The 57,671-nt window shown below is 55.1% G+C and carries 52 protein-coding genes and 3 rRNA genes (1 of these 55 running past the window's edge); 24 read left to right on the top strand and 31 right to left on the bottom strand.

Annotation, left to right across the window (positions count from 1 at the left end; all coding sequences use genetic code 11):
* Both ACG98I_RS05060 and glf read right to left on the bottom strand, forming a co-directional pair.
* Positions 1 to 573, bottom strand: the 5' portion of a protein-coding gene (locus ACG98I_RS05060; RefSeq protein WP_394719192.1) for a three-helix bundle dimerization domain-containing protein. The gene continues 36 nt to the left of window position 1, outside the view; the window shows 573 of its 609 coding nt (coding positions 1-573); it begins with the start codon at positions 571 to 573; its stop codon lies off the left edge, out of view.
* 365 nt (positions 574 to 938) lie between these two features.
* Positions 939 to 2,147: a UDP-galactopyranose mutase gene (gene glf / locus ACG98I_RS05055; protein ID WP_394719193.1), complete on the bottom strand. Its 1,209-nt coding sequence runs from the start codon at positions 2,145 to 2,147 to the stop codon at positions 939 to 941.
* A gap of 249 nt (positions 2,148 to 2,396) precedes the next feature.
* On the opposite strand from glf, the gene ACG98I_RS05050 reads away from it, so the two are divergent.
* The 3 genes from ACG98I_RS05050 to ACG98I_RS05040 all read left to right on the top strand — a co-directional run bounded on the left by ACG98I_RS05050 (position 2,397) and on the right by ACG98I_RS05040 (position 6,424).
* Positions 2,397 to 4,658 carry an N-acetylmuramoyl-L-alanine amidase gene (locus ACG98I_RS05050; RefSeq protein ID WP_394719195.1) on the top strand — a complete coding sequence of 754 codons (2,262 nt, stop codon included), beginning with the start codon at positions 2,397 to 2,399 and terminating at the stop codon, positions 4,656 to 4,658.
* Positions 4,659 to 4,891: 233 nt separating this feature from the next.
* Complete coding sequence (locus ACG98I_RS05045; protein WP_394719197.1) at positions 4,892 to 5,869, top strand: hypothetical protein; 978 nt, start codon at positions 4,892 to 4,894, stop codon at positions 5,867 to 5,869.
* Positions 5,870 to 6,040: 171 nt separating this feature from the next.
* Positions 6,041 to 6,424, top strand: coding sequence for an SdpI family protein (locus ACG98I_RS05040; protein ID WP_394719199.1), 384 nt, complete (start codon positions 6,041 to 6,043; stop codon positions 6,422 to 6,424).
* A 97-nt stretch (positions 6,425 to 6,521) separates the two neighbouring features.
* Here the strand turns inward: ACG98I_RS05040 and glpK are convergent, their stop codons facing one another.
* From glpK to serS, 4 genes are read right to left on the bottom strand one after another with little or no spacing between them, the layout of a single operon-like run.
* Positions 6,522 to 8,021, bottom strand: a complete 1,500-nt coding sequence (gene glpK, locus ACG98I_RS05035; RefSeq protein WP_394719200.1) for a glycerol kinase GlpK — start codon at positions 8,019 to 8,021, stop codon at positions 6,522 to 6,524.
* Positions 8,021 to 8,845: an HAD family hydrolase gene (locus ACG98I_RS05030; protein WP_394719202.1), complete on the bottom strand. Its 825-nt coding sequence runs from the start codon at positions 8,843 to 8,845 to the stop codon at positions 8,021 to 8,023. The genes glpK and ACG98I_RS05030 overlap by 1 nt, the downstream gene beginning before the upstream one ends.
* 1 nt (position 8,846) lies before the next feature.
* Positions 8,847 to 9,806 (bottom strand): 1-acyl-sn-glycerol-3-phosphate acyltransferase, encoded by a 960-nt coding sequence (locus ACG98I_RS05025; RefSeq protein ID WP_394719203.1) that lies wholly within the window; start codon positions 9,804 to 9,806, stop codon positions 8,847 to 8,849.
* Positions 9,807 to 9,863: 57 nt separating this feature from the next.
* A complete protein-coding gene (serS, locus tag ACG98I_RS05020; protein WP_394719205.1) occupies positions 9,864 to 11,123 on the bottom strand; it encodes a serine--tRNA ligase in 1,260 nt (419 codons plus the stop codon).
* A 122-nt stretch (positions 11,124 to 11,245) separates the two neighbouring features.
* Between serS and ACG98I_RS05015 the strand changes: the two genes are divergently transcribed.
* From ACG98I_RS05015 to ACG98I_RS04985, 7 genes are all read left to right on the top strand, one after another.
* Positions 11,246 to 11,998 carry a GntR family transcriptional regulator gene (locus ACG98I_RS05015; protein ID WP_394719207.1) on the top strand — a complete coding sequence of 251 codons (753 nt, stop codon included), beginning with the start codon at positions 11,246 to 11,248 and terminating at the stop codon, positions 11,996 to 11,998.
* 44 nt (positions 11,999 to 12,042) lie between these two features.
* Positions 12,043 to 13,158 carry a septum formation family protein gene (locus tag ACG98I_RS05010; RefSeq protein ID WP_394719209.1) on the top strand — a complete coding sequence of 372 codons (1,116 nt, stop codon included), beginning with the start codon at positions 12,043 to 12,045 and terminating at the stop codon, positions 13,156 to 13,158.
* Positions 13,159 to 13,181: 23 nt separating this feature from the next.
* Complete coding sequence (locus ACG98I_RS05005; RefSeq protein ID WP_394719210.1) at positions 13,182 to 13,529, top strand: metallopeptidase family protein; 348 nt, start codon at positions 13,182 to 13,184, stop codon at positions 13,527 to 13,529.
* A gap of 117 nt (positions 13,530 to 13,646) precedes the next feature.
* Positions 13,647 to 14,408, top strand: coding sequence for a LamB/YcsF family protein (locus ACG98I_RS05000; RefSeq protein WP_394719211.1), 762 nt, complete (start codon positions 13,647 to 13,649; stop codon positions 14,406 to 14,408).
* Positions 14,408 to 15,961, top strand: a complete 1,554-nt coding sequence (locus ACG98I_RS04995; RefSeq protein ID WP_394719213.1) for a 5-oxoprolinase/urea amidolyase family protein — start codon at positions 14,408 to 14,410, stop codon at positions 15,959 to 15,961. The genes ACG98I_RS05000 and ACG98I_RS04995 overlap by 1 nt, the downstream gene beginning before the upstream one ends.
* The gene (locus ACG98I_RS04990; RefSeq protein ID WP_394719215.1) at positions 15,951 to 17,705 is read left to right on the top strand and encodes an acetyl/propionyl/methylcrotonyl-CoA carboxylase subunit alpha; all 1,755 of its coding nucleotides are present in this window, start codon (positions 15,951 to 15,953) and stop codon (positions 17,703 to 17,705) included. Before ACG98I_RS04995 ends, ACG98I_RS04990 begins: the two co-directional genes overlap by 11 nt.
* A gap of 83 nt (positions 17,706 to 17,788) precedes the next feature.
* On the top strand, positions 17,789 to 18,403 hold the full coding sequence (locus ACG98I_RS04985; protein WP_394719217.1) for a GntR family transcriptional regulator: 615 nt from the start codon (positions 17,789 to 17,791) through the stop codon (positions 18,401 to 18,403).
* A 23-nt stretch (positions 18,404 to 18,426) separates the two neighbouring features.
* Here ACG98I_RS04985 and ACG98I_RS04980 read toward each other — a convergent pair whose 3' ends face one another.
* The 4 genes from ACG98I_RS04980 to pheA all read right to left on the bottom strand — a co-directional run bounded on the left by ACG98I_RS04980 (position 18,427) and on the right by pheA (position 22,241).
* Positions 18,427 to 19,209 carry a putative hydro-lyase gene (locus tag ACG98I_RS04980; RefSeq protein ID WP_394719218.1) on the bottom strand — a complete coding sequence of 261 codons (783 nt, stop codon included), beginning with the start codon at positions 19,207 to 19,209 and terminating at the stop codon, positions 18,427 to 18,429.
* A 2-nt stretch (positions 19,210 to 19,211) separates the two neighbouring features.
* Complete coding sequence (locus ACG98I_RS04975) at positions 19,212 to 20,375, bottom strand: NRAMP family divalent metal transporter (RefSeq protein WP_394719280.1); 1,164 nt, start codon at positions 20,373 to 20,375, stop codon at positions 19,212 to 19,214.
* 263 nt (positions 20,376 to 20,638) lie between these two features.
* Complete coding sequence (locus ACG98I_RS04970; RefSeq protein WP_394719220.1) at positions 20,639 to 21,316, bottom strand: histidine phosphatase family protein; 678 nt, start codon at positions 21,314 to 21,316, stop codon at positions 20,639 to 20,641.
* 10 nt (positions 21,317 to 21,326) lie between these two features.
* Positions 21,327 to 22,241, bottom strand: coding sequence for a prephenate dehydratase (pheA, locus tag ACG98I_RS04965; protein ID WP_394719222.1), 915 nt, complete (start codon positions 22,239 to 22,241; stop codon positions 21,327 to 21,329).
* A 33-nt stretch (positions 22,242 to 22,274) separates the two neighbouring features.
* On the opposite strand from pheA, the gene ACG98I_RS04960 reads away from it, so the two are divergent.
* The 3 genes from ACG98I_RS04960 (at position 22,275) to ACG98I_RS04950 (ending at position 25,743) form a co-directional block, all read left to right on the top strand.
* Positions 22,275 to 23,438, top strand: coding sequence for an amidase (locus tag ACG98I_RS04960; protein WP_394719224.1), 1,164 nt, complete (start codon positions 22,275 to 22,277; stop codon positions 23,436 to 23,438).
* Positions 23,431 to 24,180: a CPBP family intramembrane glutamic endopeptidase gene (locus ACG98I_RS04955; protein ID WP_394719225.1), complete on the top strand. Its 750-nt coding sequence runs from the start codon at positions 23,431 to 23,433 to the stop codon at positions 24,178 to 24,180. Before ACG98I_RS04960 ends, ACG98I_RS04955 begins: the two co-directional genes overlap by 8 nt.
* Positions 24,181 to 24,243: 63 nt before the next feature.
* Positions 24,244 to 25,743 (top strand): LCP family protein, encoded by a 1,500-nt coding sequence (locus ACG98I_RS04950; RefSeq protein ID WP_394719227.1) that lies wholly within the window; start codon positions 24,244 to 24,246, stop codon positions 25,741 to 25,743.
* An 82-nt stretch (positions 25,744 to 25,825) separates the two neighbouring features.
* Here the strand turns inward: ACG98I_RS04950 and ACG98I_RS04945 are convergent, their stop codons facing one another.
* The 5 genes from ACG98I_RS04945 to nadA form a co-directional block, all read right to left on the bottom strand.
* Complete coding sequence (locus tag ACG98I_RS04945; protein ID WP_394719228.1) at positions 25,826 to 26,746, bottom strand: DUF5926 family protein; 921 nt, start codon at positions 26,744 to 26,746, stop codon at positions 25,826 to 25,828.
* A 54-nt stretch (positions 26,747 to 26,800) separates the two neighbouring features.
* Positions 26,801 to 27,517: a glycerophosphodiester phosphodiesterase family protein gene (locus ACG98I_RS04940; protein WP_394719282.1), complete on the bottom strand. Its 717-nt coding sequence runs from the start codon at positions 27,515 to 27,517 to the stop codon at positions 26,801 to 26,803.
* A 194-nt stretch (positions 27,518 to 27,711) separates the two neighbouring features.
* Positions 27,712 to 28,608, bottom strand: a complete 897-nt coding sequence (nadC, locus tag ACG98I_RS04935) for a carboxylating nicotinate-nucleotide diphosphorylase (protein WP_394719230.1) — start codon at positions 28,606 to 28,608, stop codon at positions 27,712 to 27,714.
* On the bottom strand, positions 28,608 to 30,131 hold the full coding sequence (gene nadB / locus ACG98I_RS04930) for an L-aspartate oxidase (RefSeq protein ID WP_394719232.1): 1,524 nt from the start codon (positions 30,129 to 30,131) through the stop codon (positions 28,608 to 28,610). The genes nadC and nadB overlap by 1 nt, the downstream gene beginning before the upstream one ends.
* A gap of 6 nt (positions 30,132 to 30,137) precedes the next feature.
* Complete coding sequence (nadA, locus tag ACG98I_RS04925) at positions 30,138 to 31,100, bottom strand: quinolinate synthase NadA (protein ID WP_394719284.1); 963 nt, start codon at positions 31,098 to 31,100, stop codon at positions 30,138 to 30,140.
* Between the two features lie 548 nt (positions 31,101 to 31,648).
* Between nadA and ACG98I_RS04920 the strand changes: the two genes are divergently transcribed.
* The gene (locus tag ACG98I_RS04920; RefSeq protein ID WP_394719233.1) at positions 31,649 to 31,957 is read left to right on the top strand and encodes a hypothetical protein; all 309 of its coding nucleotides are present in this window, start codon (positions 31,649 to 31,651) and stop codon (positions 31,955 to 31,957) included.
* A gap of 55 nt (positions 31,958 to 32,012) precedes the next feature.
* Here the strand turns inward: ACG98I_RS04920 and ACG98I_RS04915 are convergent, their stop codons facing one another.
* Complete coding sequence (locus tag ACG98I_RS04915; protein WP_394719234.1) at positions 32,013 to 32,960, bottom strand: L-lactate dehydrogenase; 948 nt, start codon at positions 32,958 to 32,960, stop codon at positions 32,013 to 32,015.
* Between the two features lie 97 nt (positions 32,961 to 33,057).
* Here ACG98I_RS04915 and ACG98I_RS04910 point away from each other — a divergent pair, with 97 nt between their 5' ends.
* A complete protein-coding gene (locus ACG98I_RS04910; protein WP_394719236.1) occupies positions 33,058 to 35,001 on the top strand; it encodes an alpha/beta-hydrolase family protein in 1,944 nt (647 codons plus the stop codon).
* 16 nt (positions 35,002 to 35,017) lie between these two features.
* On the opposite strand, the gene msrA is transcribed toward ACG98I_RS04910, so the two are convergent.
* The gene (gene msrA / locus ACG98I_RS04905; RefSeq protein WP_394719238.1) at positions 35,018 to 35,668 is read right to left on the bottom strand and encodes a peptide-methionine (S)-S-oxide reductase MsrA; all 651 of its coding nucleotides are present in this window, start codon (positions 35,666 to 35,668) and stop codon (positions 35,018 to 35,020) included.
* Between the two features lie 152 nt (positions 35,669 to 35,820).
* On the opposite strand from msrA, the gene ACG98I_RS04900 reads away from it, so the two are divergent.
* The 4 genes from ACG98I_RS04900 (at position 35,821) to ACG98I_RS04885 (ending at position 38,464) form a co-directional block, all read left to right on the top strand.
* Entirely contained in the window at positions 35,821 to 36,423 is a 603-nt protein-coding gene (locus ACG98I_RS04900) for a superoxide dismutase (protein WP_394719240.1), read from the top strand.
* A 103-nt stretch (positions 36,424 to 36,526) separates the two neighbouring features.
* Positions 36,527 to 37,669, top strand: a complete 1,143-nt coding sequence (locus ACG98I_RS04895) for an amidase (protein WP_394719241.1) — start codon at positions 36,527 to 36,529, stop codon at positions 37,667 to 37,669.
* Positions 37,670 to 37,759: 90 nt separating this feature from the next.
* Positions 37,760 to 38,236 (top strand): hypothetical protein, encoded by a 477-nt coding sequence (locus ACG98I_RS04890; RefSeq protein ID WP_394719243.1) that lies wholly within the window; start codon positions 37,760 to 37,762, stop codon positions 38,234 to 38,236.
* 3 nt (positions 38,237 to 38,239) lie between these two features.
* Entirely contained in the window at positions 38,240 to 38,464 is a 225-nt protein-coding gene (locus tag ACG98I_RS04885) for a helix-turn-helix transcriptional regulator (RefSeq protein ID WP_394719244.1), read from the top strand.
* Here ACG98I_RS04885 and ACG98I_RS04880 read toward each other — a convergent pair.
* Positions 38,448 to 39,332 (bottom strand): LysR family transcriptional regulator, encoded by an 885-nt coding sequence (locus ACG98I_RS04880; protein WP_394719246.1) that lies wholly within the window; start codon positions 39,330 to 39,332, stop codon positions 38,448 to 38,450. The genes ACG98I_RS04885 and ACG98I_RS04880 overlap by 17 nt on opposite strands.
* A 92-nt stretch (positions 39,333 to 39,424) precedes the next feature.
* Between ACG98I_RS04880 and ACG98I_RS04875 the strand changes: the two genes are divergently transcribed.
* A complete protein-coding gene (locus tag ACG98I_RS04875; RefSeq protein WP_394719286.1) occupies positions 39,425 to 40,615 on the top strand; it encodes an MFS transporter in 1,191 nt (396 codons plus the stop codon).
* A 4-nt stretch (positions 40,616 to 40,619) separates the two neighbouring features.
* Here ACG98I_RS04875 and ACG98I_RS04870 read toward each other — a convergent pair whose 3' ends face one another.
* Entirely contained in the window at positions 40,620 to 42,143 is a 1,524-nt protein-coding gene (locus ACG98I_RS04870; RefSeq protein ID WP_394719248.1) for a TM0106 family RecB-like putative nuclease, read from the bottom strand.
* 89 nt (positions 42,144 to 42,232) lie between these two features.
* Here ACG98I_RS04870 and ACG98I_RS04865 point away from each other — a divergent pair, with 89 nt between their 5' ends.
* A complete protein-coding gene (locus ACG98I_RS04865; RefSeq protein ID WP_394719249.1) occupies positions 42,233 to 42,871 on the top strand; it encodes a DUF6474 family protein in 639 nt (212 codons plus the stop codon).
* 113 nt (positions 42,872 to 42,984) lie between these two features.
* Here ACG98I_RS04865 and ACG98I_RS04860 read toward each other — a convergent pair whose 3' ends face one another.
* The 3 genes from ACG98I_RS04860 to ACG98I_RS04850 form a co-directional block, all read right to left on the bottom strand.
* A complete protein-coding gene (locus ACG98I_RS04860; protein ID WP_394719287.1) occupies positions 42,985 to 43,461 on the bottom strand; it encodes an HAD-IA family hydrolase in 477 nt (158 codons plus the stop codon).
* A 468-nt stretch (positions 43,462 to 43,929) separates the two neighbouring features.
* Positions 43,930 to 44,568, bottom strand: coding sequence for a response regulator (locus ACG98I_RS04855; protein ID WP_394719251.1), 639 nt, complete (start codon positions 44,566 to 44,568; stop codon positions 43,930 to 43,932).
* Positions 44,569 to 44,607: 39 nt separating this feature from the next.
* Entirely contained in the window at positions 44,608 to 45,825 is a 1,218-nt protein-coding gene (locus tag ACG98I_RS04850) for a sensor histidine kinase (RefSeq protein WP_394719252.1), read from the bottom strand.
* Between ACG98I_RS04850 and ACG98I_RS04845 the strand changes: the two genes are divergently transcribed.
* Complete coding sequence (locus ACG98I_RS04845; protein ID WP_394719254.1) at positions 45,824 to 46,393, top strand: DUF2020 domain-containing protein; 570 nt, start codon at positions 45,824 to 45,826, stop codon at positions 46,391 to 46,393. The two genes, ACG98I_RS04850 and ACG98I_RS04845, sit on opposite strands and share 2 nt — an antisense overlap.
* Here ACG98I_RS04845 and ACG98I_RS04840 read toward each other — a convergent pair.
* Together ACG98I_RS04840 and ACG98I_RS04835 are read right to left on the bottom strand one after the other, a co-directional pair.
* Positions 46,390 to 46,542, bottom strand: a complete 153-nt coding sequence (locus ACG98I_RS04840) for a hypothetical protein (protein ID WP_394719255.1) — start codon at positions 46,540 to 46,542, stop codon at positions 46,390 to 46,392. The two genes, ACG98I_RS04845 and ACG98I_RS04840, sit on opposite strands and share 4 nt — an antisense overlap.
* 12 nt (positions 46,543 to 46,554) lie before the next feature.
* Positions 46,555 to 47,256, bottom strand: coding sequence for a class E sortase (locus ACG98I_RS04835; RefSeq protein WP_394719257.1), 702 nt, complete (start codon positions 47,254 to 47,256; stop codon positions 46,555 to 46,557).
* Positions 47,257 to 47,301: 45 nt separating this feature from the next.
* On the opposite strand from ACG98I_RS04835, the gene yidC reads away from it, so the two are divergent.
* A complete protein-coding gene (yidC, locus tag ACG98I_RS04830; RefSeq protein ID WP_394719258.1) occupies positions 47,302 to 48,309 on the top strand; it encodes a membrane protein insertase YidC in 1,008 nt (335 codons plus the stop codon).
* Here the strand turns inward: yidC and ACG98I_RS04825 are convergent.
* The 4 genes from ACG98I_RS04825 to ACG98I_RS04810 all read right to left on the bottom strand — a co-directional run bounded on the left by ACG98I_RS04825 (position 48,306) and on the right by ACG98I_RS04810 (position 50,838).
* Complete coding sequence (locus tag ACG98I_RS04825; protein ID WP_394719259.1) at positions 48,306 to 48,914, bottom strand: TetR/AcrR family transcriptional regulator; 609 nt, start codon at positions 48,912 to 48,914, stop codon at positions 48,306 to 48,308. The two genes, yidC and ACG98I_RS04825, sit on opposite strands and share 4 nt — an antisense overlap.
* Before the next feature lie 141 nt (positions 48,915 to 49,055).
* A complete protein-coding gene (locus ACG98I_RS04820) occupies positions 49,056 to 49,304 on the bottom strand; it encodes a GlsB/YeaQ/YmgE family stress response membrane protein (protein WP_394719289.1) in 249 nt (82 codons plus the stop codon).
* A gap of 262 nt (positions 49,305 to 49,566) precedes the next feature.
* Positions 49,567 to 50,484: a universal stress protein gene (locus ACG98I_RS04815; RefSeq protein ID WP_394719261.1), complete on the bottom strand. Its 918-nt coding sequence runs from the start codon at positions 50,482 to 50,484 to the stop codon at positions 49,567 to 49,569.
* A gap of 177 nt (positions 50,485 to 50,661) precedes the next feature.
* Positions 50,662 to 50,838, bottom strand: coding sequence for a hypothetical protein (locus tag ACG98I_RS04810; RefSeq protein ID WP_394719263.1), 177 nt, complete (start codon positions 50,836 to 50,838; stop codon positions 50,662 to 50,664).
* Between ACG98I_RS04810 and ACG98I_RS04805 the strand changes: the two genes are divergently transcribed.
* Entirely contained in the window at positions 50,837 to 51,817 is a 981-nt protein-coding gene (locus tag ACG98I_RS04805; protein ID WP_394719265.1) for a pseudouridine synthase, read from the top strand. The genes ACG98I_RS04810 and ACG98I_RS04805 overlap by 2 nt on opposite strands.
* Before the next feature lie 155 nt (positions 51,818 to 51,972).
* Here the strand turns inward: ACG98I_RS04805 and rrf are convergent.
* From rrf to ACG98I_RS04790, 3 genes are all read right to left on the bottom strand, one after another.
* Positions 51,973 to 52,090: ribosomal RNA gene (gene rrf / locus ACG98I_RS04800) — 5S ribosomal RNA — on the bottom strand.
* 166 nt (positions 52,091 to 52,256) lie between these two features.
* Positions 52,257 to 55,326: ribosomal RNA gene (locus tag ACG98I_RS04795) — 23S ribosomal RNA — on the bottom strand.
* A gap of 533 nt (positions 55,327 to 55,859) precedes the next feature.
* A 16S ribosomal RNA gene (locus ACG98I_RS04790) occupies positions 55,860 to 57,382 on the bottom strand.
* The 16S, 23S and 5S rRNA genes sit together here, the layout of an rRNA operon.
* Between the last annotated feature and the right edge of the window lie 289 nt (positions 57,383 to 57,671).

The raw sequence follows: 57,671 nt of genomic DNA, 5'->3' as shown, positions 1-57,671 counted from the left end.
GATGCCCAACTTGTTGAGCATGTAGAGCACTCGTGCCTCCAAGTCATCGGCAAGCTCACGGGTCTGCTCCATGGTCTCAGCCTGTGCGATTGGCCAAATCTTGATCTCCTTGCCAGCTTCATCACGTGGCACATCTGCACCAAGGTAAACGATGTAGTCAGGTATGGAAACGGTGCGATTGTCCTCAAGGTGACGTGCCTGTGCGTCCAAGCCGCGCTCACCCATAACATAAGCCATGTGGCTCTCGGTCAAGTTTTCTGGGTGCGACACTGCGCCATCAACAACCAGGGCATCGCCAGCGTGCTTTTTGGTCAAAGCAATCACGGCGTTCACAAGGTCAGCATTCAGGCCAGCTGCGAAACGAACATGGTAACGGTGCTCACCGAAGTATTCGGTGACTTCGCGCTCCACCAGAACTGCAATGTAGTCATCAATGATGGCCTTGCTTTGATGCTTTGCGATGACCTCATCCAACTTGGCGTCAATGGTCTTCGAATCGTGGGCATGGCCGTATGCCTCATGCAGATCCTGACGAAGAGTTTCGAATCGGGACTCATTATTAACAATAAACATATTTCCCCCCACTCACTTTCTGGTTTCGGGCGGTAGGCAATTTAGCGAATCTAAATTCGACCTTTTGTTAACCTAGATTTAACTTTAAGACACAACGTGGGCGTTGTCAAATAGTTGGCTTTAACCCACTACTTTTGCATCTTCGAGGATAACACTTTTTGCAGCCCATGGGGCCATATTCGGAAACTCAGCAAAATCCAACCCGAAAAAATCATTGCCAACCCCGTCGCCGTGGCCCTTCTTTGGTTAACTTTTTGTTTACAACGAGCACCCTCTCCGTTAACCATGCACAACGACAAACGCCTGGCGCTGCCCAAATCAAAGACTCAGGCAGCACCAGGCGCTGGTGGGAAAAGAAGCAGCTTTTAGTGGCCGCGCTCCTGCTCGAGCGGCTTTCCTTCATTGAAGAATGGCTCTAGCTTGGCATCAAACATGTTGAGCGCAGAACCAATCGCCATATGCATATCGAGGTACTGGTAGGTGCCGAGACGACCACCGAAGAGCACATTATTCTCGCGCACTTCCTTGGCCGCGAGCTCGCGGTACTTCTTCAACATCTCACGGTCTTCTGGAGTGTTGATTGGGTAGTACGGTTCATCACCCTTGTCCGCAAAGCGGGAGTATTCCTTCATGATGACGGTCTTATCCGACGGATACTGCTTTTCGCGCTCTGGATGGAAATGACGGAACTCGTGGATGCGGGTATATGGAACATCGGCATCGTTGTAGTTCATCACTGGAGTGCCCTGGAAATCACCGGTATTGAGGACTTCCATGTCAAAGTCTAGGGTGCGCCATCCCAAGTCACCTTCAGCGAAGTCGAAGTAGCGATCCAGCGGACCGGTGTACACAACCGGTGCATAGGGGGATGCTGCACGGACCTGGTCACGAACCTCAAACCAGTCAGTATCGAGAACGACATCAATATTCTCAGAGGTGCACATATTTTCCAGCCACGCAGTGTAGCCGTTGACCGGCAGGCCCTCATAGGTGTCATTGAAGTAGCGGTTATTGAAGGTATAACGCACCGGCAGACGGGTGATATTGCCTGCTGGAAGGTTCTTCGGATCGGTCTGCCACTGCTTTGCCGTGTAGTCGCGGATGAATGCTTCATATAGAGGACGGCCAATCAAAGAGATGGCCTTTTCCTCCAGGTTCTGCGCATCTTCCGCGTTCATTTCTGCGGACTGCTCCTTAATGAGCTCACGCGCTTCATCCGGAGAGTAGTACTTGCCAAAGAACTGGTTAATCAGGCCAAGACCCATTGGGAACTGATACGCGGTGCCATCATGCATAGCGAAGACGCGGTGCTGATAGTCCGTAAATTCGGTGAATTGGGTGACATAGTCCCACACACGCTTATTAGAGGTATGGAACAAGTGCGCACCGTACTTGTGAACCTCGATGCCAGTTTCTGGCTCTGGCTCGGAGTATGCGTTGCCGCCGAGGTGGTTGCGCTTTTCGATTACCAAAACGCGCTTGCCCAGCTGTGTAGCGGTACGTTCTGCCACGGTAAGGCCGAAAAAGCCGGAGCCGACGACGATGAGATCGTAAGTCTTATCAAGGTTGGTCATAAAAGACAGCCTATTAGATTCACAATCTTTTGCTGCGATGGCACGCAATTAGGAGTGCAGGAAGCTTCGACACACCGAAATTTTCAACATGAATAACTCTAGTAACACCTGTATCATTACCCCCAGCTGTTTACTAGCACCACTATGGCCACTTAACATGGCCTGTGAGTATCACGCCGGCAACCGCGATGCTCCAACCCTGGCAGGACATCACTTGTTGAGGGCGAAGTAACTGATAGGGAGATTCCAGTGCAACAACGACGCCGACTCGTTCCCACGAAGTCATCGTGGGCTACTCCGGTAACCGCCGTCGTGGCGGCTATCGCAGTCGCCGCTGCAGCCGCATTCGGTGGGAACCAGATTCTAAACACCCAAGATGGTGGCTCCGGCCCCATCCAAGCAAGCACCAGCTCTGCCAACTTTGGCGACGGCGATACCGTCGTCGTCGATGACCCAGCCATCGCCTCCCAGGGCGAAGGCGCCGGCCCACGCGCGGTGAAGGAATTCCGTCAGGATGATCCTTTCTCCATGTTCGCGCTGACCTGGCAGGGCCAAAAAGACGTGGCTGCTTTTGTCCGCCCAGAATTAGAAGACGGCACCTGGGGCGAATGGTTCAGCATTGAGCCAATGGACGTTATTACCGAAGGCACCAACGGCACCGACCTCATCTTCGTTGGTGACACCAATGCCGTTCAGGTATCCGTCGGCAACGTTGACCTCGGCGTCCCAACCGAGGAAGAAGTCGCAGAAGAACTCGGCGAAGATGCCGCAAACACCGACGACGCGGCAACTGAAGAAGCTCCAGCGGAAGAAGCAGAAGCTGACGCAGCTCCTTCTGACTCTGCCGATGACGCCACTGCCGAAGCTGACACCACTAATGGTGCAGACGGCGGCAATGAAGGCGATGTTCAAAACTACGACGCTGATGTCACCACTCCTTCTGAAGAAGAAAATCCTGCTGGTGATCTAGTCCAGGAAGCAAGCGATCTGGCTGGTGCAGTAACCAATGGCATCTCCCCTGCGACTGCGCCGATGCCTACCGATATCGGTGATATCGCACCTGTTGCTGATTCCGATGAACTGCCTGCAGATAGCGGCGCTGTCTCCGCATCTGACCTGGAAGCTGTCTTCATCGACGGCAAAGCCCAAAACGGTGGCATCGCAAATATGGCTGATACGGAAGGTCTGCCATCGGTAGTTTCTCGTTCCGCCTGGGGCGCAGATGAGAGCATCCGCTGCTCCGATCCGACTTTCACTGAGCCAACCAAGGCTCTGACCCTGCACCACACTGCAGGCAGCAATAACTACACCCAAGCGCAGGCAGCAGCGCAGGTCCGTGGCATCTACCAATACCACGCACAAACCCTAGGCTGGTGCGATATGGGCTATAACGTCCTGGTGGATAAGTTCGGCACCATTTATGAAGGCCGCTACGGCGGACTCGAGCGCGGTGTCATGGGTGCTCACGTTGGTGGCTTCAACAGCAACACCTGGGGCATTTCCATGATGGGCAACTATGAGACTGCTCAGCCATCTACTGAAATGCTGAACTCTGTTACCAGTATCGCTGCGTGGAAGGCCGCTAACTCCGGCTTCGATCCTTCCGGCACCGTCAATCTGACCTCCGGTGGCTTCGGCGCTTCCAAGTACCCAGCCGGCGCAACTGCTACCGTGCCAACTTTCCATGGCCACGGCGACCTGCACAATACTCAGTGTCCAGGCGGCAATGTTATTGCCCGCTGGGGTGAGATCCGCAATGCTACTAAGACGAAGTACGATGCCTTGATTGCTAGTGGTGCTGGCGAAGAAGCCCCAATTGACAGCCCAGATCCAGGCACTGGAGAGGGCGGCGAAGGCGGCGAGGGAGACGGCGCAACCGGTGGCCTCGACACCCTGCTGCCAGCACTGTCTTCCTTAGCTGAAGGCAGCAGCAATTCCAGCGCATCTGCTGACGGTGGTAGCGCTGAGGCTTCTTCCAATATCTCTCCTGAGCAGGTTCAGTCCTTGGCTACCGTTGCCGCAGCAGTTGCTGGTCTAGCAATCGCCGCAGGTGCGGTCACGTTGCCAGAAGAAGGAACAGAGGTTGCACCAGGCGTAACCACCGATGCCATCCCAGGAATCCTCTCCCAGGTACTTTCCGTCGTGGGCGATGAAGAAACCACCCAGTCCTTCAATGCCATCATCAATGCATTTGGCCCAGCTCTTGGCGCGCCTGTTGGCGGTCCAAACTCTGAGAACGCCCAGATGATTTACCAGCTCTTTACCAATGGCGTGGTCCTGTCCTCCGAGGACACCGGCACTCACGCACTCATCGGTGAGTTCGCTCGTGCTTGGGCGCAGGACGACAACGCAACCCAGCTAGGTCTGCCAACCACCGACCAGTACGCAGTTGATCAAGCTAATAATGCAGTCAACGAAGCAACCGGCGGCAATTCAGTTCGCGTTGACTTCCAGGGCGGATACATCACCTATGACCCGAATACGGCAACGGTAGATGTTCACACCAACTAGAAATCAGGTACTCTTCGCCGGCAAAGTGCATGACTAGTTGAATCTTCCCAGCAGTGCGCTACTCCATCTCGGGGTAGCGCACTGCTTCTTTTTCTCCTTCATCTCCCCTTCCGTGAAGGCGTGAGATATTCTAAGATTTAAGATTTTCTTTCGGGGGAAGAATTTATCGGGGGATAAATTTAATCAGACCGGTTTTCGGTTGAACCCCAATAATTCCGAAAGGGTTTATTGGTATGCGCGTGCTTAAAGTCGCTCTTATCTTGTGCACGCTGGGGATTCTCACAGCGTGCTCCATCAACATTCAAGCGCCCGAAGCTCCGCTGGGCGCAGGAAGTGCATCCGCAATTGATAGTGGACAAGAAATAAATGATGACACGACAAGCAGCGGAAGCGATGAAGAAGGTAGCGGCTGGTCGGGTGTGGAGGATTCCATTCCGCTTCCCTCGGAAGGAGCTGCGGAAGCGGCAGAATTTCAGGCCGGACTGGGTTCCTTCTTCTTAAATGAGACGGAAGTCGAAGCAGTAGGAGATCGCCGGATCTATCGCAACAGCTCCAAATTCCGTGACCTTGAAACCGCAGGCTACATGGAACCCGGCGCAAGCTACTTAACGTGGAAAAATACTGCTGACCGATGGGGCCAATGTTCTTTTGGCTGGTGGGTTGGCAACGATACAAAAATCTACAATCTCACTGCTGGTCACTGCGGCGAGGTCGGCGATAAAGTTTACGTTGATACCAGTGGTGGCGAACAAGTGCACATTGGCGAGTTTGTCTACAGCGCCTATGACGAGGGCGCGCTGGTCTCAGGTCCTGATTACGGTCTAATTGAGATCCACCCAGACTATTTCAGCTACGTTGTCACCAATCCGCGTGTAAGCATGTCTGACTCTCCGGTCCGATTGCAGGGAGTCGCCCGAACTGAATGGTTAGAAAGCGCTAAGCCTTATATGTGCCGCTTGGGATTCCGCTCCGGCCTATCGTGCGGTTCTTATGAAGAAATGGTCAACCATTACACGGTAAAATTCGCCAATATCACTGACCACGGCGATTCCGGTGGAGCCATCTGGGCATTCGACCCGCGTGATTCCACGCAAACTGAAATTTGGGCGGTGGCCGTCAATAGTTATGGCAGTGATTATGACGCAACCTTTGCGGCAGGGAAAGTTATCGAACCAGTGATGGATGAATTCGACCTTAAAATTTTCAACTAACCACTATTCCCCTACTAAGCACCGTTTTGCTCTGGCCCAGCACTGTCAGATTGCATTGCGGTTAGCTCATTAATCCCAGCAAGCCAGGGCTGAACATCACCATTTTCACGTTGCTCTGATCATGTTAGGCTATCAATTCGCAAAGTGGGATTTTGATCAGAGGAGGGCTTGATGTCGGCTTATGCAATAGTAATGACAGTCACGTACCTCATCCTGGGCATTGGCGCTGTGTCCATCGGATTGAGGGCACAACAAGAAAAGCTGCCAATGAACTCTTGGGCAGGGCTAAAAACACCTAAACTAATAGCCAACGAGACAGCTTGGATACAAGGCCACAAAGCAGCGGCTGGTTACATAATGCTTGGTGGAGTGCCATTTATTATCGGCGCTATTCTCTTTTTCTTTGTGGATGAATCCTATATCGCATTTATTAGTCTCCCCATCGTGCTTATCATGCTGATTTCCATGATCGCTTCTTTCAAAAAGGCTAATGACGCCGCTGAGCAGTACAAGGAAGCGGGAGACCTCAAGAAATCACGTTCTATGATGCACTGACAACGACGATTGCTTTGACCACGATTGTGCTGTGATTGCTCTTCCTTGAGCCGCTATTCTTAATCCTTTATTTGAAATACTGGCCTTTAGAGAAAACTTAATCTTCCCAGTCCAGGGTTCTTTCAACAGCCTTATTCCATTCGGAGTAGAGGCGGTCGCGTTCTTTAACATCCATATCTGGAGACCAGCACTTATCCGTTGTCACCAGGTTTTCTAATTCTTCAAGGTCAGCCCAAAATTCCTGCCCCAAGCCGGCGGCAAAAGCGGCGCCAAGCGCGGTAGTCTCAATCTCCCTCGGGCGAATCACTTCGGCATCCAAGATATCCGATTGCAATTGCATGAGTAGTTCATTGGCTACCATGCCGCCATCAACATGGAGCGCGGTGAGATCAATGCCTGAATCTGCTTCCATGGCTTCAACAACTTCACGGGTTTGAAAGCAGGTGGCCTCCAATGCCGCGCGCACGATGTGAGTGCGGTCAGCAAAACGAGTCAGCCCCACAATTACGCCGCGGGCATCCGGTCGCCAGCGAGGAGCGAAAAGGCCCGAGAAGGCTGGCACGATGTACACTCCGCCATTATCCTTTGCCGCAATGGCCTCACTTGATGTGGCATTCGGAATGATTCCGAGCTGATCGCGGAGCCATTGAATCAGCGAGCCGCCAACAGCAACGGAACCTTCCAAGGCATAGACCGGCTCTTTTCCTTCACATTGGAAAGCCACGGTAGTAAGCAAACCATTATCAGACCACCGTGGTTGCTCACCGGTATTGAGCAACATGAAAAGCCCGGTGCCATAGGTATTCTTCGCTTCGCCTTCGTAGAATGCGGCCTGCCCAAAGAGCGCTGCCTGCTGGTCCCCAAGAACTCCAGTAATTGGTACTTGAGATAAAGAACCTTGGGTTCGGACCTGGCCGAAATTACCAACGCTGGGGCGAATCTCGGGGAGGATATTGAGGGGTACGCCAACTTCCTGGCATAGTTCTTCATCCCACTGCAGAGTGCGAATATCCATGAGCAGTGTGCGTGAAGCATTGGTGACATCAGTAAGATGTACTGCTTCTTTGCCTTGGTCACCCCGGGCACCACCAGTGAGATTCCACAGCAGCCATGTGTCTATTGTTCCGGCGAGCAATTCGCCTTTCTCAGCACGTTCTCGTGCACCGTCAACGTTATCCAGAATCCACGCAATTTTTGGACCAGCTGGATAGGAGTTTGCCAATAAACCCGTGCGGTCGAGCCATTTATCATCAGGATTAATCGCATTTGAGGTGCGGGTATCTTGCCACACAATTGCGTTATAGATCGGCTTGCCGGTCTTCTTATCCCAGACTACAGCGGTCTCGCGTTGGTTGGTAATACCAAGTGCCGCGAAATCTTCCGGTGCGGCGTCTACTTCCACCATTGCTGCGGAAACTGCGCGGCGTGCGTTGTACCAAATCTCTGTAGCATCATGCTCCACCCAGCCCTGACGCGGCATGATTTGCTCATGTTCGAATTGCGCTGAACCACAAATCTCGCCGTCATGATTAACAATGACGCAGCGAGTCGACGTTGTGCCCTGGTCAATGGCTGCAATATACCGTGGATTAACCATTAGAACCACTGCTCAAGAATGTGCGCGACACCTGCTTCAGCATTAGAGACCGTGACTTCATCGGCTGCTGCCTTCACAGACTCATGAGCATTCGCCATCGCAATGCCCCGACCAGCCCACTGGAGCATTTCAATGTCATTGGGCATATCACCAAAGGCAATAACGTCCTTCTGCGCAATCTCGTAATGATCCGCCAAGTACTCCACGCCAACTTCCTTAGTCACGCCAGGAGCAGCCACTTCCAACATTCCATCTGGCATAGAGAATGTCACGTGCGCTTTCTCTGGATCAACATGTGGGTTGATCAGCTCAAATAGCTCCGAAGAGTCCATCGCGGTATTGCGGATAATAAGTTTAACGGCAGGAGTCCCCACTACACCCTCCACTGATTCCACGCCAAAGCCGTGAAAATCAGTTTGGGATGCGTACATCTCATCCACCACATACAGCGTATCCAGTGGATCATTTGCGGTCATACCAGCACGTTCGACGGCGAAAGACACACCACCATGACGGATCATGATCTCCTGGGCGGCGGTAACAATATCGCCCATTGCTTCGGTCTCGAGCTCAATCGCGCGAACCACGCGGTCCTGATCGGAGTCATACACGACCGCACCATTAGAGGTCACGCATAATGGGCGAATCGGAAGCTGTTCCAACACCGGCTCAATCCAGCGGTGTGGGCGTCCCGTTGCCAATGCAAATTTCGCGCCAGCTTGAACAGCATTCACAACCACGTCGCGGTTACGCGGGACGACTCGGTGGTCAGGGTTCAGAAAGGTCCCGTCAATATCCGAGGCAATGAACTTCGGAGCATTCACGCTATTTCTGTTCCTTCCGCGCTCGCTTCGAAAGCTTCTTCAACTGCTTTTGTGCCCGCTTAGCCAGTTTTTCTTCGTCTTTGCGCTCGGCCTTCGCGGCTTGCTGCTCAGCTTCTTTAGCTTTCTTGGCGGCACGCTCAGCGCGCACAGCCGCATCAATGCGTGCTGCCTCTTCCAGTGTCGGCGCGGTGCCATTCATGGACGCCGGGCGCCAAGGCAGACCATCCTCAAATGGGCCATAGCGCTCATCATAGAGGTCCCGCACCTGCTCAAGCATCGACTTCATAGCAAAGTACAAAGCATCAATATCTTTATCCGCATCACCGGTAGTCGGGATGGGCTCCCCGACCATCATGATGATCGGTGTCTTTGAGCGCCCCAGATCCTTCTTGCCGCCCTTTGGCCAGATACGCTGCGAGCCCCAACACACCATCGGAATCAACGGAACATCCGCCTTATTGGCAATACGCGCCGCACCACTTTTCATGTCCTTAATCTCATAAGAACGCGAGATGGTGGCCTCCGGGAAAATACCCACGAGGTTGCCCTCGGCAAGACTCTCCAGTGCAACGTTGATCGACGCACCGCCGGCGGGACGGTCCACCGGAATATGCTTCATCTTCTTGCCCAACCAGGTGATGAACGGATTGACAAAGATTTCTTTCTTCGCCATGAACCGCACCATCCGCTTGCCACGTAAATGCGCAGGCACACCGCCTAATATGAAGTCATAATAACCAGTGTGGTTCATCGCCAACACCGCACCACCATCAGCAGGGATATTCTCCGCACCATAAACGGTGATTCGCAGTCCCTGCGCCGTCATGATGTTTCGCGCAAGGCCGATGATGTTGCGGTAAATCAGCTCCCGCCACTCTTTATGCGCGGGTAGTTCCTCTAAATCAGTAGGCACCCAGAAAATTCCCTGACGCAGCTCAAGCGCGCAGTTCGTATCAACCATGAGGAATCCTTGCTAATTCGTACTTATCTGACGGTATGCTGCGAAAAATGACAAGATCTACTTGATTGGCTCAAGTACGTCCTTACCCATCATTGGGCGCAGAGCCTCAGGGATAACCACTGTGCCATCAGCCTGCTGGTTATTTTCCAAAATTGCCACGAGCCAGCGGGTAGTAGCCAAGGTACCGTTAAGGGTTGCGGCAGTCTGGGTCTTACCGTTGTCATCGCGGTAACGGGTCTGCAGACGTCGTGCCTGGAAGGTGGTGCAATTCGAGGTCGAGGTCAGCTCGCGGTATGTGCCCTGGGTTGGTACCCATGCCTCAGTATCAAACTTGCGGGCTGCCGATGCACCCAAGTCACCACCAGCGACATCGATGACGCGGTAGTGCAAGTTCATGGCATCGAGCATTTCGCGTTCCATGCTCAATAGCTGCAGGTGCTGCTTCTCTGCATCTTCTGGCTTGCAGTAGGTGAACATCTCCACCTTGTCGAACTGGTGAACGCGCAGGATACCGCGGGTATCCTTGCCGTGGGAGCCAGCTTCACGGCGGAAACAAGAAGACCAACCGGCATACTGGATAGGACCATTGGACAGGTCAATGATCTCATCCTTGTGGTAGCCAGCAAGCGCCACCTCGGAAGTGCCCACTAGGTACAGGTCATCACGCTCAAGGTAGTAAATCTCATCAGCGTGGTCACCCAAGAAACCAGTACCGGCCATGATTTCTGGACGGACCAGAACTGGTGGAATCATCAGGCTGAAACCAGCTGCGCGTGCCTTCTGTGCAGCCAGCACCATCATGGACAGCTGCAGGAAAGCGCCGTCACCAGTGAGGTAGTAAAAGCGTGCGCCACCAATCTTCGCACCGCGCTTGGTATCGATGAGCCCCAGGGACTCACCGAGCTCCAGGTGGTCTTTTGGCTCAAAGTCGAACTCTGGCTTTTCGCCGTAGTGTTCAAGGACCACGAAGTCATCCTCGCCACCGGCTGGCGCACCTTCGACGATATTGGAAATCTTGTATTGCAGGGTTTCTACCTGCTCCTCAGCCTCACGCTGGGTTTCTTCAGCCTGCTTGACCTTGTCTTTGAGCTCATTGGAGCCTTCCAGCAGGGCTGGGCGTTCTTCCGGAGATGCCTGACCGATCTTCTTACCAAATGCTTTTTGCTCGGCACGCAGTTCATCAGCAGCCAAGATAGCAGATCGGCGACGCGTATCAGCTTCCAACAGCTGGTCTACCAGCTGCGGGTCCTCACCACGGGTGACCTGGGAGGTACGTACAACGTCTGGGTTCTCGCGCAAGAATTTAAGATCAATCACGGCGCTAATCCTACCGCACCCCTATTACTAATACGCCACAACCGCCAGCACAATGCAGCCAAACTTTTTAGTCCATAACAAAACGGTTGCAGTGGTAATAACCAGAAGCCTAGGATGGACATATGTCACAGGCACCGATTTTGCCCCAACGGGAGATAGTGGATGGGCCAATTCCCAAGCACGCCCAATTGCGTGAAATCTTAAATGAACTGTGCCGCACCACATTGAAACCGGGCGATCTACTTCCCGGTGAGCGCCTGCTCGAAGATGTTTATGGAGTTTCGCGCATTACTGTTCGCCGCGCGATTGGAGATCTTGTCGCCGCCGGCCGTTTGCGTCGAGTAAGAGGTAAAGGAACCTTCGTTGCCCCGAACCCTTTGGTTTCGCGGCTGCACCTAGCATCATTTTCCGATGAGATGGGCGCCCAGGATGTCTCTGCTAGTTCTCGCATCTTGTTATCCGGCCGCGCTAGCGCACCGGAAGATGTCTTCAAGTTTTTCGATACTGATGAATCCACCCCGCACATTCACTTGCGCCGCTTGCGTTTGGGCGATGGGGAGCCTTATTCCATCGATGATGGTTGGTATAACTCCGAACTCGCGCCAACCCTATTAGAGAATGACGTCTACAACTCCGTCTATTCCATTTTAGAAAATGACTTCCACCTGCCGATTTCCGCCGCCGATCAGACAGTAACCGCAGTTGCGGCTGATGAAGAAGTCGCCGCCCTATTGGATGTAGAAGTTGGCGCACCTTTATTACACATCATTAGATATTCCAGCTCAGGGGATAAGCCCGTAGAGTGGTGTTCATCCGTTTATCGCACTGACCGGTACCGACTATCCACTCGAATCGGCCGGGCTTTAGATTTTTAATGATTCTCGGCTGAAACAACTGGTCGGCTAAACTAAGGTTTCTTATGACTAATGCAAGCACCCCAAAGCCCTGGCGTTCTGCGGCTGCACCACGCATTGCACTTGTCGCTGCTGCCTGTGCAGCGGCATTCCTCGGCGCCTATGACTATTTCAGCGGCAATGCTGCCAGCATCGCTGAGGAATCACCCGTGATTGACACGACCACCTCTTCGCCTGGAGTCGGGGATGAAAGCACACCTTTCACCACGGCTTCTGAGGGTGATTGCCTGACATGGCAGGTCGGTTCTGACGGCACTTTTAGTGATTTTCAGACCACTGACTGCGCCTCAGATCACCGTTTTGAGGTCTCCACGGTAGAAAACCTAGCCATCTACCCCACCAGTGAGTTCGGTCCAGATGCCGAAATGCCAAGCATGGAGCGCCAAGCGCAGCTCCGTGAGGAACTCTGCCAGGGTTCCACGCTGAATTACTTGGATGGGCAATTCGACCCAGCTGGAAAGTATTCCATTGCCCCAATCTTGCCACCTACCGAGGCCTGGGCGAATGGCGATCGCACCATGCTGTGCGGCTTGCAGACCACCGATGAAAACGGCATCCCGCAAGAGACCCAAGGCCGGGTATCTGAAGTCGACCAAGCAAATATCGCCGCCCCGGGCGCCTGCCGCGAGATTGGTGATGACCAGGTGCTGCGCACTGTAGACTGTTCCGAGCCCCACCAGCTCGAAACCGTGTCTGTAGTTAACTTGGCCGAGCATTTCACCGACGGCACTCCTTCGGTCGAGGATCAGAACGATTACCTCGCGCAGCGCTGCAATGATGACGCCATCGCATACATGGGTGAGGAAGAAAACCTCTACCAGTCCACCCTTCAGCCATACTGGGATGCCATTTCTGAGACCTCCTGGAATGGCGGTACCCGCTCGGTCAATTGCTCGCTCATCCACGCAGGTGAGGATGGAAATTCCTTCTCTGAAATCATCGGCACCGCTCAGGACGGTCGCGATGGTCTGACCATCAATGGCGCGCCACCAACCGAGCAGCCAGAGCGCAATCCGCTGCGCGAGAACTCTGGTGATGACTCCGAACCCGCGGATTCCAACTCCGACACTGATGCCGGCGACAATGCCGGTGACGCTGCCGAAGCCGTCCCAGCACAGTAAGATGCCCACTTAAGCGGATTTCTATGGTTCAGGTTTCGGAAGAGCGCTTTGATGAGATGGTCAATGATGCGCTCGATAAAATCCCCGATGAATTCGTGGACAAGATGCGCAACATGGTCATCTTGGTCCGGGACTTTAACGAGGACAATCCCGAAATCCTAGGCCTCTACGAAGGCGTGGCGCTCACAGACCGCACCCACCATCACACGGGCTTTTTACCCGACGCCATCTTCATTTATCGTGGCGCACTACAAAATATGTGCTCCTCCGAAGAAGAGCTTGCCCACGAGGTCGAAGTTACGGTCTTTCACGAGCTCGGCCACTACTTTGGCTTCGAAGAAGAAGACTTGCATCGCCTCGGCTGGGGCTAAATTCCACCACCCAATCTGGGACACCTCTAGATTTTAAAGTAATGGGCTTCACAAAGATTAGTGATGTGGGTTATACTAATCTCGTTAATTGTTCAACAAGCTTAGGGGTGGTGCTCGATGTCGTCGATATTCATTGATCTCAATGCAGATTTAGGCGAAACAACCGCTGGCAATCCAGTTGCTGATGACCAGGCAGTGCTGGAGCTAGTCTCTTCTGCCAACGTGGCGACCGGTTTCCATGCCGGTGACCCGCACTCGATTGCCGGCACACTGAAGGCCGCTGCCGCAGCCGGCGTCACCATCGGTGCACACATTGGTTATAACGACCCAGCTGCATTCGGACGGCGTTTCATTGAATACGTTCCAGCCGAGCTTGCCGATGAAATTACGTACCAAATCGGTGCACTGGAAGCCCTCGCGCGTGCGCATGGCACACGCGTGTCCTATGTAAAGCCACATGGTGCGATGTATAACGCGATTGTCCACCACACGGCACAGGCTGAAGCAGTCATCGCTGGTGTCAAGGCCTATGGCGATTTGCCTGTGATGCTGCTCCCTGGCGGCGTGGCCGTCGACATCGCGGAGAAGTCCGGGATGACTGTTATCCGCGAGGCTTTCGCCGACCGCAATTACAATCCCGACGGCACTCTCGTGAGCCGCACTAAAGACAACGCTGTTCTCCACGATCCGGAAGCGGTAGTTGCCCGCGTACTGGAAGTTGCTGAAACCGGCTCCATCACAGCTGTTGATGGCAGCGTGTTGAGCGTCGACGCCCAATCCGTGTGCACCCATGGGGATTCACCCGGTGCAGTGAATCTGCTGCGGGATGTGGTTGCGGAGCTGCAGCGCCGTGATATTGAGATTCGGAGCTTCGCCTAATGCAGATCCACCCCGTTGGAACGCGCGCGCTGCTTCTTGATCTCGCTGGCCTCAGCCAGGTCATGGATTATCACGCAGCACTCACCGCGCGCCCGCTCGCTAACCAGGTGGATTGCATCGCTGCCGCCACCACGGTGCTGCTCACCTTCGAAACCCCTGATTCGACCCGGCGCGCCCAAGAATTCTTAAGCGATTTCACCCCTCCTAAAGCGCAAGCTGCTGACTCCCGCACGGTGGAAATTGATGTGCTTTATGATGGCGAAGACGTCGATGACGTAGCTGAGCACCTGGGCATTTCCCGGGAAGCACTCATTGACTGGCACACCTCCACCGAGTGGTCCGCAGCCTTTGGCGGCTTTGCGCCAGGCTTTACATACTGCGCACCAGCCAATCCGGAAGATATCCGCGAGATTCCCCGCCGCGCCAACCCACGCACCGCGGTTCCCGCAGGTGCAGTCGCCATCGCGGGTGATTTCTCAGCGGTTTATCCACGTAAATCACCGGGCGGCTGGCAGTTGCTGGGCACCACTAATACCCCGATGTGGGACTCGCATGCTGAGCCACCTGCGCTGGTGCAGCCTGGTGACCGCGTGCGTTATCGCGCGGTCACTACACTGCCTGATATTTATGACTCGGGCTCACAGTCCAAGCGTTCTCCTGCACGTCTGCCGCGCATGGAAGTCATTGACTCCGGCCTGCTCACTCTCTTCCAGGATCTCGGCCGGCCTGGCTACGGCGACCTGGGTGTCACCTCATCCGGTGCGGCAGATAGAGCGTCGGCGGCAACGGCCAATATTGCTGTGGGCAACCCACGCCAATCAACAGTGCTGGAGAATATCGGCGGTATCTCGCTGAAGGCGCTCAGCGACACCGTCGTCTGTGTCACCGGTGCTGCTGCCGGCGTCTACCTCGGCGATATGCCTGTTCAGCTCGCCCGCCCAGTGCTAGTCACCGCCGGGCAAACCGTTCGTATCACCGGTGCTGAGTATGGTTTCCGCAGCTACATCGCCATCCGCGGTGGGCTCATCGCTGAATCAGAACTCGGTTCCTCATCCACAGATGTACTTTCAGGTCTGGGCCCCGCCCCCGTGCAAGCCGGCGATATTCTCGGTGTGCTTCCGCGCTCCACCGGCATGACCGATGGTCAGCTAACCAACCCGCTGCGGATTCGCCCTACCGCCAATGGCGGCACCACTGCCACGCTGCGCTGCGTCCTCGGCCCCCGTGATGACTGGTTCGGGGATAACGTTGACAGCTTCCTAGACGCGGAATGGACTATCAGCTCCTCATCCAACCGCGTTGGTATTCGCCTGGAATCCGACACCACCGTCGAGCGAATTGTTGAAGGCGAGCTTCCTTCAGAAGGCATGGTGGCTGGCTCCGTGCAGATTCCGCCCAATGGCAAGCCGGTGCTTTTCCTGCGTGATCACGCAGTAACCGGCGGCTACCCAGTGGTGGCCACTGTATTAGAAGAAGACATTGATATCGCCGCGCAGCTTCCACCGGGAGCCACCGTGCGCTTTGAAGTAGAGGACAACACTCATGACCATTAAAACCATCCTCATCGCCAACCGTGGCGAGATTGCCGTTCGTATCGCCCGCGTCGCCCGTGACTTAGGCATAAAATCCATCGCGATTTACTCCGATGCTGACGCAGGTGCTCTGCACACCCAGGTCGCGGATGAAGCCTATGCGTTGCCTGGCAACACAGCCTCCGATACCTATATGAATGTCCCTGCGCTGCTGGATATCGCTGCTCGTGCCGGCGCTGATGCCGTGCACCCCGGCTATGGCTTCCTTTCAGAAAATGCTGACTTCGCCCGTACCGTGGCAGAAGCAGGCATGATCTGGATTGGCCCTCAACCAGAAGCGATTGAGCTGCTCGGTGACAAGATCGCTGCACGCCGCGTGGCAGAAGAAGTCGGCGCGCCTCTCGCCCCCGGCACTTCTGATCCAATTGGGGATTGGCAGGAAGCCCGCGCTTTCGCTGAAGAGCATGGCTTGCCGATTGCCATCAAGGCTGCCTATGGCGGCGGCGGGCGCGGACTCAAGGTTGTTCATGACTTGGAGGAAATCGAAGGCGCCTTTAACTCCGCTGGACGTGAGGCCATGGAAGCTTTTGGGCGTGCTGAATGCTACGTAGAGAAATTCCTCACCCATCCCCGCCACGTTGAGGCGCAAGTGCTTGCCGATTCCCATGGCAACGTCACCGTCCTAGGCACCCGCGATTGCTCCACGCAGCGTCGCTTCCAAAAGCTTATTGAAGAAGCCCCAGCTCCATCGCTTACCGATGCCCAGCGCGAAGGCATCATCGAAGGCGCCCGCGCCATTTGCTCCAAGGTGAACTACACCGGCGCTGGCACCGTGGAATTCATTGTTTCTGAAGACGGCACCATTTCCTTCTTGGAAGTTAATACCCGCGTGCAGGTGGAGCACCCAGTCACTGAGGCCGTCACCGGCGTAGATATCATCGCTGAGCAGATCCGCATCGCTGCTGGTGAACCGTTATCTATCACAGAAGATCCGGAAGCTCATGGCCATGCCTTTGAATTCCGCATCAATGCTGAAGACATTCTCAATGGATTCGCACCGTGCCCAGGCACGATTCTCACCTTTGAACCACCGACAGGCCCTGGCATTCGCGTGGATTCCGCTGTGCGTTCCGGTTCCATCATTCCGCCGTATTATGACTCGCTCATTGCCAAGCTCATCGTGTGGGGACCGACCCGTGAAATTGCGCTGACCCGCGCCCGCCACGCGCTGCGCGAGTTCACCATCTCCGGTGTACGCACCGTGCTGCCATTCCACCGCGACATGATGGATGAACCAGCGCTGACTGGTTCTCAGCTGGGGGTCTATACCGACTGGGTGGACCATAACTACCGCCCATCTGCTGCACACCAGGTAGATAAGGTGGAGGCCATCTACGCACCACGGCAAAATATCGCGATTGAAATCGGTGGCAAGCTCGTTAACGTCGGACTGCCAGTCGAGTTCCTCAATTCCGCGGCTGGCGCTTCGACCAGCGGTGCACCAGCAGGCTCGACACCGGGAGGTGAGGCAGCTGCAGGCAACGGCACCACTAGTGATGGCGATGTCACCTCTCCCTTCGAAGCCAACCTCGTGGCGTGGAACGTCACCGACGGTGATGATGTTACTGAGGGCGACGCAATCGCTACCGTCGAGGCGATGAAGATGGAATCTGCCATCAAAGCACCGCGCACCGGAACCATCACGTTGCACGCCAAAGAAGGCGACCGCCTGGATTCCTCGACGGTCATCGCCACCATCAAGTAGCCAGACGTCCCGCACGGTTTCGATATACCCCAGTATTCAGGTCTTTCCGCTTGATACTGGGGTGAATTCGTTAGACTTTGCCTATGCTTTCTCAGTCTGTCGCATCCGCTATCCGGGATGCAATCTCTGCTGGTGAATTCCAGCCTGGTCAGAAGCTCAGCGAAGTGAAAATCGCTGAACGCTTCGAATGTTCCCGCAATACCCTTCGGGAAGCATTTACGGAACTGGCTTCAGAAAGACTGATTGAACGCATCCCCAACCGTGGCGTATCCATCGCTGTGCCAGATCCTGAGTACGTCAAAGACCTCTACCTCGCGCGCATGGCGCTGGAACACGCCGGTGTCCTGTGGGGCGATTTCCCAGCGGCAGACCGGCTTGTTGAGTTGGCCTCATCTGCGCGCCGCTTTGCTGATAAAGGTGAAGATCAATCGGTATCAAGCATCAACCAGCTCTTCCACCGCGCGCTCGTGGCATCGCTGGGTTCACAGACTTTGGATGAGCAGATGCAGAATCTGCTCGCGCGCATGCGCCTAACATTCCTGCTGGTACTACCCAAGATTCCAGAAATCCACAGAACCCACATTGATTACAATGTCCAGGTTGCCACGCTCATTGCTGAGGGAAAACGTGAGGAGGCTGCCGCAGTCTCCCGCGACAGCCTCCTCAAGGCTTATCATTCCATTCGCTTCGTCCTTTAAACGCGCACTCGTACAGAGTGCGCTTAAGGGACTTGGTATTCCACATCCCGGGCATCAGTAACCAGCATTTTCCCTGGCTCATGAGTAATGGCCAGCCGTGGACGTGAATTCATCACCACAGCTTGTGGCGTCACTCCGCATGCCCAGAATACTGGCACATGACCTTCGGGAATCTCCACTGCCTCACCAAAATCCGGGGAATCAAGGTCTGAAATTCCAATCACCGCCGGGTCACCAATGTGCACTGGTGCGCCATGAACTGATGGATAGCGGGAGGTGATGCGCACTGCATCAACCACCCGGTCTGCCGGTATCGGCCGCATGGATACCACCATCGGTCCAGAGAACACACCTGCAGGCGCTGATTCGATATTGGTCTTATACATGGCCACATTGCGGCCTTGTTCGACGTGCGCAAGCGTGATGCCATTGTCTACCAGCGCGGTTTCAAAGGTAAAAGAACAGCCAATGAGGAATCCGACCATGTCATCGCCCCAGTAGTCGGTGGCATCATTCACCGATTCCACCAGCTCCCCATCTTTGAAGATACGATAGCCGGGAATATCAGTACGGATATCACCACCAGGAAGCAACGCTGAGCTAAATTCGCCGGCTTCCAACACGCCAACTATCGGGCAGGATTTCGGGTTGCGCTGGGCAAAAAGCAGGAAATCAAACGCGTATTCTTTCGGGACCGCCAGCAGGTTTGCTTGCATATACCCTGCGGCATAACCGGAGGTTGTAGCCATCGGCTCAGTCCGTGCGATCTCACGAACCTGCGCTGCTGTCATTGCTGCCTTATCCATTGCTAGCTCCACATATCCATGATGCCCGATAGTGCCTTAAAGCCAATGAAGATTTCCAGAATCAGTGCCACGGCACCCACAATCAGCAACCACTTTGGGTGCTTGACGCCACCAAGCAGGTCAGGGCGGCGGAAGGCTACCCACATGACCATCGCGAATGCGATTGGCAGGATGATTCCGTTGAACGCACCTGCGAAGATGAGCAGCTGCTGCGGTGCGGAGTTCAAGATAACGAACAAAATGGTACACACCACGATGAATCCCACGGTGAGGAAGTTGCGGGTACGTGGTGCAACCTTCTGCGTGGTAACGAAGCTAATCGAGGTGTACGAAGCACCGATGACGGAAGACAGTCCAGCGGCGAAGAGAACCACACCGAATGCACGCAGGCCGAACTCACCAGCAGCGTGATAGAAAGCATCAGCCGCGGTGTTGTCTTCAGACAGGGCAACACCAGTGCTGACCACGCCAAGCACAGCCAGGAAGAGCAGCACGCGCATAATGCCGGTAATCATCACGCCCATGACGGAGGTAGTCGTGATGTCCTTGACGTGCTCGCGGCCAGTCATTCCATTGTCAATGAGACGGTGCGCACCGGCGAAAGTGATGTAGCCGCCCACTGTGCCGCCAATCAAGGTGGTGATGACAAAGAAGTCGATTTCTTCTGGCATCACGGTATTCTTCAGGGCCTCACCCACTGGTGGCTGGGAAACAATGGCTACATAGAGCATGAGCAGAATCATGATGGCGCCCAGCGCCGCCACGATCCGGTCCAGCGCGATGCCGGCCTTCTTGGATAAGAATATGAAGATAGCGATGGCAGCGGCAATCACGCCACCAATACGGGCATCAATCCCCAGCATTGCATTGAGGCCCAGTCCTGAACCAGCGATATTGCCGATATTAAACACCGCACCGCCGATAAAGACCAAGATGGCCAGGAACCATCCCAGTCCTGGAAGAACAGTATTTCCCAGCTCATTCGCACGCATGCCGGAGACACAGAGGACGCGCCACACATTGAGCTGGATGCAGATGTCCACAAGGATGCTCAGCAGGATCGCGAATGCGAATGAGGCGCCCATCTGGACGGTGAATACGGAAGTCTGGGTCAAAAAGCCCGGACCAATGGAGGAGGTTGCCATGAGAAACATGGCGCCCGCCATGGCGCCTATGCCACGTGGCGGATTCTTAGCCGCAGCTACTGTTTCATCACTCACGGTGACTCTCTTTCGTGATGGGGGTCGCATTAAATTGTGATGCGCATCATGATAGGCGACTGTTGAACAATAAGAAAGAATTACACAGGAAAGAAAGTTAAACCACTGGTCAGAAAGGCGCGTAAGGGGTATTTCAGCTACCCCCGGCAATAAAAAAATGCTCCATCATGAAAATCTCAATTCATGATGGAGCAAAGCGCAGGGACGGGTTAATCTTCCAGCTCAGTATCGGCCCAGCGGGTAATGGTCCACTTACCAAATTCTTCCGCGCGCGGTTCGAGCACAATGTAGCGGCAATTTTGCAGGTATCCGGTAAAAGCAAAGTCTGGGTCAATACCGGAGGCATGAGTAGCAACCAAACGAATAGCCGCGCCATGAGAGACCACGACGACGTCTTCCTCATCGCCTAATCCAGCAGCGATATCTTCCAGTACCGGCTGGTAGCGCGCAAGTACGTCTTCGTAATTCTCACCGCCTGGGCAGCGCGCGGCCTTGTCGCAATCCAGCCAGCCGCGCAGTGCGGTCGAGTATTCACGGTGAGTGTCTTCGGAATTGGACATCTCATTGTCGCCCACAAAGACCTCATGGATGCCCATAGCAACGTCCACATTGACGTGGAATTCAGGTAGTTCAGCTGCTTGTTCAAAAGAACGCGCGGCCAGCATCGCGGTTTGTTGTGCACGCAACGCGACAGAACAGACGAATCCGCGCAGACGCCCCTGATCGCCATTATTGGCACCAACCAAGTGGGATAATTCAATGCCCACGTCATGCGCCTGCTGGCGGCCGCGCTCTGTCAGCTCGGCCCCGGGTGGACGAGTATCCAGCAAACGCTCAACGTTGGAAAAGGTTTGGCCATGGCGCAGCAGGATGATTCGTCCAGTCATGCATACAAATCTAATGCCCCTTGCGCACCCGCGCTACCCAATCGGTGGCTTTATCAAATTCCGTGGTGTCCAACTGCGGGCGTGACTCATCAGCCGCCGGCCACGACCCAATGAAGCGCAAATCATCGGTGCGCAACCACAATGCACGCAGGGCTTCTGCCAAAGGCTCATCATCCACGTGCCCCACCAGGTCAATGAAGAAGTGATAAGTACCGAACTTCTTGCGCGTCGGGCGGGATTCAATGCGCGACATATCCACGTTGCGGTAAGAAAATTCTTGCAGGATGCTCGCCAAGCTACCCGGCTCATTTGGCACGGTAAAGACCACCGAGGTCCGATCATTGCCAGTGCGCGGGGTGGGCTTGCCCGGCAATCCCACCAGCACAAAGCGGGTGGTCGCACCCTTAACATCTGCCACTGAAGAAGCGAGCACATCGAGACCATGAATATCTGCCGCGCGCTGTGGCGCGGCCGCCGCGTCTACTTCCCCACGGGCAACCGCCTCCGCTGCCGCGCCATTGGACGAGGCCGGCTGGAATTTCACGTCTGGAATATTTTCAGCCAACCAACCACGTACTTGTTGGTAGGCAACCGGGTGGGTGGCAATGGTTGTCACATCGGCCAGCTGCATGCCCTTTTGCACCATGATGGCAAAGGCGACCTCCAGGTCCACCTCACGGTAGACCTGCACCGGCTCGCCTTCCGTAAACGCATCAAAGGTAGTGGTCACCGCGCCATCAACGGAGTTTTCAATCGCCACGCACGCGTAGTCCGCGCGCCCCTCGCGTACCGCGCGAAACGCTTCAGATGCCGAATTCACCGGCATCTGCTCAACGTTGTCAACGGCGCCACTTTGTTCAAAAGCAACCAGCGCTGCCTCAGTAAACGTTCCACTAGGTCCCAAGAAAGCCACGGTTGAAGTCATGCCTACCAATTTAAACTACTAACGTTAATCAGTATGGATTCACGGTTTAGCCTTTCGCAGCTGGCACAAGATATCTCAGGGCTAACGCCTGAAGAGCATGGCTTTACCTATATTGATCTCACCCGCCCCGCACCAGGTGAGGGCCGATTAAAGGGGTGGATCATGTCCGCGAAAGACCTCAATGATGTCGCAGGTATGCCCACATCCTTGGGTTCGCGGCACCGCGCATATAACTCGATGGTCACAGATCCCCTCATCGAGAATCTAGAGGCCCAGGGCGCCCATATCATTGGCAAGTCTTCCACGCCTGAGCTGGGCCTGCGTGTGGATTGTGAGCCCGTGGATATGCCGCATCCGGTTAATCCGCTACATCCCGGCGCGACCCCGGGTGGGTCTTCCGGTGGTGCAGCGGTGCAGGTTGCCCGCGGTTTGGTCCGCGCGGCGCAAGGCTCCGATGGTGGCGGTTCGCTGCGTGTCCCGGCGGCAGCGTGCGGCGTGGTGGGGTTTAAGCCAGCCGGCAATGACTTGGGCGTTTCGGGGTTTATTACCCGCAGCGTTGCTGATTCCGCTTTCTTGCATGACATCACACCACGCAAAGCCCCGGCGCGCGTCGGTGTTTTGCGCACGCCGCTTTTTGCACAAGTCAACGTGGACCCGGTGCATCTGCGTGCGGTGGATGAAGCCGCTGCGACACTGAAAGCTGCTGGCTATCCGGTGATTGACATCAATCCTTATCCCACCGCGGACGTCACCTTTGAGGCCTTCCGCCATATCTTCACTTCCCGTCTGGCGGGCATGGCACCTGGTGAAGGCTACTTTGAATGGGTACGGCAACAGGGGTTAAAGGTGTCAGTAGCCATGCTTGCCGATGCCCTCCGCCACGCCCGCGGTCTTCCCCGCCTACTAGCTGATGCATGGCAGGTCGATGCCATTCTCACGCCGATGCTGGCCTATACCCCGCCGCCAATTGGCACGTTCTTAAACCTGTCACATGAAGAGAATTTCGCTGAGCAAACCCGATGGTCCCCGTGGGGCTCACTTTTTAATGTCGCCCGCCTGCCCGCAGTTTCAATTCCATGGTCGGTTGATGCCGCACAAGACCCCACTGGCCGCTCGCGGCCAGTGGGGGTTCAAGTAGGCTCAGTGACATTAGATGAAGCCCAGTTGTTGGCTGTGGCGTTAAACCTGCATGAGTAAAGGTCCATCAATAGTGCCCACTCATTCACGCATCCGCGCTGAGATCCTCATTGTCTTAGCCATTACTTTTGGCATTTCTGGCGTGCGCGCCATTTTGCGCCTGGTGGATTCACTACTAGATCCGGCGCCCTTGAATGAGCAAAGCGTCACGCTGAATGCGCCGCAATCGGATTTAGCGTGGCTCGATATCGCGCTCCAGCTGTGTTCTGCCGGAGTGCTCTTTGCCTATGGCGCACTCGCGCTCTTTTTGCTCGCGGGGTCTGGGGTAATACTCTCGCGTCCAGAGAGCAAAGATGCCGCCTGGGGCGCAGGGCTTGCTGCGCTCATTGGCATTCCGGGCTTAGTCTTCTATGTCTCCGCAGTACACCTGGGACTATCCAAGGAAATCATCCCCACCGCTTTTAGCAACCCCTGGGTTGAAGCGCCCACTTTGTTGTTGTGGTCCGGGGCTAATGCCTTCGGCGAGGAAATCGTCGTAGTCATGTATCTGATGACGCGCCTGCGATACCTCGGCTGGTCGCTTCCCGCCATGATTGCCGCATCATCGATATTGCGTGGTTCCTATCACCTTTATCAAGGTGTCTCCGCGGGCTTCGGCAATATCATCATGGGTGTTGTCTTCTGCTACTTCTATCACCGCACCGGACGCATCTGGCCGCTGGTTATCGCACATTTCCTTATTGATGCCGTCGCTTTTCTTGGCTATTCATTACTTGGGGATCTCTCTATCTTTGGCCTTTAGACTTATCCCGCTTCACGCTCGAATAGTTCTGGATCGTTGCCTACGGCTTGTAGTCTTAAGGCCATGAATGATTCCGGCCGTGATCCCCGCCGCGAGTCCCGCCGTGCTGGCGAAGGACCGGCGAATGATTCTTCACGCTATGTTTTAGGCGCCGATGGCAAACCGCTCCGCGACCGCTACGGCCGCCCCGTCATGCGCCGTGAGTCTTCCAACTCCCGATCTTCAAGTGGCCTAGCCAATGGCGGACGCGCCAACGACGGACGCGCTAGCAGAGGACGCACCTCGCAATCGCGCGCGAATAATACCAACTCCCCGAGCCAGGGATCCTTTCGCGCTGTTAACCCGCGTTCTTCGAGCCAGCCTGAGCAAACCCGTTATGACATCGGCCCTCGCGGTGCTGCTGGTGCCGGAGCGGCCGGCGCCGGCGCAGCAGGCCTGGGTGCTGGCACAGCTCACGGCCGACCCCGTCAGCAGATGCCGCCGCAGGGCTATCAGCCAACACAGCAGTCTCAGCAGCCCGGACAACCACCACAGGCGCAGCAAGCACAGGCTCCAGTCCAGCGCCAATACCAAGGCGCGGGCTATGTCGGCGATCAGTCACCACGGCAACCGCAGCGTCGCGGCGGCGCACGCCGTGGCGGTGCACGCCGTAAGCGTGGTAATCCGGTCAAGCGCTTCTTCGGTTGCACCGGTTGGATCGTCTTTGCACTTATTATCGCGCTCGTCGCATTTGTGTTGTGGACCGATTCCCGCCTGGAGCGCACCGATGCGCTTCCGGTAGGTAGTTCCTCCAGTGGCTCCGGCACGAATTGGCTCCTGGTCGGCTCTGACTCCCGTCAAGGCTTGAGTGAAGAAGAACAAGCTCAGCTGGGTACCGGCGGCGACGTTGGTGTTGGGCGCACTGACACCATCATGTTGCTGCATATCCCGAATTCCGGCACTGCCCAGCTGGTATCTATTCCACGCGATAGCTTAGTCAACGTCCCCGGCTTTGGCGAGGATAAAATCAACGCTGCGTTTACCTATGGTGGCCCGCAGCTGCTTGCGCAAACCGTGGAACAAGCAACCGGTGTGGGTATTGACCACTATGCCGAAATCGGCATGGGCGGCCTGGCCAATGTGGTTGATGCCGTCGGCGGAGTCAATATCTGCCTGGATGAACCGATTCTGGATCCGCTCGCCGGCATTGATTTGGCTGCTGGCTGTCAGGACTTGGAAGGCTCTGATGCGCTCGGTTATGTCCGCACGCGCGCCACCGCTATGGGTGATTTGGACCGCGTGGAGCGCCAACGCGAATTCTTCGCAGCGCTGCTGGATAAGATCACGTCTCCCGCCACGCTAGCTAACCCATTCCGCGCGGTCTCCTTGGTCAACCACACAGCATCATCATTCTTGGTTAATGAAGATGACCACGTCTGGCACTTAGCCCGCGTTGCGCTGGCAATGTCGTCGGGTGTGGAAACCCAAACCATTCCAATTTCGGGATTCATGGACACCGCCGTCGGCAATGTCGTCCTATGGGATGAGGCAGGCGCGCAAGAGCTCTTTAGCTCGATGCAGTAAATCCACAAAGCAGAAAACCTGCTTTCCTTACTCCTTAAGATACGGAGAAAAGGAAAGCAGGCTTTTCGTTGCTACAGCGTGATTAGCGCAGGGTCACCTGACGGGACTTGAGGTTTTCTAGCTGCTTGCGCTCTTCAGGATTCAGCTGAGCATCATTGTCGATCTCAGCCTTCAACGCCTTCTCCACACGGGCAAGCTCAGCGTCATAAGAGTCATAAGCAACGTCCTGCTGCACGTCAAAGACAGGTGCAATCAAACCGTGGGTGCGGAAGACACCAGCGAACTTGGTGCCCTCGCCCAGGTTCATTTCACCACGGGCAGCAACTCGAGCAATCGCGTTCAGAACACCGGTTTCATTCTCGACTGGGAAGACCCAACGAACATGTGCCTTGTCGCCACCGGAGGCTGCCCAGAACAACGTACCGTCAATATCCGCACCAACCTGGTGAGATTCAATAACAGTCTCATTCGCCTGGTTCAGGGTCTGAGCAATCTCAGGGGTCATCTGGGTGCCTTCTGGCATCCACCATGCGAAGTCCTGGTGGTCAGTGATTTCTAGGACCGCGGACTCATCCAGGATGTCCTTCAAATCTGGCTGCACGCCATCAGCAGCGGTGGATTCTAGGGTATCGCCATCATTGGCGTTCTTTACCCAGTTCAAAGCATAAGCCAGGTCGCGGCCTGGGTTGTGGGTGTGGGTACGAACCTGCAGCGCAACATATGCGTCGCCGCCAGCTTCCGTATCGCGCACCATAGCTGCCGATGCACCCGGCAAAATCGTGCAAACATAAACGTCGCGGTCAATGCCCTTAACACTCAGCTTCGCGGTTGCGGAAGGAACGAATTCCTGCATCGCAATAAGCTGGGTTTCAGACGCGAAACCACCAAATGGTCGTGGGTCCTTTTCCAAAGCCGCACGCTCTGCCGCACGGGCAGCAAGCTTGGCTTGGCGGCGGGACATACCCTCAGGTAGTTCTTCTTTGTTCTTTTTCTTCTTGGCCATGCCCTACACGATACAGTGAGGTATTTAATGCCTGCTGCACAGAGTAGAAGTTTCCTATATTTGAATCGCGTGGAGCGCTATTTCCGGCTGATTGGTCGCCAGGATATCGACTCCATTGGCCCACGCCCACTTCATGTCCTCGGGCTTATCGATAGTCCACATGTACGTCGGCAACCCATGCGCCCCAATATCCGTGGGCTGCAGCTTTCCGCGCAAAAGTGACATCCCAAGACCGGTCGGTTCCGACAGCAACAATTCCGCCTTCTTAAGATGCCGCTGCCAATCGCGCCGCAGATAGATCCGATCCATGTCCGGTGCCAGGGATTTCATCCGGCGAATAGCTCGATGGGAGAAGGAGATGATGTGGATGCGGGGGTCATCGGCAAGCCCTGCATAACGCAGGCGAAGCACCACCTGCTCCTCGAGGATGTCACCGCCAGCTCCGGGGTGCTTCGTCTCAATATAGATATGCTGCCCGCTGGGTTCCCACATCTCTAAAAGCTCATCCAACAACATCGGGTACTGCTTGGGGTGCTTATCGCTGCCGATATCGGCGAGCTTAATCTCAGCCCAATCCAGCGCCGAAATCTTACCGTTGCGGTTGGATGTGCGATCCAATGTTGCGTCGTGGTTGACCACGACCTTGCCATCGCGTGACATGCGCACATCGCACTCGATGCCATGAATAGGCAGCTCCAGAGCCTTTTCAAAAGCCAACGGGCTCAGCTCCGGGTATTTTCCCGAATAGCCCCTGTGCGCAACAATCTTCAACGTCGCCGTCCCTCGCAGTGCCTTTTCTTCACGCCCCACGGCGCTGTACGTGCGCGTCCAACTGTAGTTCAACATCCACTGCGGCGCTGGCCAATGCTACGGATCAAAGAAAAGAACAAGCGTCACAAACTCGAGCACAAGAGTATGAATTACCGCTGGAGTTTTAGCAGTTCAGACCGCATCTTAACTTGGGATCAGGCAAGATCGAAACCTAGATCGAGCACTCGACTGGAGTGGGTCAACGCGCCAACGGCGATGTAATCAACACCGGTATCCCGATACGCTGCAACGCTGTCGAGTGTGATGCCTCCGCTGGCTTCTGTGCGCACACCAGCTGGTCGAGTGATTGCGACAGCTTCTCGAACAATGTCGGGTGCCATGTTGTCCAGAAGAATCAGCTCGGCGCCGACGTGTACCGCCTCGGCGACCTGCTCCAGGGTGTCGCACTCGACTTCCACGGGAAGATCTGGGAATGCGCTCCGCACAGCGGTAAAAGCTGCGGCTAGAGAACCTGTAGAGGCAATGTGATTGTCCTTAATTAGCGCGCTATCGCCAAGCCCCATGCGGTGGTTTTCTCCGCCGCCGCAGCGTACTGCGTATTTTTGCAAAATGCGCAGGCCTGGAACTGTCTTGCGGGTATCACGAACAACAATGCCTGTTCCCTGAAGTGCTTGGGTCCAGGCATAGGTTGCCGTGGCTACGCCCGATAGCTGGGAGACATAGTTCAAAGCGGTGCGCTCCGCGGTCAATAATGTGCGTACTGAGCCCGTTGCACGCAGAATCGGCTGGCCGGTGTCAACGGTTTCACCGTCATCTTTATGTAACTCGATATCCAAGTCCACGCCATCACGCTCAGCAGTGATTTGCAGGGCTAAGGCTGCGATGGGCACCCCAGCCAAACAGCCGAGCTCACGGGAGACAATCTCCGCGGTACCGGTGGCATCACTTCCGATGGTGGCAATGGTCGTTGCGTCTGGTCCCCAGGCAAGATCCTCATCGAGAACTGCAGAGACGTGAGCGCGGGTTGCATCCCAATCAAGGCCAGCTCTTTCTAGTGCTTGACGGATTGTGGCGGCTAGTGACGTAGTCATTATCGGACTCCTGCGTGGTGGTATTTGGTAGCTGCTATGGGCGCATCATCGCTTCGGCGGTGACAGCCTAAAGATTGGGTTCGCTCACGTGCGGCACTGGCGATGGCAAGTCCAGCCCAAGCCATATTTGTTGAATCTAAGCTCGCGTCATTCAGTTCCGAGGCCTGTGGCAACGATGAGAGGATTTCTATCGCGATGCTCAGACCGGCATCGTTGCGGCTGACCCCGATAAACTCGTCCATCGCAGCACGGATAGATGCAGCACCGTCAATAGGCGCGATGTGCCGGCGAGCGATAGGGGTTTGCCGTGTCGTGGCGCGCTTGGGGGTTGCCAGGCGTATCCCGCAGCGATGTCCTGCCACGAGGGCTTCAGTCAAGGAGTTTGAGGCGAGCCGATTCGCTCCTTGCACCCCGGTGCCAGCAACTTCGCCGATGGCGCTAAGCCCAGCAAGACTAGTCCGTCCGTCAAGATCCGCCGCGATGCCACCACAGTGGTAGTGCGCGCCAGGGCGTACTGGAATGGGATCGACAGTGGCATCGATGCCGCGCTTGAGCAGCTCTGCATGGATGGTTGGAAAGCGCGTTGGGAAATCTTCAATAGAACGAACGTCGAGAAAGACGTGGTCGGTATTGGTTTCCTCCAGATGTGCGAAAATTTCAGCGGAAACCACGTCACGCGGTGCAAGCTCTGCCTGCGGGTGACGGTGGAGCATGAAGCGGGTGCCGTGGGCATCGGTAAGCACTGCGCCTTCACCGCGGACTGCTTCGGAAATGAGCACATCACGCCCGCCGGTGCGTGGGACAGCCAGCACCGTTGGATGAAATTGCATGAACTCAATATCCCGGGTTTCAGCTCCCGCGCGTATTGCCATGGCCAGTCCATCGGCGGTGGCCACGGCCGGGTTAGAAGTCAGCGTCCACAGGGCACCGGAGCCGCCGGCGGCGAGCACGACGTCATCGGCAAGCAAGCTGCCTACCTGACCGTTGCGGAGCACGCGCGCACCGCAGACAGCGCCATCAGTAGTAGTCAAAAGGTCAATCGCGCGGGTATGGGACATAATGCGGATGCCGCTTTCAGCCGCGGCATTCAGGAGGGTCTTTTCCACTTCCCAACCGGAGTGGTCCCCAGCGTGGATGATGCGACGAAGACTGTGCCCGCCTTCCAAATGAAGGCCGGCATCGAAGTGAGCACCATAGGATTCAAGGCGACTGATGGATTCTCCAGCCTGGTGGACGAGCTCGCTGATGCGATCGGAATCGCCGTGAAAAGCGCCGGCGGCCAGTGTGTCCTCAATGTGGGAATCAAATGAGTCTTCCGGTGAAGTAACCGCTGCCAGACCACCCTGTGCCCACGCGGTTGAACTATCAGCAGGATCAGCTCTGGTGATGATCGTGATGGGACGGTCTGGGTCGGCTTCACGCAGAGCGAGCGCGGCGGATAAACCAGCAGCGCCCGAACCAATAATCAGCACACCGGTGGTCTCGGTAAATACCTCACGCGGGGTAATAAGTTCTGCTGTCATGGGCGCTTACTCGCCTCCGCCCGGGTTGCCGATTGCGATCATTCGCTCGACCGCACCGCGTGCTGCGTTAGCGATGTCTTCAGCGACGAAGACTCCATCACGGCCATAGCGCAGGCAATCGAGCAGCTTCGCCGGGGTAATCATCTGCATGTACGGGCACGCTGCCTGCGGATTGACTGGCATGAACTCGGTGGTGGGGTTGGCTTTGCGCAGTTGGTGCAGCATGCCAATCTCGGTGGCAACCAGAACTCGGTTACTGGTGGTCGTCTTAGCTTCTTCCAACATGCCGCCGGTCGAGAGAATCTTGGTGCTATCCCCAGGGATTTCGCCAGATTCCGCCATCCACAAAGCACTGGTGGTACAACCGCATTCTGGGTGAACATAGAGCTCTGCACCCTCGTTGGCGCGAACGGTATCCACCAAGTCATGTGGTGAAATATCAGCATGAACGTGGCATTCACCCATCCAGACATGAATATTGTCACGACCTGTCACACGCCGCACGTGCGCGCCCAGGAATTGATCTGGCAGAAAGAGAATCTCCTTTTCTGGGTCGATAGAAGAAACCACATCTGCCGCGTTTGAAGAGGTGCAGCAAATATCCGTCAAAGCCTTCACTTCAGCCGTGGTATTGACGTAGCTGACCACGACCGCGTCCGGGTGTTCTGCTTTCCACTCGCGCAGTTGCTCCGCATTAATCGTGTCCGCCAAAGAACATCCAGCATTTGCATCGGGGATAAACACACGCTTGTCGGGCGAGAGAATCTTGGCGGTCTCAGCCATGAAATGCACGCCGCAAAAGATCACTTCATCGGCGTCCGTTGCAGAGGCGATGCGTGAAAGTCCCAAGGAATCTCCGACGTGGTCTGCCACGTCCTGAATCTCAGGCAGCTGATAGTTGTGCGCCAAGATCACCGCATTGCGCTCGCGCGCTAGTTGCCGCACTTCCTTCGCCCAGTCGCTATCCATCGAGTTATCTACGCTGGCTGAATCAATCGCAGCGGTATTCAGGGTGCTTGCCTTAGTCACTGTGCTCCTCCAGAGTCCGCCGGGATGGGGTGCCCGACTTTCTAGTATTTGCCCTATAGGCGATAACCCCGGAAACGCTATCAGGGTCCTATCGAAAACAAAAAGTGACCCACCGCACCTCGTTGCAGCCTTCGTCCTCCACAACCCTAATTATGGTGGACTTTTAGAGAATTAGCCCGAGGGGCTGAAACTGAATTTATATCTGTAGCGGTCACCATTTCCTGAAGCAGCCCCGAAATGGCATCCAGGAAAGCCTCCTGGGTTTTACACGAACTGTTAAGCAGCAAGTCGCCTAATGTTTCGTTGCAAAAAGCTGTCTGGCAGCTGCGAATGTGCGAACGGGCTCAAAACATCATTGCTGGTGACAAGATTCTAAAAGCGCAGAATCACGGCAAAAGGCCAGTTTGAGCCGGCAAGTTCCTTGACGCTGTCTTCACCGCACTCCTACGTTGAGGAAGGCCAAATGCAACGACGAAAGGCGCTACATAGTGATACTTAACCTCATCTTTTCTATCCTCAGTATGGTCATCTCCATTGCCATCCCGATTATCTTGGTGTGGATAGCACTCACGTTGAGAAGCATCAATAAGAAGCTCCAGACACGACAAGACAACGCGGTTGCGCCAAGCTACCCAGCGCCAGCGCCAATTGCCCCGGCTTCCGCCGAGGCGCCCGCCCAAGAACCTGCTCAATCTCCTGCGCAGACAGCCGAAAAGGCCACCGGGAAGTCAACCGGGCGATCAGCCGGGCGATCAGCTGGGCAGACTCAGGAGCAGGCTTCGAAGTCTGCCCAGTAACCAGCCATCGGACTGGGGCTAGGGAAATGCCCGAGTCCGCTCAACTACTGAACGTTTAAGTGAAAATCTGGTGCTTGATTTCCAGCAAGGTATTGACTGAGGCCTCAAGGCGTTCTTTCTCATGAGCGTCGAGGTCGAGTTCGAGTACCCGGGCAACGCCATTTCGGTTGATGATTGCTGGGGTACCGAAGTAAATATCGTTGTAGCCGTAGTGGCCATCAATATACGCCGAGACCGGAAGAGCGACGTCTTGGTTTTGAACAATGGCACGGGTAATGCGAGCGAGTGCCATGCCGATGCCATAGCTCGTGGAGCCTTTCGCATCAATGATGTGATAGGCCGCATCACGGGTTTGTTCAAAGATTTCTTCAATGCGCTCATTGAACCCTGGCTTCTGCTCCGCCTGACGAGCCAGTGGGACACCGCCGATATTCGCCGAGGAGACCACGGGCAATTCAGAATCACCATGCTCACCAATGATGTAGGCGTGCACCGAGGTCGGTGCAATATTGGCCATCTCACCGAGCATGTAGCGATAGCGCGCGGAGTCCAGCACCGTGCCCGAACCAATAACGCGCGAAGATGGCAGGCCCGATGCTTTCCACACGGCGTAGGTCAGCAGATCTACCGGGTTGGTGGCGACAAGAAAAAGTCCATCGAAGCCGGCTTCCATGGCAGAGCCAACGATGGAGTTCATGATCGCAACATTTTTATCCACTAGGTCCAGACGGGTCTCGCCTGGCTTTTGCGCAGCACCTGCGCAGATAACCACGATGGCTGCATCCTGGCAATCCTCGTATGTGCCTTCGGTGACGCGCGTACGCGAAGGCGCCCACACCACGCCATGGTTTAAGTCCATGACGTTTCCTTTAAGCTTCTTCTCATCGATATCAATAATCGCGAGATGGTCAACGGTTCCTTGATTTACCAGTGCATATGCATAGGCGACGCCAACATCGCCTGCTCCAATAAGAACGACTTTGTTACCAACCTGTGGGCTCATAGTCCCCATTATGCGCAAAGCCTTGACGAACCGCTCGCCCAATCGCAGTCGGATACTTCACATGCACGAAGTTTCTTATTCTGGGATAATCGCTGTCATGACCAATCAAGTGCGCACACCGCGTTTAAAGCAGGTTGCGCATTCGGTATTGAAGAAATTCTCCAAGGCAACACCCCGTGGTGGCGTCAAATATGACGCGACCACGGCATCGGCAAGCACTGCTCCTGCGCCCCGAGCATTTCGGCGGCTGGCCTATGGCACGGCATCCGGCGCACTAAAGCTAACCTCAGAGGCACTGCGCGTATCCATTATTGGCCTGGAAATTTTAAGTGATATCACCCCGGCGCTACGCATGACCCGGCGTAACCGGCTGCCGCGCAATATGGCGGCTGGAATGTTGGGTGCGGAAGCCGCGACTTGGGCTGCGATTTGGCCATCCCTTCTGCCCCGCCCCTGGTGGGTAACGGCCTTGAATGTATCTATTGGCCAAGCTATTGGGCACTTCTTTGCTTCATCGGCTGCATTTGGACTGAAGAATGCTTTGCGCGCGCTCGGCCGCCGACCACAAGACCACCTGACGCCGCAGCTCAAGCGCAACGCACACTGGGTAATGGGTGTCATCACCCTAGCTGCGATGGCGAAATCTTTGCAGAACCAGCGCATTCAGGCTGATTTGGTAAGCAAATCAATTGACCGCGGACCTGTCCAGGCTGCGATTGGTATGTCACTAGGAACGGTCGGCTATGGCGCATTATTGCTCATCGGTGAGGCCGTGCAATTTACCGTCAGCCGCCTATCACGCCAATTCGGCCGCGCGGTGCCCATGTTGGTGGCCTGGCCACTGGCGATTAGTACCTTTATTTTTGTCATGGTTGCGCTTTCTGACCGCGTGGTGCTGCGGCGTTTTATTCGCTCGGCCTCAACGCGTGCGCAAAAGCTCAACCAGGCGGTCTTTCCTGGTTCGATGATGCCCTGGGAGCCGGAACGCTCCGGCAGCCCGTGGTCTTATGAACCGTGGACCGCAGTTGGTGCACAGGGTCGGCGCTTCTTATCCTCCGGCCCGCGGGCACATGACATCGCTGAGGTCATGGAATTCGATCGGGCACGCGAACCGATTCGTATCTACGCCGGGCTGTTGTCTGGACGGTCTTTGCGTTCGCAAGCCCGGCACGTGATGAGCGAGCTAGAACGCACGGGTGCTTTTCACCGCGACACCATCGTGATTCAAATGCCGGCTGGTTCGGGCTGGATTAATGAGTGGAGTGCTACCGCACCGGAGTTTCTCACCAAGGGCAATTGCGCCACCGTCACCATGCAGTATTCGATTCTGCCTTCGGCATTTTCTTATGTTGTGGACAAGCACGCACCGCTGGAGGCCGCCCAGCTGTTGGCGCAAAGTATTAAACATCGTCTGGAGTCTATGCCTGCTGATAACCGGCCCAAACTCTATTTGGCCGGTGAGTCCCTAGGCGCATACGCGCATCTAGATAATTACGCCGACCTGCATGAACTGCTTAATGCCTGCGATGGCGCAGTCTTTACCGGCCCGCCGAGCATGACTGAGTTTATTAAAAAGCTGCAGCCAGATGCCGGTTCTTTAGAACGCGTACCCATCATTGATGGCGGAAAGCATATTCGTTTTGCCGCTTCACCAGCGCATACGCGCCACGATGCCTTCGGCCGCAGCTACGCCAACACGTGGCAGCGCCCGCGCGTACTGATTGCGCAGCACACCTCAGATCCCATCGTGTGGTGGTCCCCGAAGCTGATCTACTCCCGGCCTGGCTGGATGCACGAGCCGACACCATCAACCCTGTACGCGGATACTTTCCACGCATTGGGCTGGGCGCCGGTCATCAGCTTCTGGCAGATCGGCCTTGACCAGATCAACTCGCTCAATGTGCCAGGCGGGCACGGACACAACTATCACGAGGAAGTGCTCTGGTACTGGGATTCAGTGCTAGGTTCCCAATCCCGAGTTCCGCTCACCCCGCGAATTGCGCAGCGAGCGGAAAAGTGGATTCGCGATCACCCAAGCTAACGCTAATCAGCTAGTGCTAATCGCACTTCACGCCGGTGGAGTGGTGCGGGCAGTAGCCATTAGGCACCTTGTAGAGGTACTGCTGGTGCTCATCTTCCGCCAGGTAGTACTCACCAGAGTCCGTATCACTGAGTAGTTTCACCTCAGTGGTCATATCGCCAAAGCCATTATCTTTAAGCTTCTTGGCATAGCTATCCACCAATTCCTGGATGAGCTCAAGCTCTTCCTGGGTGCGCGGGTAAAACGCCGAACGGTATTGGGTGCCCACGTCATTGCCTTGCCTAAAGCCCTGGGTTGGGTCATGAGCTTCCAAGGCCATGACCACCAGCTCGCGCAGGCTAATCTTTTCTGGGTCATAGGTAATTTCCACAACCTCAGCGTGATTGGTTTGACCGCGGCACACCTCAAAATAGGTGGGGTTCGGGGTGGTGCCACCGGCGTAGCCCACGGAGGTGGATTCCACGCCTTCGGTTTCCCAGTACATCTTTTCATGACCCCAGAAACAACCCAGGCCAACGATCAATGAACGCTGGTAATCTTTCCACGGACCAGTAATAGGGGTGCCCAGCACAGCATGCGGACGAGGATTCAGAATAGGTTCAGCGCGCCCTTCGAGCGCATCTTCTTTTGCAACAAGTTGAGGGGTGGGAGCAAATAAGAACGACATTAAAATCGTCTCCTTTCTGTTTTTACTCAACTTACACGACTCCCAAAATATTCCACTACCAGCTGGTTCCCAGAATTTAGTCACACTATCGTTGATAAAAGAATCAAACTGCTTATCATGGGACACGTACCCAACGAAAGGAATACAAACTCATGGCTGTATATGAACTACCAGAGCTCGACTATGCATATGACGCACTAGAGCCACACATCTCCGCTGAAATCATGGAGCTGCACCACTCCAAGCACCACGCAACCTACGTTGCTGGCGCTAACGCAGCTCTTGAGGCACTCGAGGCAGAGCGCAACGGTGACGCAAACCCAGATAAGATTCGCGCACTGTCTAAGAACCTGGCTTTCAACCTGGGTGGTCACACCAACCACTCCATTTTCTGGAAGAACCTTTCTCCAAACGGTGGCGGCGAGCCAACCGGTGAGCTGGCAGAAGCTATCAACCGCGACTTCGGTTCCTTCGAGAAGTTCCAGGCTCACTTCAACGGTGCAGCTCTTGGTCTGCAGGGTTCCGGCTGGGCAGTTCTCGGCTACGATTCCATCGCAGGTCGCCTGGTTGTTGAGCAGCTGACTGACCAGCAGGGCAACACCTCCATCGGCCTGACCCCACTGCTGATGCTCGATATGTGGGAGCACGCTTTCTACCTGCAGTACAAGAACGTTAAGGCAGACTACGTCAAGGCTGTTTGGAACGTCTTCAACTGGGATGACGTTGCAGAGCGTTTCGCAGCTGCAACCAAGTAATTAAGTAAGTCTTCGCGCAGGCTTTAGTGCGCGAAGCTTTTCACAATCGCCCTCGTGTTTTAACACGAGGGCTTTTGCGTGCCACAGCTTCTAGGATGGGCACATGACGGAATCAATCACGGATCTCGCCCACGCCCTAGAAAACCTCACCCCTGCTGAGCACGGATTTGCCCACCTTGACCTCGAACGCGAACCAGTCGCCGAGGGCGACCTTTCAGGCTGGATCATTCCAGCCAAAGACCTCTATGACGTTGAAGGCATGCCCACCACTTTCGGTTCCAAGGCACGCACCCGAATGGCCACGGAAACCGACCCTTTCATCGCTGCTTATGAAGCGCGCGGCGCGCGCGTTCCCGGCAAGTCAGTGTCCTCTGAGTTGGGGCTGACCGTGGATGCTGAGCCGCGCGACCTGCCTGCGGTAGATAATCCCATTTGGCCAGGCCACACCCCAGGTGGTTCCTCCGGTGGTGCCGCTGCCATGGTGGCCCGTGGTCTCGTGCGTGCGGCGCACGGTTCTGACGGCGGCGGCTCTATTCGCATTCCGGCAGCGGCCTGCGGCATTGTTGGCTTTAAGCCCTCTGCCACCACGCTCGCAGTCCATGGCTATCTCACCACATCTGTTGCCGACCAGGCTTTCTTACATCAAATCCAACCGAGTCTCGGGCGTAAGCTGCGGATCGGTGTGCTCACCACGCCGATCATCGCCGAAACTGAAGTCCAAGCTGAATACCTCACTGCAGTGTCCGAGGCAGCACAACAGCTTGCCGATGCCGGCCACGAAGTCATCGAAGTCGGCGGCTGGCCCGAAGCCGAGACCACGTTTGAGCATTTCACCAATCTCTTCTCCTACCGCCTGGCAGAGCTAGAACACTATGACTACATTGCCGAGTGGCTACGCGAAAAGGGTTTGACTGTCACTCAAGAGCAAGTCACAGAGTCCGAAACTTATGCCCGCGCCCTGAAAGGCAGGTTCACTGAACACTGGGGCGTGGACGTTATTCTCAACCCCACGATTGCCTCTGACCCACCGAAAATTGGTGCGTTCACGTCACTATCACCGGCAGAGAATTTCGCTGCTCAAGCCCGCTGGGTGCCGTGGACCTCACTCTTTAATATCGCAGGTACCTGTGCTATTTCCTTGCCATGGCCAGTGCCAGGACGCCCTCAGCCTGCCGCCGTGCACCTCGGCGCGCTCACCATCGATGATGCAGAACTCCTCGCCCTGGCCAGCGACCTGCATATTTAACATTCTTGTAAAGCTCCCTTGACATGTAAAGGGTGCTTTACCTACGGTGGAGGTAGTTCACCTCTTTTGTCTACCTTCGAAAGTTTCATCATGGACACCTCCACCACACCCCGCCCGCAGCGTTCCCGTTTTGGCCGCTCCAAATATGGCGGCACCTCCACCGCGTTGATGGTGGGCTCTTTCGCCGCCGGACTGGTCGTTTCTGTCGCTATCGCGACAGTCCTGTGGGCGATTATCCAGCCACCTGAATCAACCGCGCTCTACCTCGGCGTCTTCACGTTGTGCCTCTTCCCAGTCGCGATGGCTGCCTCGTGGGCTTTCCTCGTGGACCGCAACACCATTCGCGGCGCGACGGAGAACCCGGAAAATTCCATCGAATCCACCTGGTACGACAATGCCGCGCAGTCGACCTTTCACATCATTTTGGTAGCCATTGGTGCACTTGGCGTCGCCAGCGTCTTCACCGATATTCGTGTCACGCTTGGCACCGTCGCGATTGCCTCCTACGTCTTCATCCTGGTCACCTTCGCCGCCAGTTACCAGCTGTTTAAGCGCCGTGATTCATAGACCATGAACAATAATCTCAAAGCGTATCGGGAACAGCAGGGCCTCTCACAGCAAAAGCTTGCCGATGCCCTCGGCGTCTCCCGCCAAACCATCATCAGCATTGAAAAAGGCCGCTACGACCCATCCTTGCCGCTCGCCTTTCAATTAGCGGCTCAATTTGATTGCCACATCGAAGACCTCTTCATTCCTGAACTTCCCGAGACACCTGCGACTAGCGCGAACGAATAAAGGCCCGAAACTGCGCCACCGGCGGTGCATCATCACCGCTACGCCACACCGCACCAAGCTCCCGGTAACGCACCGGTTCCAACGGAATTAGATTCGTGGCATTCAAATACGGATCATCCAACGGCAACAACGCACAGCCCAAGCCTGCTTCCACCAGACCCGTCACCGTGGTCAGCTCCATCGACTCAAACACCAGACGCGGCACAAAGCCCGCCTCTGCAGCCAACGCATCCAACAGCATGCGCGTGCCATAGCCCGGCAGCATACCGATGAATGCTTCAGCGGCCAGCTCCGAAATAGCGATACTTTCCTTGCCCGATGCCCAGTGCCCCTCCGACACACCGATGGCCAAGCGCTGCAATTTCAACTGATGCCATTCCAAGTCGACATCATCATTTAGCTCCTGCGGCTTGGGTCCTACCAGCGCAATATCACTCAGTCCCTGCTGAATACGATCCACGAGAAGTTGGGCGGCTCCTTGATGCAGACCGAATTGCACGTGCGGATGCAGCTGCCGGTAGCTTTTCAGCAGATCCGGCACCATCCACGTACCCAACGAGTGCATGAAGTCCAGCCGCACACGGCCACGTTCTGGATCCATCAATCGCGAAACCTGTTCAATCCCCGCCGCCTGTGCATCAATCATTGCGCGGGCGTGAGGTAAAAAGGCCTGCCCACGGGTATTGAGCACCAATGTCCGGCCACGGCGTTCAAATAGCGTGGTACCCAGCTCTTTTTCCAACCGCTGTACGCGCCTAGTCAATGCGGATTGGGATAAGGCGAGGTCATCGGCAGCATCACTGAGGCTCTCCCCGGCGTCCACCGCCCGCACGACGCCAAGGAAGCCTTCCACATCCACCAGATTCATCCGCGCACTCCTTCTTACCTATGCATGACATGCATACTCACGAGCTCTTTCCTGCATTTTACTCATTAACGCACGTGGTGGATGATGAACACATGCAAAGAAATACGCGCGCCATGGTGGCCATGCTCTTTGTCGGCCTGGCCATCTTTTCCGGTCTCTACTCCACCCAGGCCATCCTGCCGACATTCGTAGACGAGCTCGGATTTAGCCACACCGAGGCTGCATTAACAGTATCCGCGGCAACTGGTGCGCTGGCACTGTGCATCGTGCCGCTGTCTATCTTGTCTGAGCGTTTCGGCCGCGGCCGCTTGCTGATTATCTCTGCCGTATTAGCCACAATCCTTGCCTTCATGGTGCCGCTGGTCGGTGACAATGTCTGGGCTATTATCTCCATCCGCGCACTCCAAGGCGCGGTACTCGCGGGCGCACCGGCCGTGGCCATGGCGTGGCTGTCAGAAGAGCTCGACGAAGACGTGCTCCCACGAGCCATGGGCTTATACATCGCTGGTAATACCCTCGGCGGCTTGACCGGACGCCTGATTCCCACCGGCCTTTTGGAATTTACCGGATGGCGCGGGGCCCTTTTAGGAGCAGCCGCAGTCTCCGCTTTCTTCGCCGTGCTATTTATCATCCTGCTTCCCAAGCAACAAAACTTCCAGCCTAAACAGCTGCGGTTTAAATCCGAGCTGCGCGCGATGGTTAATCACTGGCGCAATCCACAAACCGGCCTGCTCTTTGTCTTTGCGTTCTTAGGCATGGGTGCATTTGTGTCCATGTATAACTTCATCACCTTCCGGCTCATCGAACGCTTCGGACTGCCCATTACCCTGGCAGGCCTAGTGTTTTTGATGTATCTTGCCGGCACCTGGTCTTCCGCGCGGGTGGGCGCCATCATCAACCGTTATGGACACGGGAAAACCTTCATCGGCTCCGCCCTGCTCTACGCACTCGGCGTGGTCATGACGCTCGGTCCCCTGCCGATGCTGCTCGCGGGCATGTTCATTTTCACCGCCGGCTTCTTCGCCGCTCACTCCACCGCATCCGGATGGGTAGGACAAGCCGCATATAAAGACCGCGCCGAAGCATCAAGCATGTACCTATTTTGTTATTACGCCGGTTCTTCCATCATCGGTGCCATCTCCGGCTTGGTCTTTGAGGCCACCAACTGGACTGGCTTCATCGGCTTCATCTCCTGCTTTACCATCGCCGTCATCGTTATCGGCCTGTGGCTGCACAAAACTACCGCCCGACGCACGGAAGATGCGACCGCGCTGAGGGTTTAGTCACCTAGCTATCTAAGCGAGGCACATTAGGTGCATTTGCGCTCATCCACTCGCGTACAGTGAAAGTCGCCTGGACATCATCGGCGTTATAGATGAGCAGCTTCTCCCGCGCCGCCATCGCCGCGGCATCACTACCTATGGCCACCCGGCGCGCATTGACGGATTCCTCTCCATCAAAATCGCCTTGCTCCCAATGAAAACCAGCTTCCGGCGCAACTACTTTGAGGCTGAGCCCGAAAGGCCCCACGAAATGGGCTTTGACGTGGACGAACATATCCACCCATTCATCTGAGTTGATAAAGGCGTTGACTTCCTCCAACGATGGCACGCCCGGATTATGGCCGTGGAAACGTTGCGCCGACATGCGCATCCAGTGGTTCTCACCATGCGCCGAGTAGCAATATGCGGCAAAAGTCTTGCCCGCCGCATGCGCATCAGCTCGCTTTTCCATCAGCCAGGACCAGAACTCGGCGAAATTCCGAGCCTCTGCCTTTGCGCCCAAAGGTTCCCAGGTCACGAAGTCGTGGTAGGCCCCGTCCAACCAGGAACCCCATAAATAGGCACCTTGGTCCATGTAGGCTTCCATGTCCACATCAATTTCGACATCCGCACGCGGCACAGCAACATCACCGCGTGCCAGCAGCACGGTGCCATCACGCCACGCGGACGCCAGCTGCGAGGGCAGCCCTAAGTCCGCATCAATAAGCCCCTGCACGGTGTTGATGCCGCGCTCCCGGTAAGCCCGCGCGCGGTCACCGGGCAAAAAGAGGCTGATTTCATCCATGGCTTCAAGCTCAGGGCGGCATTTATCCCAGAATTTACATGTCGCGCATTCTTTGACCCGTCGTGGCTGCGTTGGCAGATTCTGCGGCTCCACTGCCTCCAATGCCGTGCTAAGCGCCGGCTGATAGCTTGCCGTATCCGAGTAAAAAGCCAGGTTTTTATCCTGACCAATGAGCACCCCGCGCCCAGAATTCTTGCCCAGCTCTTCCAAAGCACGCGCGGCCAAAGCCAGATGGTAGCCATCAAGCACGTGGTGGCGCGGCTTATATCCCACTTCCAAAGGTTCGCTCAACCCAAGCCGATGCGTGGGCACACCCAAAGTCTTGACCGTGTCATGTTTGCGCGCCACGCGGTGGCTGGAGACGATAACGGGGGTATAAGCATCGCTTGCCGATGCGCCAGCCGATGCTTCCTTAACCAACATGTCCACCCCCACTATCCACTCATCAGTAGCGAAAACCGCACCGGTAATGTGCGTAGCGCCCACAGCGAGGGCTTCGAGAGTTTCCAGGGAGCGGGACCACGGATCTTCGGCGGGCAGAGGGCCTAAATCAATGCGGCGAAACGGTGTCCTGCGGGAATCTGATTTTTGGGGGAATTTTTCCCACACGCTTTCGCGCGCGGCATCATAACGATCTGCGCGGGCCTGGGCGGCTTCGGTGCGGGGGACATCAGGGAATGCTCGACGCTGGACCAGCCGATAATGGCAGCCCACTAAGTCTGACGCGCGCACCTGATTTTCCACTCTACTGAGCTTAACCCAGCTATCAAGGTAATGTTGAATGGAGTCAACTACTGCACTTGATGAACAAAAGAAATGAACGGACTTAATTGATGAGCATTCTAAAGAAATTCCGCAAGTCACGTCGCGCTGCTAAAGCTGAGTTCAAGGCTGCTAAGACCAAGGCAAAGGCCGAGGTCAAGTCTGCTGATAAGGCACGCCGCCGCCAGGAGAAGCTTTTGGCTCAACAGGAAAAGCAGCTGATCAAGTCTGAGGAAAAGGGTTTGAAGCAGCGCCGTAAGCATGAGCTCAAGCTTGCGAAGACCGAGCTGGAGAAGCTGCGCGCTGGCCGCTTCAATACCGATAATGTTAAGCGTTATGCTGGGGCGGCCCGTACTGCAGCGCCACTTTTGTTGCCGCTGGTTTACCGAGCGATTGTGACCGGCCGTCAGCAGCTGGAGCAAAGCCGTGCGAAGAAGGCCGGTGTCACCACCGACCAGCTCGCGTCTTTCGCAGGCCACGGCGCATCCATTAAGGCACGCACCCAGGGCATTCGCAACACCATCGAGCAGAACTCCAGCCTGCCGGCTGGTTTCAAGCGCGATGTGAATGAGCGCCTCGATGACCTGGATGCCGCAGTCGATAATGCTGAGCTGATGACCCCGCAGCAGCGCCGTCGCGCGCACGGTTCCATCAACCGCGACATTGACCAGGTGACCCAGGAAATCCAGTCGCGTATCACCGCAGGCTAAAGCTCGTCCTGAACAATAAAATAGGCTGCATCCTGGTAATTCTAGAATCAGTACAGTGCGGCCTATTTTTCAATCTTGATGTGAACCCCGCCGGAATCAATATCAATGTGAAGTCAGCTAAGATCAGGAATAACTTCATCTGCTTCAGTAAGCAGATCCATGCTGTGTGACGTAGCCACCGCAATAACCGTGGCACGACTTGCTTTTCCGGCAGCTATACCTGCCGGAGCGCCCTCTATGACCACACAGTTTTCTGCCTCAACTGCTAGCTCCGCTGCGGCCTTGAGATATCCCTCAGGATTCGGTTTTCCTTCTTTGACATCTTCTGCCGCAATCAGTATTTCAGGAATTGGCAGTCCGGCAGCGTGCAGCCGAGCTACCATCAGGTTCCGTCCGCCCGAAGTGACTGCCGCCCACCGCTCCGGAGGCAATGCATCCAACAATGAGTTCGTGCCCGGAAGCGCTACTACGTCCCCCAAATCTTGAAGCTCCAGCTCCTCTAATTCCTGGGCAGCAGATTCAATATCGTCTTCCCTCAAGAAATCTGCGAGGGTGTCTTGGCTTCTCCGTCCATGGGAAACCCGAAGTATCTCTTCGGGGTTTAATCCTCGCGCTCGTGCAAGTTTCTCCGTGCACGTTCAACAGCAGGCGTTGAGTCAATCAGTGTTCCATCGATATCGAATAATAGCGCATCAACCTTCAACTCCAAGGGCATTCAAAATCTCCTCACTCTAATCGGGCCCGTGATGGTCATTTTCTCTCAACTGTAGAGCCACACGCATCGGTTTTGTGGTGCTTGTGAGAACTGGATTCAAGGCTATTAGGGACGATGGTGCCGCCCGTCGCTTCCAAAATGAGAGCGAAGTCGGAATGGTTGGAATCAACGTATCCATCCCGGTTCCAGTCGCGACGCTGGCCAGATCCATGCCACGGCGAGACTAACCTGAGATTTTCTCAGAATTAACGAATATGCTCCCTTATGCAAATAAGGGAGCATTATCAGGTACGCCAAGAACATCCCGTCAAGGAGATCTTTGGGCGTATTCAGCAAATTACTTCTACAGCACACCCTGTTCACGGGCGGCTGCGACAGCTGAGGTGCGGGAGCGCACGCCGAGCTTGTCGTAGATGTGCACCAGGTGCGATTTCACTGTGGCCTCTGAGAGCATCAATTCTTGGCCGATCTCACGGTTGGAGGAGCCGCCGGCGACCAGTTGAAGGACTTCCAGCTCTCGTGGCGTGAGCGAGGAGCGTGGCGTGCGCACACGGGTCATCAAACGGTCCGCCACCATCGAGCTCAATGCCGAATCACCTTCCGCAGCCGAGCGCACCGCATTGGTCAGCTCCAGCGGGGGTGCATCTTTAAGCAGGTAGCCCACCGCACCCGCCTCAATAGCGCCGAGGATATCCGCATCCGTGTCATAGTTGGTCACGCATAGCACCTTCGGCGGATTCTCCATGGTCTGGCGAATCCGCTTGGTCGCTTCCGCGCCGCCCATGACGCGGGTGCCCTCAATGCCTGCACCGAAGCGCAAGTCCATCAAGATGACGTCAATTCCGCCTGCTTGAGCTACAGAAATCGCGGCTTCTGCCGTGGCGACTTCCCCGACCACCTCGATGTCTTGTTCTGCTTCCAAAATTGCACGAAGGCCCAGACGAACGATTTCATGGTCATCAGCCAGCAAGACGCGAATCACTTCATCACTCCTTTTTGCTATCTCTCATCCATCAAAAGTTTAATCTTCTACCTTTGTTAAGGGTACACTAACGCTGACTGCAGTTCCGTGTCCTGGGGTTGATTCGATAACCACGTCGCCGCCAACTTCTTCTGCCCGCCGCTGCATGGCAGAAAGACCAATATGCCCCAGGCCAGCAGGTTTTAAGGCCACCGCTTCGGCATCGAAACCCTGGCCATTATCCACCACGTCCACGCGCACTTCATCGGGACCATAGGTAACGGTGATTCTCGCGCGCGTCGCATTCGCGTGTTTGGCCACATTACCCACCGCTCCCTGGGCAATCCGCAACAACACGGCTTCCAGCTTCATCGGCAGCTGAGTCACCTCGCCCTCACAATCCACCTCGATATCGACGTCACCGGCCGCTGCAAAACCTTCGGACATGCGCTCCAGCGCGCCCACTAGTGAGGTCTGCGAGAGCGCCACCGGCTGCAGCGCCGCAATCATCGCGCGAGCTTCCTGCAGGTTATCTGAAGCCGTGTGCCGCGCTAGGTCAATGCGCTCGCGCGCCTTGGCCACGTTGCCCGCCCCATCCAGGTCACGGTCAGCCGCATGCAAGAGCATCTGAATGGAAGACAGTCCCTGCGCCAGCGTGTCATGGATTTCATGCGCAATACGTTGACGTTCCCCCGCAACACCTGCCGCGCGCTCGGTCTCCGCTAGTTGCTGGCGGGTGTCCATGAGTTCCTGAATCAAGGCCGCGCGTTCACGGTTAATCTCATGCAGACGTTCTAAAGCATAGAAAATCGCGACGGTGACCAGCGCTGAGACCACCGGCCCCATCACGCCACCAAAGCTCAATCCTTGTGGAAATTGCACACCCACTGAGACCGCGGTACCAAAAATCACCGCGATAACGCCCCACACCATGCCCAGGACGCGCAGGTAGAAGAAAAAGAGAACGAAGAGCAGATACATTCCGGCGGGCGCGAAGAGAATATCGGTGATCCAAATGATCGTCAGCACCGTCAGCCAGACGAGCTTCCACGTAAAACTCATTCGGTCTAGGTAGAAGCTCCCCGCAAAATACACAACAGCAAAAAGCGCCAATAACACGAGGTTGATGGCGGCTTGTTCCAGCGGCATGCGCACCGAGGTCAAAATCGCTACCACGAGGATGGTTGCAGTCAGCACATGGATGCCATTGCGCAGCACATCCGCACCCTCTGTTGCTGCGAGGGTTTCTTCCTCCCGCTGATCTAGACTATTGCTCATGTCAAAGAGCCTACTTCCCCGCGCGCTCTCGCTGGTTATCGCAGCGAGCATTCTCACAGCCTGCGCCGAAGAACCCGCTCCTGAAGCTCCCACCGAGGCCACCGAGGCCACCGAGGCCACCGAAACCACCGCTATCTCCGCCGACGCCCTTCCCCAGGTGGAACGCGGCACCATGGAGGAATGCCCTTATTTGGATACGCAATTTGTGGCAGAGACCAATGGCCAGCGCATGGTTGATTATGGCGTTGATGAGCGCTTTGAAACCCCGGCTTGTGTGTTTTGGTCTTATCCAGACCTGCCGCAAGCAACGGTTATGGTGCGCGAGATGAATTCTTTTGACCAAGCCATGGACGTTGTGGACTTCGCAGCGCCTATTGATTCCACCTCACCCGCCGAATTCGGCGTTTGGCAAGGCGGGCGCGGACCAGTCACCGGCGGCCCATCGCAAGGCGGCAGCGTCTATGCGGTCGCGAAAGACTCCACGGCCGTAGTGGTGTGGAGCAACCAAAAACAATCGGTGAAAGCCGAAACTCTCGCACATGCGGTGATTGAGAACCTCGGGCTTTAAATCGCGACGTCGTTATAGGGCATCATCAACGATACGTGCGGGAAGATAACTTCCATCAGTAGGAAAAATACGCCGACCGCAATCGCCAAGGCCAGAATGATTTTTACCGGCTTCGGTCCAGGCAAAAGATTCCATAATGCTTGATACATGAATGCTCCTTCCTAGGCCTTCGCGATATTGCTGGTTTCCATCGCATGCACAATCATGCGCTCAGCATTAGAAAATTGCGGGTGACACGTGGTCAGGGTGAGGATGGATTCGGTGGGTGGGGCATCGGCAAGCACTGGCTGTGCGGCAATGACCCCGACATCACCCGGCGTGGTGATGTGACGCCCGGCCATGGAATATTCGCCATCCAACTTCGCCTGCTGCGTAGGACTTAGGCAGTCCGCCGGCGCGCCATCAATGGGCAGCACGCGGTAGGTAATCTTGCGCGTCGCGGTTTCAATAATGATCTCATCGCAGGTGTCCAACGCGCCTAAGTCATTAAAGGGCGCGCCCTTACCCACGCGGTGACCTGCGACCGCAAAATTTCCCAGCTCGCCCGGCATCTGCGTATTTTCATAATGACCCGGCCCCCGCAACAGGTCATTTTCATCGGTGCCTTCGATGATTGCGAATTCAAAGTCCGACCCAAACGCCGGAATATGCATCTTGGCAAAAGCCTCGCCCAACTCTGGGTCCAGCTCCCCGCGCGGATTGTGCCACTGCTCATCCAGCTCCGCTTGTGCCTCCTGCTGCAGCTTGCCCGATGCCACATTCGTCCAAAACGCTTCATAAAACGCGAAAAGCAACAGCAGCACACCGGCGGTTAAAAGCAGCTCACCCAGGATTTGGCGCACGCTGATGCGGGACTTCGTCATATCAGAAATTATAGTGTCCTTAGACGCCCATGCAGAAAGGCAGAAATGCTCGATATATTTGTCTACCCCGTGTCGGGAATCATGAAGCTCTGGCACATGATCACGCATAACTTCTTCGATGAACAAACCGCGTGGTTAATGTCCATTGTGCTGCTGGTTCTCACCGTCCGGACACTCTTGGCACCCCTGACGTGGTACTCGGTGCGCAGCGGGCGCGTCGCAGCACTGCTGCGCCCGGTGAAGGCGGCCATTCCGCCCGCCACCACCGCGGAGGAGTACCAGGCGAATAAAGACGCTATCGACAAGCTGCACAAAGAGCATAACTACAACCCGGCTATCGGCTGTATTCCGCCGCTGATCATGATCCCGGTGTTTATCGGTCTCTACCAGGTAGTACTGCGCATGGCCCGCCCCAGTTCCACGGGCGATATTGGCTTCATTAGCGCCGCGGAAGTGGAATCTTTCCGCCAAACTACACTCAATGGTGTGCCACTACCGGCGTTTATCTCTATGCCGGATTCCTGGGCCATGGACTTGGGTGTGGACCCAGCAAATGTCCGCGAAGTGGCCATGCCGTGGCTGCTTCTGGCGCTGGCCTTCACCGTCATCAACATGTGCATTTCCACCACACGCGCCTTCTGGACCACCAATTTCAACGCGAAGCTTTCCCGCCGCCTGTTCTACGTCTCCCTCGCAATCATGGTGTTCATTCCGATTCTGCTGTGGAATGTCGCTGTACACGGCCCTGGTCCGCTGGCGGTTATCTTCTACTGGTTCTGCACCAATCTCTACACGCTCACGCTCACCATCATCTGCCAGATCGTGCTGCGTATTAAGTACCCGCTGAATGAAGAGGTACATGAGATGCGCCGTCAATCCATTCGCGATTTCAAGGCCTACCGCCAGCTCAATTCCGAAGAAAAAGCCGAGCACAAAGCCACTGAGAAAGAAAATAAGAAGAAGGACACTGAGCTGCGCCGCGAGGCATTAAAGATTCGCTCCGCCCAGCGCCGCGCGGAGCGGGAAGCAAAGAGGAAAGAATCCGAAGACTAGATCGTGTAATCCGCTGGCGGTTCTGACAGCATCTGAACGGCCAGCTCGCGTGCGGTATTAAGCGGGTTAATCTTGCGCATCAAACGCGCACCAGATGTGCCGCCGTCTAGGAAAATGAGCAACTCATCTGCTTGGCTTTCCGATGGATAGCCATTGATCTCATTCAACAATCCCGTCATGGTGGAATGCATCCACCGACGATGTTCCAAACAAGCTGCGACAATACCGCGCTCCGCGTCTGTTTCTGGACGTGGATATTCACCAGCCGCGTTCAAGAAGTGCGAACCGCGGAATTCTTTACCGGGTTCTTCTTCAATCGCCATGTCGAAGAAAGCCAGAATCTTCTGCTGTGGTTCTTCCACATCTGCGGTGCGCTCTTGCCAGGCCTCACGGTATTGTTCATCAAGGGCCTCGACATAAGCGATCACTAGTGCGTCTTTGGAGCCAAAGAGCGAGTAGAGCGATGCCTTGGCGACATCAGCTTCGCGCAGAATGCGGTCAATACCGATGACGCGGATGCCTTCGGTCGTAAAAAGGTTTGTTGCGGATGCCAGCAGACGGTGACGAGGACTCGGACGGTTTCGGCGAGACTTCTTCTGAGCCACGTGGGACATCCTTTCTTCAAAGCAAAGCGCGCAGACGCTTTAGACACAAACAAACCGGTTCATCTACACAATATAGACAAACCGGTTTGTTTGCTACCAACTGGGTGGGTTTAATTCATCCCAGCCGGTGAGAAGTAAGTGTTAGTTTGCGCTCTTGGAACGAATAGCGCCCACAATCCACAGCAGGATACAAGCACCCAGAGTTGCGGTAACGAGCGTCCAGATCCAGCCGCCGCTGCCCAGGCCGACCAAGGAAAGCAGGAAACCACCAATGACGCCGCCGATGATACCGACGATAATGTTGGTCAAAAGTCCGTGGTCACGCTTCATGATCTTTTCTGCCAAGAAGCCAGCGATAGCGCCAATAATAATCCAGCCGATGAATCCCATGATTTTCTCCTCCTCGTGGACTGAAACAGTCACATCGTTTAAGTGTGAGACAACAGTTCCAGCTCGATTTAATCTCTTTCGATCATTAGTAAAATATTTCTACGCTGCCATAGTTAGCCTATGAAGCGATATCTCCATCCTGCCACTGTTTACGGCCCACGTAAACGCAAGCGCACAATTGTTTAACAAATGTAATAAAGCCCTAACCTTCGCGTTATAGCGAAAATCAGGGCTTTCGGTGCCGCATCAGGCAAAGAATGCTTTAAGAAGCTTCCTCTTCACCAATGTAGGACTCAGGGCGAACAACCATCAATGGGCACGGTGCAGATTGCAGCAGCGCTCGGGAGGTGGAGCCCAGGAGCATGCCGCGGAAACCGCCACGGCCGTGAGAGCCAACAACAACCAGCTGCGCATCGGCAGCAGAATCAGTGAGCGCACGCACTGGACGGTCACGCGCAATAATGCGGGTCACCTTAACATCTGGGTACTCTTCCTCGAAAGGCGCAAGGCGCTCCGAAAGCAGCTCGCCCTGCTCACGCTCAATCTCAGACCACTCTGCTTGTGCTGCAGCCAGACCTGCCAGGGATGCCTGCGCCTGCATGTCCATCCAGGTGTGGATAGCAATCAGCTCAGCGCCTCGCGCCTGTGCTTCGCGGAATGCATAAGCGGTTGCCTTCTGGGAAACCTCAGAACCGTCAACACCAACGATGACTGGGCCGTACTTATTCTTCTCGGTCACAGCGTTATCTTCACGGACCACAACAACTGGGCAGTGTGCGTGGGAAACAACGTTGGCAGAGACAGAACCCATCACCATGCCGGACAGTCCGCCCATACCGCGGGAGCCCATAACAATCATGGTGACGTCATGTGACATCTCCAGCAGCATGTCAATTGGGGAACCTTCAGCGATGGTGTGACCAATCTTCAGATCTGGGAACGCCTCATGCGCTAGAACGCGAGCGTCCTCAATCTTCTGAGCGGTCTCATTCTGGAGATCTTCGTACAGTTCTTTTGGTGGAACCATGCCTTCCGCGTACAGGAATTGCGGCATGGTGTAGCTGGAAGCAAGGCGAAGTGGGATTCCGCGCTTGGTTGCAGTGTTTGCAGCCCAGAGGACTGCGTTATTCGAGGCCTCAGACCCGTCTACTGCTACTACTACGATGTCTTCTTTTGCCATGATGTTCCCCTTCCTGAAGTGTCTGCCAGCATACGGCGGTTCCGCTCTGGTCAGGTGAAAATCTCCGGAATGATAGATTTCATTTCCTACACTTAAGTATAGCTGCTTATGACCAATGAAATCAGTTGTTATACCCTACAAAGTGGGCAACCGGTCCAAGAAGGACACTAGATAGTGCTATTTGGTGACGGCGTCAATCGCGTCAGCAACCCCATTATCAGGGTCAAGTGTTGCTCCCTCCGCATTGGATGGGAAGAGCAGCATGTAGAGGAATTCGCCTGCTTTCAGTAGCTGAGCTCCGATACCCTCGGAAGAAAATTGAATTGCTGGTTCAAGGAGTGCATTAAAATCCATGGGAAATAGACTATCGCATCAGCGAAAAGGGTACAGCCCCTTGCCGATTAAGGACGGGCTGAACCCCACCCGTGTGCGGGTACCAGAAGATATCACCCAGATCGTGGCATTCGATTTCCTAGAGCAAGTCATCATGTCACAGCGACATCGTCATCCTTTGGACAATGCCGATGCCCTGCTAGAACGCTTCAAAGCTAATGAAGTAGTGATTTTTGATGCCACCCCGATTTCGCCGGAGACCATCCTCCGAGCCAACCAGGATGTGTTCTTTTATCGCACTCCCGCGCCTGAAGAACCCGTCCCTTATGACATTCACATCGTCTATGAGGACGATGACATCATAGTGGTGGATAAACCGCCCTTTATGGCCACGATGCCTCGGGCACGTCATATCACTGAGACCGCCACCGTCAGGTTGCGCCGATCTACCGGTATTGATGAGCTCAGTCCAGCACATCGCTTGGATCGACTTACCTCAGGACTATTGCTTTTCACTAAACATCGGGGTGTGCGTGGCTCTTACCAAACACTTTTTGCTCGACGTGAAGTCTCAAAGACCTATATAGCGATTGCCGAATACGCGCATTTCACCACACCGCTGACGTGGGCATCCAGAATGGAGAAGACCCCCGGTGAGATTCAGGGACGAATTGAAGAAGGCGAGCACAATGCAATAACGCAGCTTGCCGATGTCACCCCACTCACCCATGACGAACAACAAAAGCTCGAAGCAATTCACGGTGAACAAAAGCCTCTGGCTCGTTATACGCTCAAACCTCAAACCGGCAAGACCCACCAATTGCGCCTTCATATGTGGGCCGCAGGAGTCCCCATCCTGGGCGACCCGGTTTATCCTGTTATCCACCCAGTCGATGCAGAGGATATGAATATTCCGATGCACCTCACTGCGGCAGTTCTAGGCTTTACAGATCCTATTAGCGGCCAGGAACGCGAATTCCGAACCACATTAGACTTCTAGAAACCCGCGGAAAGGCGAATGCTACCCGCGGGTCATAAGATATGTGCGGATACAGATCTTCAATATGAAAAACGAGAAGACTGTAAAACGCAGAAGAAGGCTAGGACCCTATGGGTTCTAGCCTCTTCTTGGTGTATGTAGTTGTTGTTGTTTTATGTCGGCGGTAACTTACTCTCCCACACCCTCCCGGGTGCAGTACCATCAGCGCGGGCAGGCTTAGCTTCCGGGTTCGGAATGGGTTCCGGGCGTTTCCCTGCCGCTATGGCCACCGACAAATCATCGGAACAATAGTGTTCTGATGCTGTGGGTGTTGTGTCAGATACTGCATAGTGGACGCGGTGGCACGGGCAAGACTGTGTCTTGTCGTGTTTTCTTATGTTGTGAGTGTTTTTCTCGTTACGATTGCGTAAACCAAACCGCACATCATTATGTGTGTTGGTTGTGTTTGTTTGTTGGTGTATTAGTACCAGTAGCCTTAACATTTTACAATGCGTACAGGTCTGGCCTATCAACCCTATAGTCTGTAGGGAACCTCAACAGAAACCTCATCTTAAAACAGGCTTCCCGCTTAGATGCTTTCAGCGGTTATCCCTTCCGTACGTAGCCAACCAGCGATGCTCCTGGCGGAACAACTGGCACACCAGAGGTACGTCCGTCCCGGTCCTCTCGTACTAGGGACAGCCTTCTTCAAGTTTCAACGCGCGCGGCGGATAGAGACCGAACTGTCTCACGACGTTCTGAACCCAGCTCGCGTGCCGCTTTAATGGGCGAACAGCCCAACCCTTGGGACCTACTCCAGCCCCAGGATGCGACGAGCCGACATCGAGGTGCCAAACCATCCCGTCGATATGGACTCTTGGGGAAGATCAGCCTGTTATCCCCGGGGTACCTTTTATCCGTTGAGCGACACCACTTCCACAAGTAGGTGCCGGATCACTAGTCCCGACTTTCGTCCCTGCTCGACTTGTCAGTCTCACAGTCAAGCTCCCTTGTGCACTTACACTCACCACCTGATTGCCAACCAGGCTGAGGGAACCTTTGGGCGCCTCCGTTACATTTTAGGAGGCAACCGCCCCAGTTAAACTACCCACCAGGCACTGTCCCCAACCCAGATCATGGGCCAAGGTTCAGGTATCCAATCCGATCAGAGTGGTATTTCAACAACGACTCCACACCCACTAGCGTGAATGCTTCACAGTCTCCCACCTATCCTACACAAACCGAACCGAACACCAATACCAAGCTATAGTGAAGGTCCCGGGGTCTTTTCGTCCTGCCGCGCGTAACGAGCATCTTTACTCGTAGTGCAATTTCACCGGGCCTGTGGTTGAGACAGCAGAGAAGTCGTTACGCCATTCGTGCAGGTCGGAACTTACCCGACAAGGAATTTCGCTACCTTAGGATGGTTATAGTTACCACCGCCGTTTACTGGGGCTTAAATTCTCAGCTTCGCTCATAAAAGCTAACCGGTCCTCTTAACCTTCCAGCACCGGGCAGGCGTCAGTCCATATACCTCAACTTCACGTCTTCGCATGGACCTGTGTTTTTGATAAACAGTCGCTTCCCTCTATTCTCTGCGACCCACACCAGCTAAAGGAGTAAATCCTCTCACCATTGCAGGTCCCCCTTCTTCCGAAGTTACGGGGGCATTTTGCCGAATTCCTTAACCACAGTTATCCCGAACGCCTTAGTATTTTCAACCTGACTACCTGTGTCGGTTTAGGGTACGGGCCATATACACACATCGCTAGAGGCTTTTCTCGACAGTACAGGATCACCAACTTCACCATAACGGCTACGCATCACGCCTTGACCATAAAAGTGTACGGATTTACCTATACACCGGTTCACACGCTTACACCAACAATCCAATAAGTGGCATGGCTACCTCCCTGTGTCACCCCATCGCTTGGACCACATTTCAGGCCCCACGCACGCACACACCACCGCGGCCCGAAGGCCTAAGTGAGGTGTTTGTGGGTGGTTAGTATCAATGCTTTACCACGGGCGCGCATATACGGGTACCAGAATATCAACTGGTTGTCCATCGACTACGCCTGTCGGCCTCGCCTTAGGTCCCGACTCACCCTGGGAAGACGAACTTGACCCAGGAACCCTTAGTCATCCGGCGGGACAGATTCTCACTGTCCAATTCGTTACTCATGCCTGCATTCTCACTCGCACACAGTCCACAGCTCCTTACAGTACTGCTTCAACCCATGCACGACGCTCCCCTACCCAATAACAAAAATTATTGCCGCGGCTTCGGCGGTGTGCTTGAGCCCCACTACATTGTCGGCGCAAAACCACTCGACCAGTGAGCTATTACGCACTCTTTCAAGGATGGCTGCTTCTAAGCCAACCTCCTGGCTGTCTTCGCGATCTTACATCCTTTTCCACTTAGCACACCCTTAGGGGCCTTAACCGGCGATCTGGGCTGTTTCCCTCTCGACTATGAAGCTTATCCCCCACAGTCTCACTGCCGTAGAACACATTGATGGCATTCGGAGTTTGGCTGATGTTGCTAAGATGATAGTCCCGCTCAACCAACCAGTAGCTCTACCTCCACCAAGCTACTACGACGCTGCACCTAAATGCATTTCGGGGAGAACCAGCTATCACGGAGTTTGATTGGCCTTTCACCCCTACCCACAACTCATCCCCGCAGTTTTCAACCTACGTGGGTTCGCGCCTCCACGACGTCTTACCATCGCTTCACACTGGCCATGGGTAGATCACCCCGCTTCGGGTCCAGAACATGCCACTTGACACCCTCATTAGGATTCGGTTTCCCTACGGCTACCCCACACGGGTTAACCTCGCGACATGCCGCTGACTCGCAGGCTCATTCTTCAAAAGGCACGCCATCACACACAAACGGTGCTCTGACGGATTGTAAGCACATGGTTTCAGGAACTATTTCACTCCCCTCCCGGGGTACTTTTCACCATTCCCTCACGGTACTCATACACTATCGGTCACACTGAGTATTTAGGCTTACCGGGTGGTCCCGGCAGATTCACAGCAGATTCCACGAGCCCGCTGCTACTCGGGCACCACAACACACACACCACAATGTCTTCACCTACAGGGCTCTCACCTTCTACGGCCAGGCATTCCAACCTACTTCGACTAACATCATACTGCGCGCTTTGTCCTGGTAGGAACAAAAAATCATGGCCCCACAACACCGCATGCACAACCTCTACCAAGTATCACATACACACGGTTTAGCCTCATCCACGTTCGCTCGCCGCTACTAGCAGAATCATTAATTTATTTTCTCCTCCTGCAGGTACTAAGATGTTTCACTTCCCCACGTATCACCCCCACACCAGCTATGAATTCACTAGTGGGTACCTACCCATAACGGCAGGCGGGTTTCCCCATTCGGACATCCTCGGATCAACGCTCAATTGACAACTCCCCGAGGCTTAACGCAGCCTTACACGTCCTTCATCGGCCCAGTATGCCAAGGCATCCACCATGCGCCCTTAAATAACGAACACACACCACACACAAACAAACCGCGAAGAAAAACCAACAGCCTTTCTAGCAGTATCTTATTTATGTGGGTGAACAACCATAACTAAAGAAAAATACTAAACACAACCAGGCTCACACCTGGCTGCGCGTTCTCACAGAAAAAATAAGAAAAATTACACACACCACACAACAACCCAACACAAAGGAAGAATCATTATGTGGTGGATGCTCGCGTCCACTATACAGTTCTCACACAACACCCCACACACCCAACCACAACACCCAGCAAAAGCTGTACCGTGCTGCCATTATCGTGTGTGAGCATCAGGACCAACCCAAAATACTGGATTGTTGTCCCAGACACCCAACAGTGCACCAACATACATATTCAAGTCTTAGTTATATGTTTTAGATGTTATTACCAGCATCTTTTACTGGCGGTGTGTTTCCACTCCGATTCAATCTCGTGGCATGACCACACTCGGGCCATCAACCACCATCACCACCATCATTAACAACTGTTAAGAGATGGATTTTTTATAATAAAGCTCCTTAGAAAGGAGGTGATCCAGCCGCACCTTCCGGTACGGCTACCTTGTTACGACTTCGTCCCAATCGCCGATCCCACCTTCGACAGCTCCCTAACAAGTTTAGGCCACTGGCTTCGGGTGTTACCAACTTTCATGACGTGACGGGCGGTGTGTACAAGGCCCGGGAACGTATTCACCGCAGCGTTGCTGATCTGCGATTACTAGCGACTCCGACTTCATGGGGTCGAGTTGCAGACCCCAATCCGAACTAAGGCCGACTTTCAGGGATTCGCTCCACCTCACGATGTCGCTGCCCACTGTATCGACCATTGTAGCATGTGTGAAGCCCTGGACATAAGGGGCATGATGATTTGACGTCATCCCCACCTTCCTCCGAGTTAACCCCGGCAGTCTCTCATGAGTCCCCACCATAACGTGCTGGCAACATAAGACAAGGGTTGCGCTCGTTGCGGGACTTAACCCAACATCTCACGACACGAGCTGACGACAACCATGCACCACCTGTATACAGACCACAAGGGAAAGACTATCTCTAGCCCGATCCTGTACATGTCAAGCCCAGGTAAGGTTCTTCGCGTTGCATCGAATTAATCCACATGCTCCGCCGCTTGTGCGGGCCCCCGTCAATTCCTTTGAGTTTTAGCCTTGCGGCCGTACTCCCCAGGCGGGGCGCTTAATGCGTTAGCTACGGCACAGAAGACGTGGAAGCCCCCTACACCTAGCGCCCACCGTTTACGGCATGGACTACCAGGGTATCTAATCCTGTTCGCTACCCATGCTTTCGCTCCTCAGCGTCAGTTACTGCCCAGAGACCTGCCTTCGCCATCGGTGTTCCTCCTGATATCTGCGCATTTCACCGCTACACCAGGAATTCCAGTCTCCCCTACAGCACTCAAGTTATGCCCGTATCGCCTGCACGCCCGAAGTTAAGCCCCGGGATTTCACAGACGACGCGACAAACCACCTACGAGCTCTTTACGCCCAGTAATTCCGGACAACGCTCGCACCCTACGTATTACCGCGGCTGCTGGCACGTAGTTAGCCGGTGCTTCTTATCCAGGTACCGTCACAAAAACGCTTCGTCCCTGGCGAAAGGAGTTTACAACCCGAAGGCCGTCATCCCCCACGCGGCGTCGCTGCATCAGGCTTGCGCCCATTGTGCAATATTCCCCACTGCTGCCTCCCGTAGGAGTCTGGGCCGTATCTCAGTCCCAATGTGTCCGTACACCCTCTCAGGCCGGATACCCGTCGCCGCCTTGGTAGGCCATTACCCCACCAACAAGCTGATAGGCCGCAGGCTCATCCCACACCGCAAAAGCTTTCCACCATCGCATCCAAACAATGGTCATATTCGGTATTAGACCCAGTTTCCCAAGCTTATCCCAAAGTGCAGGGCAGATCACCCACGTGTTACTCACCCGTTCGCCACTCGAGTACCCCTAGCAAGCTAGAGGCCTTTCCGTTCGACTTGCATGTGTTAAGCACGCCGCCAGCGTTCATCCTGAGCCAGGATCAAACTCTCCACAAAAAGGCTAGTGAAAAGCCCAAACCTAACTTAAAAAAGACAAACAACACACAGACATCTCTACCTGCATGAAGCTGACCAAAAATTACTACATAAAGAAATCAACACGTGAAACAGGCTAAAGCCAGTTTCACGTTTAAAAAAATAAATCCGTATTAAATACAGAACTTAAACAATGTTGATAAACAATATGCACCGTTAAAAATAATTACAATATTTTCAATGCCGAGTATCTAACAACCCCCGACATCCGGCACACACCAACAACCAAACAACCCCGAAAGGCCATCCA

Origin of the sequence: Corynebacterium sp. L4757, from assembly GCF_043673995.1 — a bacterium.
Lineage (GTDB): Bacteria > Actinomycetota > Actinomycetes > Mycobacteriales > Mycobacteriaceae > Corynebacterium.
The sequence above is the reverse complement of the archived record's forward strand: the minus strand, read 5'-3'. Positions and strand labels throughout refer to the sequence as shown.

Excerpts from the sequence above, each read along its gene's own strand:
- glf (WP_394719193.1), bottom strand. The coding sequence starts at position 2,147 with ATGACCAACCTTGATAAGACTTACGATCTCATCGTCGTCGGCTCCGGC.
- ACG98I_RS05045 (WP_394719197.1), top strand. The coding sequence starts at position 4,892 with ATGCGCGTGCTTAAAGTCGCTCTTATCTTGTGCACGCTGGGGATTCTC.
- ACG98I_RS05040 (WP_394719199.1), top strand. The coding sequence starts at position 6,041 with ATGTCGGCTTATGCAATAGTAATGACAGTCACGTACCTCATCCTGGGC.
- glpK (WP_394719200.1), bottom strand. The coding sequence starts at position 8,021 with ATGGTTAATCCACGGTATATTGCAGCCATTGACCAGGGCACAACGTCG.
- ACG98I_RS05025 (WP_394719203.1), bottom strand. The coding sequence starts at position 9,806 with ATGGTTGATACGAACTGCGCGCTTGAGCTGCGTCAGGGAATTTTCTGG.
- ACG98I_RS05015 (WP_394719207.1), top strand. The coding sequence starts at position 11,246 with ATGTCACAGGCACCGATTTTGCCCCAACGGGAGATAGTGGATGGGCCA.
- ACG98I_RS05010 (WP_394719209.1), top strand. The coding sequence starts at position 12,043 with ATGACTAATGCAAGCACCCCAAAGCCCTGGCGTTCTGCGGCTGCACCA.
- ACG98I_RS05005 (WP_394719210.1), top strand. The coding sequence starts at position 13,182 with ATGGTTCAGGTTTCGGAAGAGCGCTTTGATGAGATGGTCAATGATGCG.
- ACG98I_RS05000 (WP_394719211.1), top strand. The coding sequence starts at position 13,647 with ATGTCGTCGATATTCATTGATCTCAATGCAGATTTAGGCGAAACAACC.
- ACG98I_RS04995 (WP_394719213.1), top strand. The coding sequence starts at position 14,408 with ATGCAGATCCACCCCGTTGGAACGCGCGCGCTGCTTCTTGATCTCGCT.
- ACG98I_RS04990 (WP_394719215.1), top strand. The coding sequence starts at position 15,951 with ATGACCATTAAAACCATCCTCATCGCCAACCGTGGCGAGATTGCCGTT.
- ACG98I_RS04985 (WP_394719217.1), top strand. The coding sequence starts at position 17,789 with ATGCTTTCTCAGTCTGTCGCATCCGCTATCCGGGATGCAATCTCTGCT.
- ACG98I_RS04980 (WP_394719218.1), bottom strand. The coding sequence starts at position 19,209 with ATGGATAAGGCAGCAATGACAGCAGCGCAGGTTCGTGAGATCGCACGG.
- ACG98I_RS04975 (WP_394719280.1), bottom strand. The coding sequence starts at position 20,375 with ATGGCGGGCGCCATGTTTCTCATGGCAACCTCCTCCATTGGTCCGGGC.
- ACG98I_RS04970 (WP_394719220.1), bottom strand. The coding sequence starts at position 21,316 with ATGACTGGACGAATCATCCTGCTGCGCCATGGCCAAACCTTTTCCAAC.
- pheA (WP_394719222.1), bottom strand. The coding sequence starts at position 22,241 with ATGACTTCAACCGTGGCTTTCTTGGGACCTAGTGGAACGTTTACTGAG.
- ACG98I_RS04960 (WP_394719224.1), top strand. The coding sequence starts at position 22,275 with ATGGATTCACGGTTTAGCCTTTCGCAGCTGGCACAAGATATCTCAGGG.
- ACG98I_RS04955 (WP_394719225.1), top strand. The coding sequence starts at position 23,431 with ATGAGTAAAGGTCCATCAATAGTGCCCACTCATTCACGCATCCGCGCT.
- ACG98I_RS04950 (WP_394719227.1), top strand. The coding sequence starts at position 24,244 with ATGAATGATTCCGGCCGTGATCCCCGCCGCGAGTCCCGCCGTGCTGGC.
- ACG98I_RS04945 (WP_394719228.1), bottom strand. The coding sequence starts at position 26,746 with ATGGCCAAGAAGAAAAAGAACAAAGAAGAACTACCTGAGGGTATGTCC.
- nadC (WP_394719230.1), bottom strand. The coding sequence starts at position 28,608 with ATGACTACGTCACTAGCCGCCACAATCCGTCAAGCACTAGAAAGAGCT.
- nadB (WP_394719232.1), bottom strand. The coding sequence starts at position 30,131 with ATGACAGCAGAACTTATTACCCCGCGTGAGGTATTTACCGAGACCACC.
- nadA (WP_394719284.1), bottom strand. The coding sequence starts at position 31,100 with ATGGATAGCGACTGGGCGAAGGAAGTGCGGCAACTAGCGCGCGAGCGC.
- ACG98I_RS04915 (WP_394719234.1), bottom strand. The coding sequence starts at position 32,960 with ATGAGCCCACAGGTTGGTAACAAAGTCGTTCTTATTGGAGCAGGCGAT.
- ACG98I_RS04910 (WP_394719236.1), top strand. The coding sequence starts at position 33,058 with ATGACCAATCAAGTGCGCACACCGCGTTTAAAGCAGGTTGCGCATTCG.
- msrA (WP_394719238.1), bottom strand. The coding sequence starts at position 35,668 with ATGTCGTTCTTATTTGCTCCCACCCCTCAACTTGTTGCAAAAGAAGAT.
- ACG98I_RS04900 (WP_394719240.1), top strand. The coding sequence starts at position 35,821 with ATGGCTGTATATGAACTACCAGAGCTCGACTATGCATATGACGCACTA.
- ACG98I_RS04895 (WP_394719241.1), top strand. The coding sequence starts at position 36,527 with ATGACGGAATCAATCACGGATCTCGCCCACGCCCTAGAAAACCTCACC.
- ACG98I_RS04890 (WP_394719243.1), top strand. The coding sequence starts at position 37,760 with ATGGACACCTCCACCACACCCCGCCCGCAGCGTTCCCGTTTTGGCCGC.
- ACG98I_RS04885 (WP_394719244.1), top strand. The coding sequence starts at position 38,240 with ATGAACAATAATCTCAAAGCGTATCGGGAACAGCAGGGCCTCTCACAG.
- ACG98I_RS04880 (WP_394719246.1), bottom strand. The coding sequence starts at position 39,332 with ATGAATCTGGTGGATGTGGAAGGCTTCCTTGGCGTCGTGCGGGCGGTG.
- ACG98I_RS04875 (WP_394719286.1), top strand. The coding sequence starts at position 39,425 with ATGCAAAGAAATACGCGCGCCATGGTGGCCATGCTCTTTGTCGGCCTG.
- ACG98I_RS04865 (WP_394719249.1), top strand. The coding sequence starts at position 42,233 with ATGAGCATTCTAAAGAAATTCCGCAAGTCACGTCGCGCTGCTAAAGCT.
- ACG98I_RS04845 (WP_394719254.1), top strand. The coding sequence starts at position 45,824 with ATGTCAAAGAGCCTACTTCCCCGCGCGCTCTCGCTGGTTATCGCAGCG.
- ACG98I_RS04850 (WP_394719252.1), bottom strand. The coding sequence starts at position 45,825 with ATGAGCAATAGTCTAGATCAGCGGGAGGAAGAAACCCTCGCAGCAACA.
- ACG98I_RS04840 (WP_394719255.1), bottom strand. The coding sequence starts at position 46,542 with ATGTATCAAGCATTATGGAATCTTTTGCCTGGACCGAAGCCGGTAAAA.
- ACG98I_RS04835 (WP_394719257.1), bottom strand. The coding sequence starts at position 47,256 with ATGACGAAGTCCCGCATCAGCGTGCGCCAAATCCTGGGTGAGCTGCTT.
- yidC (WP_394719258.1), top strand. The coding sequence starts at position 47,302 with ATGCTCGATATATTTGTCTACCCCGTGTCGGGAATCATGAAGCTCTGG.
- ACG98I_RS04820 (WP_394719289.1), bottom strand. The coding sequence starts at position 49,304 with ATGGGATTCATCGGCTGGATTATTATTGGCGCTATCGCTGGCTTCTTG.
- ACG98I_RS04815 (WP_394719261.1), bottom strand. The coding sequence starts at position 50,484 with ATGGCAAAAGAAGACATCGTAGTAGTAGCAGTAGACGGGTCTGAGGCC.
- ACG98I_RS04805 (WP_394719265.1), top strand. The coding sequence starts at position 50,837 with ATGGGAAATAGACTATCGCATCAGCGAAAAGGGTACAGCCCCTTGCCG.
- ACG98I_RS04810 (WP_394719263.1), bottom strand. The coding sequence starts at position 50,838 with ATGGATTTTAATGCACTCCTTGAACCAGCAATTCAATTTTCTTCCGAG.